The organism is Stenotrophomonas nitritireducens, assembly GCF_050984405.1.
GTDB lineage: Bacteria > Pseudomonadota > Gammaproteobacteria > Xanthomonadales > Xanthomonadaceae > Stenotrophomonas > Stenotrophomonas nitritireducens_B.
In genome coordinates this window covers 1,220,001-1,276,868 of sequence record NZ_CP158790.1, presented here as the reverse complement: position 1 = coordinate 1,276,868, position 56,868 = coordinate 1,220,001, and the positions used below count along the sequence as shown (strand labels likewise).

The following is a 56,868-nucleotide window of genomic DNA, read 5'->3' as shown; positions in this document are numbered from 1 at the left end:
AGCGCGCGTACTGGCCGACCCCCTGCAGCTGCAAGGCCCGCAGATCGCGCGCGACGGGACCGACGAGCACGGCCACGCGCGTTTCCTGGTTGCCGAAGGCGCCAACGACCCCCAGCTGCCGGTCGCGCTGGAAATTCCCCTGCCGAGCAATACCGGCATCGCGCCGGCCGCATGGACGGCCCTGTGGTGGGGTTTTTGGCTCTGCCTGCTGGGCGTGGCCGGCCTGCGGTTCCTCCGCCTGTCCAGGCCGACCTTGGCCTTGGCGCTGGTCGCGCTCGGTCTGTGTTCGGCCATGGCGATGTTCTCGCCGACCAATGGCCGCTCCCTGCATCCGGATGAACGCCTGCATGAGGCCGATGCCCGCTACTTCCAGCGGCACTGGGCCCCGCCGAGGATGGATGCCCCCGACCTGGTCCCCAGCTTCACCACCAGCCCCTACGGCGTGACCTACCTGTCCGAGTGGAACGTGGTGTACCTGTTCGCCGGCAAGGCATCGCGCCTGTTCCGCGAGCTGGGCATGAACGAGATACTCTCCTTCCGCGCCTTCAACCTGGCGATGTTCGCGCTCATGCTCGTGGGCCTGGTGGCGGTCGGGGCGCCACGGGGGAGCTATATCCCGCTGCTGGTGACGCCACAGCTCTGGTACGTGTTTTCCTACTTCAACGGCGATGCCCTGCCCTTCGCGCTGGGCATGCTGGCCTGCGTGGTCGCGCTGATGCCGGATGGCCCGCTGCAGCGCTTCCTGCAGCGGCGGGGGCCGTTCGACACGGCGACACTGGGGCACATGCTGCTGTTCTGCACCTGCTTCGGTCTGCTGTTGTTGTCCAAGAAGAACTACTGGCCGGTTGCCGCCTTCATCGCACTGTCCATGTCGGTGGTGGCGCTGCGCCTGCGCGCCGGCCTCGTGCTGGCGCTGGTCACGCTCCTGTTGCTGGGAGTCGCGGCCAACGGCGCCGGCGCCGCGCTCGCGGCGGCCGTGGGCCAGGGCATGCTTGGCCTGGCGGGCGTGCTGGCCGTAGTCGCGCTGGGCTATTGCCTGTATTCGGCCTGGACGCTGCTGCGCGAACCGGACAGCCGGCGCGGCGTCGGCCGGATCGCCATCGTGCTCGCGCTGGCGGCAGCCGTGGCGCTGCCCTGGATCGGCGCGGACGCCTACAAGCACCGTGGCGAACCGGGCAAATCGGCGCTGATCGAGCAACAGCGCGAACGCTACGCGGCCCCTGCCTTCAAGCCGTCGGTGGCCGACAGCCTGGTCGAGCAGTATCCGGGACTGCGCCTGCAGGAAAAGGGCATCCCCCTTGGGGGCCTGTTGGACGCGCCGAGGACGTGGCATACGACGACCTTCCGCAGCTTCTTCGGCGTCTACGGGTACATGGAGTACTACGATGCCGGCATCGTTTACCGGGCCATGGGCTGGGGCGTGTCCGCACTCCTGCTGCTGGCGTTGGGCTGGGGCCTGGCGACGCGCACGCTGACCGTCGCCGAGGTAATCGCCAGCGCCGGCTGCGCCGCCGCCCTGGTGCTCGCCTCGTTCCTGCACAGCTGGGTGTACGACTTCCAGCCGCAGGGGCGCTACGTCCTGGGCATCCTGGTGATGATGATGCCCTTCTTCATTCGGACCGGGGAATCGCCGCGCGCCAGGCAGCTGTTCACCGCCGCGGCGCTGTTCCTTTTCCTCCTCTCGGCCGCCTCGTTCACCCGCATCGCATTGCCGCACCTGACCTGACGCAGGGTTGCAGCACGCAGCGCTACGCGCATGCGTCGTACCGGGATGCAAGAGACACGCGCCGCGTTCCAAGCGGAACGCCGCAGCAACGACAGGAGGGGCGGCGCAACGCCGCCCCTCCTTCCGGCATCAGGACTCCAGCACGAATGGCTGGGTCAAGGAGAGGTTGGGGTTGTAGGCTGGGTCACGCTGCAGCGCCTCGCCCCAGCGTTCCTGCATGAACGCCACCTCGGACATGAACCTGGCCTGCTTCACCGGATTGTCTTCAAGGCCACGCGACGCCGATTCGTGGTGGTACAGCTCGGCGAACGGCGTCCACAGGTTGCGGTATCCCTTCTCGCGGATGCGCAGGCACAGATCGACATCGTTGAAGGCCACCCGCAGGCGCTCGTCCAGTCCACCGACCTCTTCGTAGACCGAGCGCCGCACCAGCAGGCAGGCGGCCGTCACCGCCGACAATTCCTGTGCAAGCAGCATGCGCCCGAAGTACCCCTGGCTGCCGCGCGGATGGCGGCTGCCGACATGGCCCGCCACCCCGCACAGGCCGACCAGCACGCCGGCATGCTGGATGGTGTCGTCCGGGTAGTAGAGCATCGCGCCCACCGCGCCCACGTCCGGGCGCATCGCATGGGCGACCATCTCCTCCATCCAGTCGGCGGAGATCACCTCGATGTCGTTGTTGACCAGGCCGATGACCTCGCCGCGCGCCTGGGCCACGGCGAAATTGTTGATCGCCGAATAATTGAACTCGCCTGGATAGGACAGGACCCGCACGTTCGCGAGCCCGGAGATCCGGGCGAAGTATTCCAGCGTCTCGGGCTCGACCGAACCGTTGTCCACCACCAGGATCTCGTAGTCCGGATAGGTGCTGCGCTCGAGGATGCTGTCCACGCACATGCGCAGCAGGTCCACGCGGTCGCGGGTGGGAATGACCAGGCTCACCTTCGGCGCAGGCACCGGCACCGGCCGCTTCACCCGCATCATGCTGGCCGGGAGAATGCTCACCTCTCCCGCCTGCCCGGTGCGTTGCAGGTGCTCCTCGACCGCGCGGCGGCCGGCGACCACCGCGTAGTTCTTCTCGCCGGCGGCCAGTGCGGTCGAGCCCTGGATCGCGCGCCAGTGGTACAGGACACGCGGGATGTGCACGATCTGCCCGGGCGCGATGCGCTCGACGCAGCGCAGCGCCAGGTCCCAGTCCTGCGAGCCTTCCAGCCCCTTGCGGAAGCCGCCGAGCTCGCGCACCAGCGGCAGCGAATACACGCCAAGATGCGAAATGCAGTTCTGGCCCAGGAACAGGTCGTAGTTCCAGTCCGCCTTGAAGTAGGGATCGAAGCGCCGGCCGTCCTCGTCGATCTTGTCCTCGTCGCTGTAGATCAGCTTGGCATCCGGCGCGCTGCAGGCCGCCTCGGCGACCAGCAGCAACGCTTCGGCGTGCAGCTCGTCGTCGTGGTCGAGCAGCACCATGTACTCGCCCGTGGCCACCTCCAGCGCCGAGTTGGACGACTCGGAGATATGCCCGTTCTTCTGCCGGTAGACGACCTTGATCCGTCGGTCGCGCCGCTGGTATTCCTCCAGCACCCTGCGCACGTGCGGCGACGGCGAGGCGTCGTCGGAGACGCACAATTCCCAATCCGGATAGTGCTGCTCGATCACGCTGTCCAGCGCGCGCCGCAGCCAGCGTTCCGGCGCCTCGTAGACCGGCATGACCACCGACAGCAACGGCCGGCGCGGCAACGCGGCAAGGCGCGCGGCGACATCGGCCGGGCTCGACACCGGTTCATTCCGGCCGATCCACCGGGCGTAATCGCTGGATAGCCGGGATTGCAGCGCCCGATAGTCAATCAGGCATTGTTGGCGCACGGCACCCAAACCAGCGGTGATTCCGGTCACCAGCATCGACCAAGACAACCTGGTTCCATTGGCCAAGCCACCACCGCGCGCGTGGTGCACACCTCGCATCATGTGCATCCACGCAGCCGGACGTGTGACAGGCCGCAGGCGGACGTCCATATCGAAACAGGCATCCTCATCGCTGGGGTCAAGCCGCAGAGAACGCAGGCCAGCCGCCAGATACACAACAGTTTCACTGCGGCCTGCAGCATCGTAGGGAAGCAGCCCGATACGCTCGGAATCTTGAGTGCCGCAGCCATGGCAGGGGTACAGGCAAGGATTCGCCAACCGCCCCTCATACACTCGGCCATCGATCGTCAACACATACCAGCCCGGCGGAACAAAAGCTTCCGACATCTGCGGACCGGCCATCCGTAGATTGAACTGCGGATCGCGTTGACTGCTCCGCCACCGTCCGTTCGAGGATAACGCCACGTTGGCTGTGGGCTCGACCAGCACTTTCCAGCCCGCAGCGCGCTGTGCGCTGCGGAGCTTTCTCGCACGCCACTGTCGGCCCAGGCGATAAAGCACCGGCCGGTCGGAACGCTGCTTGAGCTCCATCAACACGCCCGACAACACACCAAGTTGGGAAGCAAGGGCGTCATGGCGGGCCATATGCGACGCCATTGTCTGCCGCAAGAGCTCGACCTGTGCGGCGTGCGCCTGCTGCATAAAATCGAATTGCCTAGCATGCGCCTGCTGCGCATAGTCGGCAAGAGATGCCTGCCCCTGCATGAAACCTGCTGCTCGGTCCTCGACGGTCTTCTGCAGGACTTCCATACGCTCCAGCTGCCGGGAATGCCGCATGGCGGCAGCTTCGTCGGCGACGGCGAAAGCGGTCAGCCGCCGGAACCGCAACTCCACTTCGACCGGATGTCCCGTGGTCCGCAGATGCTCCAATCCGGCCAGGTCAAGCTCCATCCACGGATCATCGTCATCGCTGGCCCAGGCAACCTGGTCGCCGACAGACGGAGCGAGACGATGCTCGTGCATCACTTTCACGCGCGCCGGCAGATCGGTTACCGTCTGCCCACCAATGCGCAGCTCGACGACGGCATAGGCGCCCGCCTGGCTTTCCGGATCGAAACGCAGCCGGTCCATCGGCAGCGCCGGTTCGACCACGAACGCGGCATGTGCGATACCGTCGGCGGCCATCGTGGCATGCGCGGCCAGCATCCCGTCTTCGCTGTAGCTCCCGTCGTTGCTGCGCAGGTACAAGCGAGACGCGGACGCGGGGAGTGCAGCCATCGGAGGCGCGTTCCACGCATTGGCCAGCCCCAGCCCTTCACTCCATGCAGGGACATGACGCTGCCGATCCAGATCGATCGCCGACAGCGCGGTATCCAATGCCGCTTCGTAACCGCGCCGGGAAGCCTCGAAGCGCGGCCTGATCTCGTCGAACACCGCCGGCAGTTCGTCGGCTTCGCCATGCGCAGCGGACTGGATGCAGCGATAGACAGCGACCGCATCCGGATCGAGCGCGAACTCTTCCGTGGCTCGGTGATTGCGTAGTTGGGCGTCCAGGAACCCATCCACCGCTGCAGTGGAAACGGGATCCGCGGGCACGGGTCCCATTCCAAAGGCGGCATGGCAGCGTGCGATCTGGGTACGCCAATCGTCAATGAGGTCCTCATAGGTCAGGAACACGCGGCTGGCGTCGCGCGTGGCCTGTTCGGCCTCCATCTGGTAGGCCATCGACAACAGGCCGGCCCGATAGTCGGACATACTTCCCCTGCGCCGCAGCGAGGCGGCCACCTCCACCGGATGCCGTGCGATGAAAGCGAAATGCGCGTTCACTCCCATTTCCGCGAACAGCTCGCGCCACAGTGGCACAAACCGGCACAGGCGCGGATCCTTGATCACGGCCGTTTCGCCATCGGCCATCAACGCCATCAATATCTCCCGCAACTCCGAGCGCGCCTGGCGTGTGGCGGGCCGCTGCAGCCAGCCTTGGGGCAGCGCGCGCAGATCCTGCCAATCCATGCCGAAGCTGGCGAACAGGCGATCGTGCACCGCGACCACCTGGTTGTGCTCGAAGTAGCCCTTGGGATTGTCGTCAACCACCGCGGGCAGCAGATCGTCTCCCAGGCTGAAGCCGAGCATGCTGAAGGTTCCGGCCAAGGCCGACGTACCGCTGCGATGCATGCCGAGCACGATCAGCGCACCCGGTTCTGCAGTTCCTGTTTTCATGAAAAAACCTTCCGTATCTGGACTGCGGCGCGCGATGGCCGGCTTACCGTCCGGGTCATTCTACCGGGGCACATGCCGACGGCATGCGACCGCCACGCCCTACCAGCGGATACCGTGGCCTTCCGCCTGGTCGCGCAGCTCGCGCCTGAACAAGCGGCTGTAGAAGCGCCAGCGGAATCCTCCGCGGCGCAAGCGCCGGTAATCGCCCTCGAACACCCGCGGATAGTCCACCTGCGCCGGCGCCTGCAGCCCCAGGAAATCCCACACCTGGCGCATGGTCGCGTCCGGCAGGTCGGCCAGTCGCTCGTTGCGCAGCACCAGCACCTGCTCGCGAGGAAAATGCCGGTAAAGCACGTCCAGCTGGCGCGCATAATCGCCGCGCAGCCGATAGCTGTGGTGGCGCAAGGGCGATTGCCATGCGAAGTCATCCATGTGTCCGCGCAGGCGCAATCGCTCCAGCAGCATCGACAACCAGAATGGCCAGGTTTCATCGCCACGGCCCGACTCCATGCTGTGCTGCGAAAGCGCGCGTTCCAGTGGATGTCGCAGGATGACCACCCACTTCATCGCAGGGTTGTAGCGGGCGATGCGGCCGACCAGGACGGGATGGAGGATATAGATCGGCGTCGCGTCGCCCGCCAGCACTTCTGCTCCATCCGTGTCGAAATGCCCGGCGTACACATGATCGACATTTTCCTGTGTCCAGGCTTCGTCGAAACCAGGATCGTCGAAAACATGTGCTTCCTTGTTGCGTGGCAGCGCCACCTGCGGATGCGCGCCGACATAGCGCGCCAGCGCCGTGGTGCCTCCCTTCTGCACACCACCGATCACGAAGCTGACACGGGGGCCGCTCACGTCTCCCCCTGCAGCACATCCAGCGCGCTTGCCACGTCGTCGCTTCCATAGAAGCGCCGCCACGGGCCTTCGTGCCGGTGCAGTCGCTCGGCGTAACGACGACACGCGTCAGCGTCGTACAGCCTGCTCGCATTGCGGCTGTGCAGGGCCAGCAGAGGTACGCCCACTCCCGTCGCGGAGGCGAGGGCCTGGCCGGCGGTGGCGACCACCTGCTCGTAGCGCACGATGCGCTCAGCGGACAGATGACGGTAAAAGCGCGAGAACAGCCAGTCCAGAAGGTGCAGCTGGCGTTCCAGCACGTCCGGCTCGGCGTCCAGCCGGGTCGCCAGCTCCGGGTCCAGCCGCTCCCCGGCAGGCAACCTGCCACCGGTCACCGGAAGATCCACCGAGTTCCAGGAGGCAAGCACGGCCAAGGGGTTGCGCACTACGGCGTAGCACTCGAACTCCCGCACCAGTGCCGGGAGCAGGGCAGTGAACGCGGCGTTGTGCTTGATGACCAGGCTGAACTCGCCGGACAGGGCCTTTTCGACCCGGATGTCCCCAAGTTGCGCCGTTCTTATGCGCAGCCCGTCGGTGCCGACGTCGCTCCCGAACGGGTTGTCCGGAACCCGGCCATCGACCTGCTGGCTGGTTGCGGTTCCAGATTCGAGCAGGCTGGCGCGCGACGCGGCGAAGAAATCCCGGATCGCGGAAACCGCTGCTGCGTGCTGCACGGGCAACTCGTGCACCGGCATCGGTTCGAACAGGGCCACCGTATCCGGCGCCTGCCCCAGCAGACTGCAACACAGGGTGGTCCCGGAGCGGGGCACGCCCGTCAGGATGATGTTCCGAGGCTTCAAGGCTCGTTATTCTCCATGTTCTTCATGACCTGCGCGAAGCGTTCGCGCTCGTTGGCCTGGCCGTATGCGCCCGCCGTTTCCCTTCCTCCCCGCCGCAGGTGCGCCGCGATCCCGGGCAGCACGGCGTGCTCGACGGCATGCGCAAGCGCCTGCGGCTCGGCAACCGACAGGATGCAGTTGCCGCCATCTCGTGCGTATTCGCGTGACCCGATGCAGTCCGTCATCACGACCGGTACGCCAAGCGCCATCGCTTCCAATGCCGGCAGGTAGAAGCCCTCTGCTGCATGCGGCAAGGTCACCACCACCGCAGCGGCGGCCACCTTTTCCAGGTACTCCAGGCGGGGTATCCATTCGTCGCACACATCCACCCGCATTCCACGGAGATGCAACTCCTCCGCAAGCGCCCGGGCGAGCCCTGGGGCCTTCAATCCCGCGATCAGCACGCGCCCGACCTCTTCCCGGGAAGATCGCGCCACCAGGTTTTCCGGCAGATCCAGTGCCGCGGGTATGACGGTGACGGGGCCGTTGACCTCATCGGTCGCCAGGATGGACTCTGCCACCGGGTGGCTCACGCAGATGCGATGCGCGGGAGCTCCGAGGAATGCACGCAATGGGTGGCCCGCCCAGCCGTGGCGCACGTGCTGGATCAGATTGATGACCGGACGTGGAGGATTTCGGCGACCGGACAGTGCCATCCAGTCCATGCCTGCAAGGAACAGCAGGTCGAACGCATCCGGATTCCATTCCCGTTCGATCCGCTCGGGCAGACTCATCCATGGATTGGATCCGTCGCGAAGCGACGCCGGTGTCAGATGGACGCGCGCATCCCACCCCAATGCCAGCGCATGCCGGAAGTAGTCCCAGACCTTGCCATGCCCCCCCGTGTAGCCGAGGAAGTCACGGTGGAACAGCATCCGCCCGCCTCTCATGGCTTGATTCCGATCTCCATGGGAACAGGAAAGAGCCCCGTGAAAAGCTCCCGGCTGTCGTCCACGACCTCGAACGACAGCCAGCCTTCCTGCCTCGACAGCACCACGGTCTGTTCGATGGAGAGGGAATCCACAACGCGCATGCGCAGCCGATAGATGCCCTGCTGGAACAACGCATTGAAACCAACGTCGACCGTGACGTCCTCCGCACCAACCGGCAACGGCACCCGCCGTCCGGTCAGTTGGAGGCCACGGCCATCCAGCACATCGAAGATCAGACCCGGATGGGCGATATCCGCCCGCCGCCGTACGACGAAGCGCAGCCGCAGGCGTTCACCATGCCGCACCGAGACATGCCGGACTTCATTGATGCTGGCCTCCAGAACGCGCGCATCGTCCAGTCCATAGCCACCGTCGATCCGTATCAGCTCGTCGGACCCGCGATCCTGCTGCGAGGCCAGTACCCGCTTGTGGGTGCGGTGAAGATACTCGGTGATCACCTCGTCCGGCAGCCCCTCCAGCACGATGTTCCCCTTCTCCAGCAGCATCGCACGATGGCAGAAGGCCTTGACCGCGTTGAGGTCATGGCCGACGAAAAGCAAGGTGGTGCCGCGCGAAAGTATCTGATCGATCCGTGCCATGGCCTTGGCCTGGAAGGCGGCGTCGCCAACGGCCAGGGCCTCGTCGACGATCAGGATGTCGGGGTCGGTATGGACCTGGACGGCGAAGGCCAGCCTCAGTGCCATGCCCGAGCTGTAGGTCTTCACGGGTTCGTCGATGTAATCGCCGATGTCCGCGAAAGCAATGATGTCGTCCATCCGTTCGCGCACCTGGGCGGACGTCAGGCCCAGGATGGCGGCATTCACCCGCACGTTCTCGCGCCCGGTCAACTCCGGGTTGAATCCCGACCCCAGCTCCAACAGCGCCGCCACTCGGCCATTGACCTGCACAGTACCCGCGCTGGGTTCAAGCACACCGGCCACGATCTGCAGCAGCGTGCTCTTGCCGCTGCCGTTGTGCCCGACGATGCCCAGCGCTTCACCCCGCTGCAGACTGAAGCTGACTCCGTTCAGCGCCTGGTGATAATGGAGATGGAGATCCGCCCGCTTCCGGAGCCAGCGCGCCAGCCACGGCATTGCCCGCTCCACGATGCCGGAGAAGCGATAGAACAAGGGCACCCAGAGCCGGCTCGCAGGCGTTGCCCACAGGCGGTACTTCTTTTCGATGCCACTCAGCGTCAGCGCGGGAGGGGGGGGAGTCATTCAATGGTGCCACAGCAGGTAGCGGGACAGGATAACGCCCTCGGCTCCAGCCCGCATCCGGACCAGGCAACGTGCGGATATCATTCAACATCCATCCATCAATGACCGCAGGAGTACCCCTGATGCCCTTCTTTTCCACGGGCCTGATCGGCCTGATCGCAAGTACCGCCGGTGCAGCGGTTCCGGCCACCAGTCCGGTACAACAAGCCCAGCTTCAGCATCTGGAGCTGGCCCGGATGCAACTCATTGATGATCGATGCCACTGGCTGGATCCCACCAGCCGTGCCGCGCTGGACGCTACCGAAGCCGAACGCCGTGCCTGGCTCCGCGAAGCGGCACCCGGGCAAAGTGCCTCAGCCGCCGACATCGCCGCCAATGCGGATCGGGCCAAGGCAGTGAACTGCACGAGCAGCGGCGACGCGGTTGCAGTCCGCTATGGCGCCTGGCAGATGCGGGTCACCTGGACGCTGAGGGCATACGCCCTGCTCGACGGCAAGGATCGGCCTGCCTGGTTTGTGCAGCAAAGCCCCGTGCGCCTACACCGGGGAGCGCTTGAAGAAACGCTTGCTGCGCTGAATGGAAAATACGGCGCAGCCATTGCCAACAGCCTCCCGGGCATCGAGAGCGAAGCCAGGCAGATGCTGGCGGCGTACTGCCCGAACAAGCCGCAGCGTTGCGAGAGCTCTGCCCCGACGCATGGCAAGGACTATGCGGGGGTGTGGGTCCAGCAATCGGCCAGATTCGCGGCCGCGCTGGCTGCCGATCCGGTCAAGCTCCCACCGCTCCCGCAATAACAATCCCGACCCGCGTTTCCAGTCGGTTAAGGGACGTCAACCGGCAACGGGCTGCCTTCAGTCCGTTGCACCAAGGCCACGCGGATCGAAACCTCTTGGCACGCAGTGGGTGGCAGGACTGGACAGGCAGTACTACTGACAACCGCCGGCAGCACTGAGCCCCCCCCCCACGCTACGAGGCGACGCGGGATGGGGGATCGCTCCTCTACATCTCCGACAGGTTGAGCGCCTCGCGGCTGAACGGGCGATCTACAACCGCTCGGACTTCGAATTCGAAGACGGTTCCGCGTCACTGCCCGGCATGACCGGAAGCGCTGCGACTGCTCTCCCGATCACGATCCACCACCACTCATGACTGCATCTGCGCGAGGCATCTCGTAGACAAGTCATTGGTCTGCGGGATCGCCGCGATCCATGAGTGCATCCCGGCATCAGGGAATCCTGGTCTTACTGCCGCCCGCTACGGAAACACGGCCAAACAAAAAGGCGGATGGCATTGCTGCCATCCGCCTCAGTACCACCTCGATATCTGAGCGGCTGCATGCAGCCGCTCAGAACATCATTACAGCTTGGTGGTCGGGGTCAGCCAGGTGTCGTTACCCTTTTCCGGGGTCAGGTCGGTGACCACGCCGTCCTGGTGACGGTTCAGAGCCGAAGCCTGCAGGTCAGCGCACTCAGCGGTGACACGGACGTACCACTTGCCGGTGCCGTCGCCGAAGCCGCCGGTCACGCCAGCAGCGGTGGCAGCGCCTTCCAGCACTTCCGAGTTGACCTGCTTCGAGCCATGCGGAGCCAGGGTCAGCTTGACTTCGCCGCTGTGCTTGCCGGCGTCGTCCTTGGCGTCGATGGTGATGGGGCAGATCTGCGCGGTGTTGTTGGTCAGACGCAGGAACGACTGAGCAGTCGGGTTGCCGGCCGGGTTGACGTTCTGGAAGATGATCGTCGTGCCGTTCAGGCGCAGCGGCAGCAGGTCGAAGTTGTACACCGGCGGATCAACACGCTGCTGTTCCAGGTTGTACTTGACTTCCAGCGAGCCGGCCAGGTTCTGGGCCTGCATCTCGGCAGCGTGGTTGGCGCCGAAGCACACGAACACGGTCGACGGCGACGGCGGAGCGTTGGTGACGTTCTGCCACAGAGCGCTGTTGGCCGGGCTGGTGAAGGTGGCAACGCCAGCGGCGACAACGCCGTTGGTGAAGGCACCGGCAGCCTTGGTGCAGCCAGCGTTCTGGTCCAGCCACACGCGGTTGCCGCCGAACGCGGTCAGGTCGCTGCCGGTCACCTTGACGACGATGTCCGCGGTGGACACGACGTTGTAGTTCGGCAGGGCAGCCGTGGCGCTGAAGTTGTTGACGTAGGAACCCGGGGCGGCGCCAGCGGTTTCAATCGCCTTGGCCACGTCCAGGGTCACGCTACCAGCGTTGAAGGTCGCCTGATCGTCCGCACCCACGATGCCGACGCTGGAGAAGAACGTCTTGCGCGGATCGGCGCCGACGTCGATGGTGGTGGCGACGTTACCCTGGGTCGGATCGGCTTCGACCACCAGGCCCCACTTGGACTTGGCGTAGTCGACCTTGCCGGCCAGGATCTGGATGCCGTTGGCGTCCTGCACGGTGATCTGCGAGGTGATGTTGCTGTTGGTGAACAGGCCGTTGACCAGGTTCTTGATCTTGGCGCTGTTCAGCTGCAGGAAGTAGTCACCCGCCGCACCGATGGTGCCGGCGCCGGTGGCGGTGTACTGGAAGTTCAGCTCGTTGCCGTTGTAGTTGGCAGTGCCCGGCACGTAGGCGATGGCAGCGCCGGCGCCGCCGGTCTGCGCACCTTCCAGGAACAGCTGCACCAGGGTATCAGCCGGGTAGGTGCTGTCGAAGGTGGCGCCCTGGCCCAGGGTGACCTTCACGGTCAGCACGTCGCCAGCGGCGATGTTGCTGATGCGGTTGGTGGTGTTGTCGCTGGTCTCGGCGATCAGCTGCAGGCCATTCGGGCTGTCGATGGACTTGGTGTCGTCGACGAACAGATCCTTGGCGTAGGTGATCTGCTGGCCAGCGATGTACTGGTACTTCGCGGCCGAGGCAATGCTCGGGATTGCCAGCGCGCCCACCACAGCGGCGGTCAGCAGGCTCTTGTTGAACTTCGTCATGTGAATCAACTCCGTTGAGTTTTTTTAGTTAACTAAAAAAGAAACTTCCTGATACAGCAGTAGCCGTTACCGGTCACCTGACCTACCCCGGTACCGTCGGGCCAGCCCGTTGGCAAACCGGTCGCTTTAGGCGAGCGTGGAAAAGAATTCTTCCCCATGATCCCCGTAGAGCAAGCTACCGGGCGAACGTTAACCAAGCCTTACTTGGCCGTCAAGCCCGAACAAGGCTTTTTGCCAATGGCTCCGCCGTTCACCACCACCATTCGTGGGATGACACGCCGGTTCAGGCGAGTTGCGAAACCTGACATCCGCCCAGCCGAGGGGATGAGCGAAGCAGTCAGGATTCACTTGAATGAATAGCCTTGTCAAGCCGCCGCGTCAGAGGCATGCGGCAGACGCGGCCTGCCGGAGGTGACTGGAAGAACATGGCGCCCTCCCCCGGCAGGGGGAGGCGAAGTCAGACCGCGATATCGTTGGCGCTGGTGATCGCCAGGATGATGCCGATCATGATCACGCCGATGGCCCCGCCGATCAGCAGGATGGCCACGGGCTCGAGCAGGGCAAGGAACTGCTTCATGCGCGTACGTCCCGAGTCCTCGCACAACCTTGCCAGGGATTGCAGCATGGTCGGCAACTCCCCCGAACGCTCCCCCACGCGGACCAGGTTGTAGCCGGTCGCCGTCAGGGTCTGCTGCTCCTCCAGGGCATCAGCCAGAGGTACGCCGTTCCGCACGTTGCGCGAGACCTCGTCCAGACGGGCCCTGCGCCCCGGGGCAATGACGCTCGCCTGGGCGAGCCCCAGCGCGTCCATCAGGGGAACACGATTGGAAAGCAAGGTCGCCAGCACCCTGGCCCAGGTAGCCGTTTCGGACTCCACACGCCATGCCCCCAGCACGGGCAGCCGCTCCAGTCCCTCAAGCCAGCGCGCCCGGGTCTCCGGATTGCGCAATACCACCATCAGCCAGGCAATCAGGGCGACCACAAGCAGCAGCACGCCGACGTACCACTGGCGCAGGAACATTCCCGTATTCAGCACGGCGGAAGCCAGCCAAGGCAGGTCATCGGCGCGCTTGAGCAACGCGGCGAACTTGGGCACGACGAAGGTGAACATCATCACCACCGCCCCCAAGCCGGCACAGATCAGCACTGCCGGATATGTAAGGGCTTGGCGGATCTCGGAACGTACGGTCTGGTCATACTCCATCTGCTCCACCACATCATGGAGCGCACGGCCCAGAAGGCCTGATTTTTCACCACTGCGTACGACCGTGGCGACATAGCGGGGCAGAGGCAGACCGGTGGCCTCGAGAGCAGCGGAGAACGCCTGTCCTTGCCGCAAGCCTGCGGCAATGCCCTCGAAAGCGGCCACCAGCTGCGGATGATGAACCGAGCGCACCTGCGCGGCGACGGCCTCGGCCAGCCCGACACCCGCCCCAAGGAGCGTGGACAGCTCATGGAAGGCGAGGATCAGATCCCGCTGGCGCAGCCGTGACGCCCGTACGCCGGGCCGGCGTCGCACGACCTCGGCAGGCAGCACGGCCACCACGGACAACCCGCGCCGCTCCAGTTGGCGGGCGGCCTCGCGCTCGGTCTGGGCGGCGACCACCCCCTCCAGCGCAGCCCCTTCGGCATTGAACGCCTTATAGCGGTATTGAGGCATGGTTCAGACCGCCGTCACGCGAAGCACTTCTTCCACCGAGGTCACGCCCTGCCAGGCCTTGAGCAGGCCATCCTCGCGCAGGAAGCGGCAGCCACGACCGCGAGCCATGGCCTTGAGCTCGGCATGGCTGGCGCCGGCCACCACCGCCTGCTGCATTTCCTCGTCCACCGGGATCAACTCATAGATGCCGACACGGCCACGGTAACCCGAGTGCTGGCAGCGCTCGCAGCCCACCGCCTCCCGCCACTGCGCCGGGGCATCCCCGAGCACCTTGCCGGCCCACTGCGCGGCCTCCGCGGCAATGGCCGGCAGTACGTGGGCGGCAGGCCTCGCGCAATGCGGGCACAGGCGCCGCACCAGTCGCTGCGCCTGCAGGCCCTTGACCGGGGTGGCGACAAGGAACGGCTCGACCCCCATGTCGATCAGGCGGGTGAAGGCGCCGATGGCATCGTTGGTGTGCACCGTGGACAGCACCAGATGGCCGGTGAGGGCCGATTGGATGGCGATTTCGGCGGTTTCACGGTCGCGGATCTCGCCGACCATGATCACGTCAGGATCCTGGCGCAGGATGGAGCGCAGGGCGCTGGCGAAGGTCAGCCCGATGTCGGCATGGGTCTGGATCTGGGTGATGCGCGGCAGCTGGAACTCCACCGGGTCCTCGACGGTGATGATCTTCTTCATGCCGTCGTCGGCAGCAGACAGGGTCGCGTACAGGGTCGTGGACTTGCCCGAGCCTGTCGGCCCGGTCACCAGCAGGATGCCGTGCGCCTCGCGGCTCCAGGCCCCCAGCAGGGCCAGGTGATCCGGAGCCATGCCCAGCCGCTCCAGCCCCAGGTCCTTGCGCTCCTTGGGCAACAGGCGCAGCACGATGGACTCGCCATGGACACCCGGCAAGGCGGAAGCACGGATATCCATGGCCTGGCCGCTGGCGCGCACGCTCATGCGACCATCCTGCGGCAGACGGCGCTCGGCGATATCCATACCCGAGATCAACTTCAACCGCGAGGCCACCGCGTTGAAGCGCTCACGTGGCAACTGCAGGCGGGCATAGAGCACACCGTCGATGCGAAAGCGCACGACGAACTGATGCTCGTCCGGTTCCAGATGGATATCCGAGGCCCGCTGCTCCACCGCCTGCGCCAGCAGGCTGTTGACCAGCTCCACCACGGGCGCCTCTTCGGCCAGTTCGCGCAGGTGGCGGACGTCGTCGCCGCCATAACCCGACGCCACCAGTCCATGGGCCAGTTTGTCCAGCGTGCTTTCCATCAACTGAGCGGCTGCCAGCACGCTCCGCACGGACTGGCCGGGATAAAGATAGGCCAAGGTTTCCTGCAACGCCGGCTCAAGCGGATCGCGGCTGGCACACCAGATCAGACCCTCTGGATCCTGCCAGAGCAGCACTTCCTGGTCCTGCATCCAGTCCACCGATACCGGCTCCTCGCCGGGGACTACCCAGGACTCGACCTCGGGCAGGATCACCTCGCGCCCTGCCAAGGGGATGCCAAGCTGCTCCGACAGGACCGCCAGCAACTGCTCTTCGGACAGGGCACCAATACGCATCAGCAGGCTGCCCAACCGCCCGCCCACGTTGCCCTGCAGCTCCAGCGCACGCTCCAGATCGGCCGGCCCGATGGCGCCACGGGCGATCAACATCTGGCCCAGGAGATCGGGAGCGGAAGTATCCGCCAGCGACGGGACGGGGAAATCAGCGGCGGTGTTCATGAAAGCCTGCGGTGCATTCGAAAGTTTGGAAAGGTATCAGAGCACATCGGCAAAGCCCGGGCGCAGCGCCCGGAATACACCAAGCCCCAGCGCCAACACGATCACGGCGGCGACCGAATACCCCGTCATCGACACGGGATCCGGCCACCGCCCATGGAATACCGCTTGGCGCATTGCCTCGACAGGCCAACTGATGGGATTGGCCGCCACCGCGCCCGCGAGCAGGGGCGGAACCATCGATCGGGGATAGAGCACCGCACCCGTGAACAGCGCGACAGTCACCAGTACCGACACGACCTGCGCCAGATCTCGCAGATAGACCCCCAGAGCGGCGAAGGCCATGGCGATGCCGTACAGCATCGCCAAGTACGGCACGAGGATCGCCGGCACCACGACCAGTTGCCAGTGCAGGCCCGTCCCCCATACCGCATTGACACCGCAAACCAGGAGCAACCCGAGCAGCATGTGCACCAAAGCGGCCCCCAGCGGCACGGCGACCAGCACCGGCAACGGAAACACGATCTTGCGGACGAAATTGCTGTTGCGCTGCAGGAGAGAAGGCGCCTGGCCAACGGTTTCGGCAAGCAGGCCATGCACCAGCAATCCAAGGAACAGGTTGAGGGCGAACCCCAGGTGATCGTTCTCGGCCAGGCCCGGCCAGCGCGCGCGGAACACGGCTCCGAACACGAACCCGTAGACCGCCAACATGGTCAATGGCAACAGGAAGGGCCAGGCCCTTCCAAGCAGCGTGCCACGATAGCGTACCGCCAGGTCCTGCGACACCAGGGTCCGCCACAATGCGAGATACCCGGCGCCGCGGGAAAGGGACTTGGAAACCATGAACGACCACACGATGCCTGCTGTCAGTTGAATAGGTTAGCAGCCGGGCCCCTGCCCTGATGCGCCCTTTGGCAAAGCTGCTAGACTGCGATCCGTTTTTCCATACATTGTGTACTGCCTCAGATGAACATCGCACGCCCCCGCTCCGGCACCGTCCCGCGCGCGCGCCGCGCCATCCAAGGCTTCACCCTGCTGGAAATGATCGTGGTGCTGGTCATCATCGGCCTGATCATGGGCCTGGTAGGCCCCCGGCTTTTCAGCCAGGCAGACAAGGCCAAGGTTCAGACGGCCGAAACACAGGTGAAGATGCTCAAAGGCACCCTTGAAACCATGCGTCTGGACATCGGCCGGTATCCGACGCAGGAAGAAGGACTGAAGCTGCTGGTACAGCAGCCCACCGACAGCAAGCTCGCGCAGCGCTGGAAGGGCCCCTATCTGGAAGACGGCCTGCCGGACGATCCATGGGGCAACGCTTACCAGTATTCGCCGCAACCTACCGGCACGCATTCTTTCGTTCTTTATTCCTACGGCGCGGACGGCAAGGACGGCGGCACGGGATACGACGCCGACCTGGGCCAGCTCCCCAAACAATGACCCCCCGCCCGCAGGGCTACACCCTGCTGGAGATGGTCGTGGTAATGGCCATCATCGCCATCGCCACGGCCATCGCCGCCCCGCCCAGCTACAGAATGGTCCGCTCCTGGCAGGAAGCCACGCAGGTAGAGGATGTCATACAGCAACTGGAACGCCTGCCCAGTACGGTACGCGCCAGCGGCAACCCGCTGTCTGCAGACGCCGGCGGCGGCATCGACCTTGTCAACCTGCCACAGGACTGGGCGTTGCGCATGGAGACGCCGTTGCGAGTGCAGGCCAACGGCGCTTGCTCTCAGGCACAGGGCACACTGGTGACCTCCTACCAGACCGTCGAGTTCCGGGTACTGGCGCCGTTCTGCCGCATCGAACGGATTACCCCATGACACCCCGGTTTGCTCCGCGCAACGGCCAGCAGGGCTTCTCCCTGCTGGAGGCGATCGTCGCCCTGACCATCATGGCGACATGCCTGCTCGCACTGTATGCATGGCTGTCCACCAGCACGTTCGCACTGGGACGCGCGCGCGCCAGCGCACTTTCCCTCCAGGATGCCCGGGCAGCAAGGGCCGTCATCGAAACCATCAATCCAATGGCCGAACCGGGAGGCACCCGCGAACTCCCCCCGCTGGAAATCCGCTGGACGACCCGCCCCCTCACGGAGCGACGCACCGGCATGAGCCGCGCAGGCACCGCAACCCAGTTCGACTTCCGCCTTTATGAGGTCGATGTCGAGGTGAGGCGGGAAGGTACCGTCGTGCGCGATTTCACCCTGCGCAAGGCCGGCTGGGAAGCCGCACGTCCGCTCCTGCCGGCGGAGGACTGAGCATGCGCCGACAGGACGGCCTGACGCTGCTGGAGATGCTGGTCGTGCTGCTGATCGCCAGCATGGCGATCTCCCTGGGCTACCAGTCCCTGGGACAATGGCAGCGGGCGAATGCCGCGATCTCCAGCATAAGCGGCGCCACCCAGCAGGCGACCCTTACCGAGTATTGGTTCGAGAGCTCGCTGCGGAGCCTGATCCCCTTGCAGGAGGTGGAATTCCAGGGCGCCCGCGACCGGCTTTCAGGTATCGCGACCCAGCCAACCCAATCACACCAAGGTGGCGCCACCGGGACCGAATGGTCCACGCGCCACGAAGGTGCGAACCAATTTCTGACCTTGGTGGAAGACGGCAAGCAACTCGACCTTCCCTTGCCCGGCGTTGTCAGCGCCACCTTCGGCTACCTGGACAAGGAGGGCCGGACACATGATCAATGGCCGCCCAAACTGGGGCTGCACGACCACCTGCCCGCCGTCATCCTGTTGAGGCAAGAGATGGACGACGGTACCCAGAGAATATGGGCAGCGAATATTGCCGGGGCGCACAACCCACGCTTCAACCCGTTCGAGGCCGACCTTGACTGACCGCACCCCACGCGCCGATCAAGGGTTCGTACTCGTCATCGTGCTCGCGATCCTGGTCGTACTGGCCCTGTTGGCCGCGGCAACCGCGACATCCGCCGAACGGGCGATCCACGCAGCCCAGGCCGATGCCGACCGCTTCCAGAGCGAACTGGCCATGGCAGGCACCCGGGAAACCCTTCTGTTCATGCTGGCGACACAGCGGCAGACCATCGCAGGACTGACCGTCAACGAGTCCGACGCCAAGGCCAGCACGGCGATGAGCCTCGACGACCCGGACGGTTTCACCGCCCTGCCAGTGGGCAACGAGATCCGTCTGGACAGCACGCCCTATCAGGGCCTGGAGAACACGCGGTTTTCCCTCCAGGATGACCGTGGCCTGCTGAGCGTGAACTGGGCCGCCCCCATCCTTCGCCAGTCCTTCTACAGGTCGCTCGGAATTGCCAGCGACCAATGGAGCGGCCTTGAAGCCAAGCTGCTGGATTACCAGGATGCAGATGACCTGCACCGGCTAGATGGCGCCGAGAAGAGTCATTACGCCTCGGCTGGACTCCCGCCCCCAACCAACCGCACCCTTGCCACGCCACTGGAACTTCGGCGGGTACTGGGCTGGAACGAGGCCCTGGCCGGCATGGACGACAGCACCCTGCTGTCCATGTTCACCATGACCCGCGGCTCGGACCTGAACATCAATACCGCCCCCCCGCAGGTACTGGGGCTGCTGCCGGGATTGACCCCAGAAAACACCGCCCGGATAGTGGAACTGCGCCGCTCCACCCCCTTCCTGTCCACGGCCCAGGCACAACAGAACTTCGGCATCGGCGCGGTATTCGACGAGGGCCTGGCCCTCTTTGCAAAACCCTCCGGCAACCTTATCCTATGGGATCATCATTCCGGTGCACGTCACCTCCTGCATTGGACACTAACGCCTTTCGAGGTCAATGGCCTTCCGTGGCGTATTGATTACGAGGTCATCCTCCCACGTGGCAACGAATCCGATCAGGCCGTGGTTGGCTCGCCTTCGACACCGCTTTTCCCCGCGCAGGGTGCGCCTGGGGAGCAACAGTAACCTGTCCCTGGAAGGTGGCGGAAGCGACACCTTGGTCTGCCTGGTCGGCCGAGAGCTGTGTCTTTTCACCACGGTCGATGCCAGCAAGGCTCCCACCAAGCAGCGCAAGGAGTTCGCGGCAATGGCGGTGCGCCGGCTCGCGCCATTCGCCGATGCCGACTTCGACGCCGCGTGGTCTGCCGATGGGACCGTGGCCATCTGGTACTGGTCCCGTTCCCGGATCGCCGCGCTCGCCTCCTCAGAACAGGGCCGGCGCAAACGTTTCGTAGCCGAAGCCCCGCACGTAGGCTCGCCCCGCACGGAAGGCGTCGAATTGTTGCAGCTTGTCGAGGGCTTCGAAGCAAGGGCGTGGAAGGCAGGGCACCTGCAGGCAAGCCGCTGGTGGCCGGAATTGCCTGCCGCCGATCAATGGCGGGATTTTCTGCGGGGCACCGGGCAGATCGCCCTGGCCCAACCGGGAATCCCTGAGTCCGTGACCGCTCCGATTGCGGCAAGCCCCTGGAATCGTGCGCCATCCAGTACTGAAAAATTGCAGCTCTCCGGCCTGGATCAATACCTCCCTCGGGTAGCGCTGGCTCTGGCAATGCTGTTCCTGGTGTTGGCCGGCGGTCAGATCGGCAGCATCGCACGCGCACAGCTGGACATCTGGCGTGCACAATCTGCCGCCAACGACCTCGACGCTCCGCTCAAGCGCATCCTCGACGCCCGCGAGGCCACCGACAAGGCCAGCGCCGAAGTGAGCCAGCTGCTGGCGCTGCAGGCGCTCCGGCCGACCATTTCGCTGATGGCGGAGTTCACCCGGCTGATGGCAGGCAAGGATTGGCAGGTCACCAAGTGGAACCAGCCCACCCCGGACACTCTGGAGGTAAACCTGCTGGCCCCGGGCAGCAATCCCGAGGAACTCGTTTCGAGCTGGGAGGCCTCCCCGATGTTCAAGGGAGTCACCACGGAACTGGGGCGTGACAACGAGTTGACGATCAAGGCTACGGTGACACCTCCGCCCGGCCGTGCTGGGACCGAGGCGCCATGAAGGCTTTCGAAGCACAGATCCGCGAGCTGAAACGACAGCTTGAGGCAAGCCCTTGGCTCAAGTGGGCCGGACTGGCGATCGCGTTGTTGCTGGCAGCCTTCGTTCTGCAGAGCATGGACGGCGTGCGTACCGAACGGCAGAAGGCCGCCATAGAAGCCGAGCAGAATCTCAGACGCATCCTTTCCCTGAAAGGACAGGATGCCTGGCTGGAGCGGGAGAAGAATGCGCAACAACTGCGCGATGCGCTGACTGCGCAACTGCCCGGGGTGGCCACGCCGGGCATGGCGCAAGCCGCATTGCAAAGCTGGCTGCGGGGTGTTACGGCCAGCTTTGATTCAAAACAGAATGTGACGATCCGCGTGAATCGATCAGGCCCCGTTGACGGGATGCCCGACGTAATACGGGTCAACGCCGCCTTGAATGGCGCCCTTTCCCCCCGGCAATCGCTGGGCCTGCTGCGCCAGATCGAGAACTCCCCAAACCTGATCGCCGTGGAAACGCTTACCGTGCTCAGCGATGACAGCAATACCCTGCATCTCACGGTGAACGCTTACTACAGGGTCACGGGAGCCGCGACGCCATGATGGCCCGTCGTCGCCACCTCCTGCTGGGCGCCGCCCTCCTCGTTGGCCTGGGCGCTGGAGCAGCCTGGCCACCACCACCGCTTCCCAAGCTTGCCGCGAACGGTGATGAGTGGAGCCTGCCGAGTGCCGCCGATGCCGCGCGCCACTCCCCCCAGGACATGGCTGCGGTCACCAGCGGCCTGCGCTGGAGGGGAGACGCCAGCGGAGCGGCCAGCAGCTCTTGGCGTCTGGCGGGCATCGTCAACGATGGAGGCCCGGCAATCCTGGTAATGACCCCCGATGCGCCGGGCAAGGCACAGCGCTTCGCGGTGGGCGCAACATTGCCCGACGGCAGCGTTCTGGAATCCGCCCGGGGCGACCGCGCTACAACCAGGCGTGATGCATGCAATACCACTTATCAGCTGTTCCAAGCCCAAGCCGTGGACAGATCCGGCGAATGTGAGGAAGCGGAAGTACCCGACCAAGGAACAAACGAATGACGCATCACCGCCGCCCCATGATTGGCCTCGCCGCATTCGGTGCAGCGCTGCTGGCCGGCTGCAGCACTACGCCGGTGTTGACCATCCCTGCTTCGTTGCCGTTGCCACCGAAATCCGAATCGGCACAGCCCGGCGAGATCCAGATCGGCGATCCGGACACTCGTCCGCAGAGCCTGGTGGTGACCGATACGCCACGCGTCGGGCAGTCGGGAGCTTCCAGCGCCGGCCTCAATGTTCGGGACGACCTCCCGCCGATGTACAGCGGGCCGGTCAACGTCAATGTACAGAACGTCCCCGTACCGGTATTCGCGAACGAAGTCTTCGGCAACCTGCTGGATCTGAACGTCAGCATGGCGCCCGACGTGGCTTCCCTGCAGGAACTCGTCACCCTTCGTTCCGAAGCCAAGCAGAAGCCGCAGGACCTGTTCGTACTGGCGCGCCAGGTGCTCGCCGAATACGGCGTCCTGGTCAGCGTCGAGGGCAAGCTGGTGCGGTTGACCAAGGGAACGGCCGGCAGCTCGACCAATCCACCGTTGATCATCAGCGGCCGTGCTTCGCCCACCGTTCCAATGACCCACCGACCCGTTTTCCAGCTGGTGGAACTGGAGGTCATCCGCAGCGGCGACGCGCTTCGTTGGCTGAACACCTTGTTCGGACAGGACGTCAAGGTGCTTGATGAGTCCGGCCGCAATTCGATCATCATCAGCGGCAAACCATCGCAGGTGCAGCAGGCCATCGAGGCGCTGCGCGTTTTTGATCGCCCCCTGATGCGCGGTCGCATCAGTGCCCGGCTGGAACCGGCATTCATGAATGCCGAGCAGCTCGCGGTGCAGCTGATGGAAGTACTGAATACCCAAGGCTATGGCACCGCCCGTTCGGCAGGTTCGCCTTCAAGCGTGATCGTGCTGCCGATTCCGGCGGTCAACTCTGTGCTGATTTTCACCAGCAGCCAAGAGACGCTGGACTATGCGGTTTCGTGGGCCAAGGAACTGGACCGCCCCAGCCAGCAGGCAGGCACCCAGTCTCTGTTCTATTACCAGGTGAAGAACACCAAGGCTGCAGACCTGGCCAGCGTGCTTGGTGGCACGGCTACGCCTTCTCCGAGCGCGGCCGCTACGCCGCCGCCGACATCCAGCACCGCGCCGACACCCGTTGCCGCACAACAGCCTGCCGGCCGCAACGCTCCTCCGGTCCCCGGTGTGCTGCAGGTTGACGAGCCGCGCAATGCGCTGATCTACCAAGGCGACCCGGCGCAGTGGGAACGCATGCTGACCCTGATCAGGCAGATGGATCGCGCTCCACGCCAGGTGATGATCGAGGTCACCATCGCCGAGATCACCTTGAACAATACCACCGAGGTCGGCCTGAACTGGTTCGCCAAGCAAGGCTTCGGCCGCTTCAACGGCAATGTATGGTCGGGAGCGAAGTCCGGCGGCACTGCTGGCGAGGGCGGCCCTGGCAGCGGACTGACCTGGCTCCTCGATGTGGCCGGCCAGAATCGCGTCATGCTGTCGGCAATGGCGCAGGACAACCGCGTCAACATCCTTTCGACCCCGCGCCTTCTGGTCAAGAGCGGTAGCGAAGCGTCGATGGACGTGGGCGACGAGATCCCCACCGTCACCATGACCACGACCTCCAATCAGCAGACGGGCGGCAACACCAACCTGCTGCAGTCGATCCAGTACCGCAAGACCGGCGTACTGCTGAAGATCAAGCCCACCATCTATTCCGACGATCGCGTGGACATCGACCTGACCCAGGAGGTCAGCAAGGCCAGCGACGAGGCACCGGCCGTGTCCAATGCGGCCTCGACCGCCTCGCCCACGATCCGCAACCGTGCCCTGACCACCTCCCTGACCTTGAAGGATGGCCAGACGATCGTCATGGGAGGCCTCATCAGCAACGACGATACCCGCGGCAACACCGGCATTCCGCTGGTGAAGGACATTCCGCTGCTCGGCAACCTGTTCAAGAGCACCAAGAAGGTAACCGAGAAGAAGGAGCTGGTCCTCATCATCGTTCCCTACATCGTCGAGAACGACGATCAGGCCAATGCCGTCAGCCAGGCCGTCATTGACCGTCTCGAGTACCTGGATCTGACGCCCGCCACTCCGATCCAGCCCGTTTCGCCCGCGCAACCGTCCCCCCTTCCGCCCACCCACTGATCACCGGCCACCATGCCATGAACAAGAACCTCCTCATCACCAGTTTCCTCACCGTTTTGGCCGTCAGCGGCTGCGCTCGCCGCGAGGAAACGGAGCCCGCTGCAGGCACCGAGACTCCCCAGGCCGCCAGCGCGAACACCCGCGAAGAAATAGAGAAGCAGGCGCCAGCCGCCACCATCGCGCCGGTGAACGTGCAGGTCACGCTGACGCCGGCCGCCGAAGCCGCCCTCAAGTCCAAATCCGAGAAAGTGATGGTCGTGGCAGCCTATTCCGGCGATCCCCGCGCCTCCGAACAGGCGCAGAAGCTTGCCGATACCTCCGGTACGATCAAGCTGGGCGAGAACAAGCAGCTCATCGACGGTGCCGGATCGCTTACGTTCCAGGACGACGTCATCGATAAATCGCGCCTCGGTTTTACCTTTGGTGAAGTACAGGTGACCATCAACGTCACCTCGTCGAAGAGTTCGACTCCCGAGAATCTGCTGGCTTGCCCGTTCTATTGGGAAACCCTGGCCGAGGCCAGCAAGCAGACCGTGAAGATCGACTGCAAGGCGATGTCGGAAGTCCAGCACTGAGGCCTACAGCCTGCATGTGTCGGACCCCATGAAGAAAGGGCCGCAAGGCCCTTTCTTTTATCTGATCAAGCCGGTCGACCGGTTAGGGCGCCAAAGCCATTTCCAGATCCCGGCGCAGATCCCCGACATCCTCCACCCCCACGCTCAACCGCACCAGCGCATCGCTGATGCCCAGTTGTTCGCGGCGGACCGGAGGAATCGAGGCGTGGGTCATCACCGCCGGGTGGTTGACCAGGCTTTCCACGCCGCCCAGTGACTCGGCCAGGGTGAACAGTTCGGTGCGTTCGCAGAAGCGCCTGGCGGCTTCGAACCCGCCCTTGAGCACGATGGAGACGATGCCGCCGTAGCCGCTCATCTGCCGGGATGCCAGCGCATGCTGCGGGTGCGAGGCCAGCCCCGGGTAGATCACCTTCTCGACGGCGGGATGGGCTTCCAACCAATGGGCCAGCTCCAGCGCGTTGGCGCAGTGGGCCTTCATGCGCAGCGGCAGCGTCTTCAGCCCGCGCAGGGCCAGGAAGCTGTCGAACGGCCCCTGCACGCCGCCCACCGAGTTCTGCAGGAAGGCCATCTGTTCGGCCAGTTCGGCGTTGTCGCCGACGACGACCATGCCGCCGACCATGTCCGAGTGGCCATTGAGGTACTTGGTGGCCGAGTGCACGACGATGTCCGCGCCCAGCTGCAGCGGACGCTGCAGCATCGGCGAGGCGAAGGTGTTGTCCACCACCACGATCAGGCCATGGCGCCGGGCGATGGCCGCGACCGCGGCAATATCCACGATCTTCAGCATCGGGTTGGTGGGCGTTTCGATCCACACCATCTTCGTCTTCGGTGTGATCGCCGCCTCAAACGCGGCCGGATCGGTCAGGTCGACGAAGCTGAAATCCAGCCCGGCGGTGCGGCGGCGCACGCGCTCGAACAGGCGGAAGCTGCCACCGTAGATGTCGTCCATAGCCACCACGTGGCTGCCGGCATCGAGCAGCTCGATCACCGTAGAGGTCGCGGCCATGCCCGAGGCAAACGCATAAGCGCGGCTGCCGTCTTCCAGCGCGGCCACGCAGCGCTCGTACGCGAAACGGGTCGGATTATGGGTCCGCGAATACTCGAAGCCTTGGTGCACGCCCGGGCTGGACTGCGCATAGGTCGAGGTCGCGTAGATCGGCGGCATGACCGCGCCGGTGCTGGGGTCCGGCGACTGGCCGCCGTGGATGGCCAAGGTGGCAAGCGACAGGCTGCGCTCGCCTTCCTGGCTGCGTGAATGCGGGTCCGTCATGGTGCTTTCCGGCTCAAAGAGGTGGAATTCTACCGGGACGACCTGAACCGGCCGTTCCGGTGGCAGCGCTCACTGCACCCGCCGCCGCAGGTAGTTCAGCAGATCGATGCGGGTGATCAGGCCGAGGAAATCGGCGCCGTCCATGATGATGGCGACCTGGCCGCGGTCGAACACCGGCAGCAGCGCCTCGATCGGCGACTTGACGTCCAGCCGGTCGAGCTTGCTGACCATGGCGATGGCCACCGGGTCGCGGAAGCGCGCCTCGTCGCCGTAGACGTGCAGCAGCACGTCGCTCTCGTCGATGATGCCCACCAGGCGGTTGCCGTCCATCACCGGCAGCTGCGACACGTCGTACAGCTTCATTCGCTGGTAGGCGGTGGTCAGCAGGTCGTTCGGGCCGACCACCACGGTGTCGCGCTGGCTGTACGGGCGCAGGATCAGGTCGCGCAGGTCGCCGTACTGCGGGCGTTCGAGGAAGCCGTTGTCCAGCATCCAGTAGTCGTTGTACATCTTCGACAGGTACTTGTTGCCGGTGTCCGGCACCAGCACCAGCACCTTTTTCGGTTCGGTCTGCTCGCGGCAGTACTTCAGCGCCGCGGCCAGCAGCGTGCCGGTGGAGGAACCGCCGAGGATGCCCTCCTTGCCCAGCAGTTCGCGCGCGGTGTGGAAGCTCTCCGCGTCGGTGATGGCGTAGGCCTTCTTCACCCGGCTGAAATCGGAGATGGACGGCAGGAAATCCTCGCCGATGCCTTCCACCAGCCACGAGCCCGACTTCTCGTTGAGCGTGCCGTCGTTGATGTATTCGGCCAGGATCGACCCGACCGGGTCGGCCAGCACCAGTTCGGTCCCGGGCGACAGCCGGGCGAAGGCGCGCGACAGGCCGGTCATGGTGCCGGAGCTGCCGCAGCCGAACACGATGGCGTCCAGTTCGCCCCCCATCTGTTCGATGATCTCCGGGCCGGTGCCGAACTCGTGCGCGGCCGGGTTGTCCGGGTTGCCGAACTGGTTGATGAAATAGGTGCCCGGCGTGCGCTCGGCGATGGTCCTGGCCAGGTCCTGATAGTACTCGGGGTGGCCCTTGGCCACGTCCGAACGGGTCAGCACCACCTCGGCGCCCATCGCCTTGAGGTTGAAGATCTTCTCCCGGCTCATCTTGTCCGGGACCACCAGGATCAGCTTGTAGCCCTTCTGCTGGGCGACCAGCGCAAGGCCCAGGCCGGTATTGCCGGCGGTGCCTTCCACCAGCGTCGCGCCGGGCTTGAGGTCGCCGCGCTTCTCCGCCGCCTCGATCATCGACAGGCCGATGCGGTCCTTGATGGACCCGCCCGGGTTGGCGCTTTCGAGCTTGAGGTACAGCTCGCAGACACCGGCATCCAGGCGCTGGGCCTTGACGATCGGCGTGCGCCCGATGAGTTCGAGTACGGAGGAATGGATTGCCATCGATATGCTTGGGATCGCGCCGCGTGGCGGCCGGAGCCCGATTATCCGATGGATATGCCCGAAAGTCAGGCGACGATTGGTTGGTGCGTCATTGCCAGCCCGCCTTACCGAAGTGACGCGGGCAATGGCGGCCGACGAGGAGGCCACCATTGCCCGCGACCGAAAGACTCAGCGTGGGGAAGGTTCAGTTGAGCCGGTCTTCATAGATCCGCAGAAGCTTCTGCTTGGCCAGCAGCTTTTCGCGTTTCATCTGCCCCAGGGTCAGATCGTCGATGGGGAGTACGCCCAGTTCGGCATCCATGCACTTCTTGTTCAGCTTCTGGTGCTGCTGATAAAGCTGCTTGAACTCCGGGTTGGCCTTGATCAACGCGTCGATCTCGTTCTGCGGCTGCCCTTCGAACATGACTACCTCCTTCGTGCGGAAACACGAACGCCCCGGCCTTGCGGCACGGGGCGTTCCGGGATGGAGATCCGGACGGGGCACGGCCGAACCCCGGCCGTCTTCCGGTCCATTCCCCGGAAGCTGTCTGGTACTGGTTCGCGCCACGGTTGCACTGGCCCGGTCCTCCGCTGTCCGGACGACGAAAATGTCGCCCGGACGATTGACCCTACGCCTGAAAAAAGGTTCCGGCAAGAGGATCGGAGGAGCCTGAAAAGGTTCAGGAACCACCGCACGTTCAGCCTTCACGGCAGTTGTGCGCGGCATCCCAAAGCACCTGCAAAGCAACCACAACCCGTAGTGCTGGAGTGGGTCAATGACCCGCTCCATAGGTGCCAGTGGAAGCGGCCGGGATCAGGGTACGACGATCACCTCGGCCGAACGGGCGCGCGTGGCGGCGGCTTTCTTGCCGTTGGCCTGGATCCGGTTGGCAGCGACACCACCGGCCACCAGCGCGTCCTTCAGCGCCTGTGCGCGGCGCTGGCCGACGCCGCTGGCGCTGTCGTAGCCCTCGACGATCACCCGGCCCTTCCTGCCGATGTTCAGGTATTCGGACAGGGCCTTGAGCTGGTCGCGCGCCGCGCTGGACGGCGTTGCCTGACCCGCGGCGAAGGCGTCGCCGGCAAGGGTGAAGATCTCGCCGCGCGCCTCGAACTTCGACGCCGGCAGTTTCTGGCCCGACACCAGCTCGGCTTCCTCGCGCGCCAGCCTGGCCGCGTTCTGCTGGGCGGTGCTTACCCGGGCGGCCTGCTTGCCGGCCACGCTGGTCAGCGCGGCCTCGGCATCCTGCCGGGCCAGGATCTCGGCCTCGGCGGCCTGGCGCAGGCGTTCGGCCTCCTCGGCCTGGATCTGCGCCTGCACGCGCAGGCGCTCGGCCTCCTGGCGGGCGCGGGCGGCCTCGCGGCGGCTGGCCTCGACCAGCAGTTCGCTGCGGGTGCGTTCCAGCTGGTCGACCTCGCGCCGCGCCGCTTCGGCGCGGGCGCTGGTCTCGGCGATCGTCACCCGGCGCTCGGCGAGGTAGCGCGCCTGGTCAAGCTCCTTGCGCCTGGCCTTGGCCAGCACGGCGATCGCCTGTTGCGCCTGCAGCCGCTCCAGCGCTGCAACGTCGGCGGTGCGCGTGTCGGCCTGCAGTGCGATCAGGCGCTGGTTCAACATCGCCACGGCCGGGTCTTCGGCGGCCGCCGCCAGCATCGGCACGGCCAACAGGCCGGCCACGAGCAGAGTACGGATACCCATCAGCGCGTCTCCCCGGTCGCCAGCTGGCGTTGCAGCCGTTCCACCTCGGCCTTGCGCTGGGCGAGCATGGCCTGCGCCACCGCTTCCTCGCTCTGCGCGCGGGCCAGGTCGGCGTCGACGGCGGCGCGCTGCGCCAGCAGGGGCGCCTGTTTGCGCTCGCGGCGGTCGCCGGCGGCGCGCTGGGCCTGTTCCAGTTGCTGCCGGGCCAGGGCCATGGTGTCCGGCGCGTACTGGTCGGCATCGGCGCGGTCGGCGCGTTCCACCGCCTGTTGCGCGGCGAGCAGGTCGGCCGCGGCCGGATCCTGCGCCATCGCGCTGGCACAGAGCGCAGATGCGCACGCGGTCACATACAGGAGATGTCGCAAGTGTGCGAAGCTAGGTTTCATTGGGGAGCCGTCGCGGAAGGTTGAGCGCGGCCATTGTCGTCAAGGCCGCCGTGTGCTTGCAACGGCGGGCGGCCATTGCCCGGGGAATCGCATCCATGGATATCGGCTATTTCCTGAAGCTGATGACCGAAAAGAACGCTTCGGACATGTTCCTGACCACGGGAGCGCCTGTCCACATCAAGATCGAGGGAAAGCTTTATCCGCTGGGCAATACCGGCCTGCCGCCGGGCATGGTCAAGAAGATCGCCTACTCGCTGATGGACGAGGGCCAGGTACCGCAGTTCGAGCGCGACCTGGAGCTGAACATGGCCATCGCGCTGGCCGACGTGGGCCGCTTCCGCGTGAACGTGTTCAAGCAGCGCGGCGAAGTGGGCATGGTGATCCGCGCGATCAAGAACCGGATTCCCTCGATCGAGGAGCTGAAGCTGCCGGACGTGCTCAAGGACGTGATCATGACCCCGCGCGGGCTGGTGCTGGTGGTCGGCTCCACCGGCTCGGGCAAGTCCACCTCGCTGGCGTCGATGATCGACCACCGCAACGCCACCACCACCGGGCACATCCTCACCATCGAGGATCCGATCGAGTTCCTGCACCGGCACAAGCAGTCCATCGTCAACCAGCGCGAGGTCGGCCTGGACACGCACGCCTTCCACAACGCGCTGAAGAACGCGATGCGCGAGGCGCCGGACGTGATCCTGATCGGCGAGATCCTCGACGCCGAGACGATGGAGGCGGCCATCGCCTTCGCCGAGACCGGCCACCTCTGCCTGGCCACGCTGCACTCCAACAACGCCGACCAGACCATCGAGCGCATCCTCAACTTCTTCCCCGAGAGCGCGCACCGCAACGTGCTGATGAACCTGTCGCTGAACCTGCGCGCGGTGATCAGCCAGCGCCTGGTCAAGGGCACCGACGGCCGCCGCCGGCCCGCCACCGAGGTGCTGATCAACACACCGATGATCCGCGACCTGCTGCGCCGCGGGCAGGTGCACGAGATCAAGCAGGCGATGGAGCAGTCGCTGGAGGAAGGCATGCACAGCTTCGACCAGTGCCTGTTCCGGCTGGCCAAGGACGGGCTGATCGAGCAGGAAGAAGCGCTGCGCGCGGCCGATTCGCGCGACGGGCTGGCGCTCAAGTTCCGCCTGTCCGAAGGCGCCAGCGGCGAGCACGACCCCTATGCGGATTTCTCCGCGCCGGCGGCGCCGGCGGCGATCACGCACGGGTTCTGAAGCCGGGAACGGGGAAGCGGGAAAAGGAATGGAGGTTTGCCGCTGGCTGCTGCCAGCGGCGCCGATTCCCGCCTTGTTGCGCGTCACCCGGAGAATCCATCGCCCCTGGGAAAGTCCACGCACCGATAAAGCGTCACTCCCTTTTCCCGCCTCCCTGCTCCCCGCCCTCAAGCCGCATCCGGCTGGTTTTCCGGCCGCGCGGCGTCGAACGCCGGCAGCGCCAGGCAGGCGGCCTCGATCCGCTGCAGGGTCGGGAAGGCGTCCAGATCCAGGTGGAAGCGGCGCGCGTTGTACAGCTGCGGCACCAGGCAGCAGTCGGCCAGCCCCGGCGCATCGCCATGGCAGAAGCGGCCGGTCTGCGCCGAGCCGGCCAGCGCCGTCTCCATCGCGGCAAAGCCGGTGCGCATCCAGTGCAGGATCCATTCGTCGCGCTCGGCCTGCGGCACGTTCCATTCCTGGTCGAAGAACTGCAGCACGCGCAGGTTGTTGAGCGGGTGGATGTCGCAGGCCACCAGCTGCGCCAGCGCGCGCACCCGCGCCCGTCCGGCGGCGTCGGTCGGCAGCAGGGCCGGCTGCGGGTGGGTGTCTTCCAGATACTCGAGGATCGCCAGCGACTGGGTCAGCACCCGCTCGCCGTCGCGCAGCGTCGGCACCAGTTCCTGCGGGTTGAGCGCGGCATAGGCCGGCGCGTGCTGCTGGCCGCCGTCGCGCACCAGGTGTACCGGCACGATGGCGTAGTCCAGCCCTTTCAGGTTCAGGCCGATGCGTACGCGGTAGGCGGCGCTGGAACGCCAGTAGCTGTAGAGCGTCAATGCCTGTTGCATGTCCGTTTCCTGTTGCCTGCAGGCCACCATACCCGCGGGCGGCAGGGCCGACCGCACCGCCGGTCGGTCCATCGCGCCGCCGGCCGGGAACATCACCGCACCGGTCCGCAGGCACAGGCCCGCGGGACCGATGCGCGCGTCGCGCTCAGGGCCGCGCGGCCTGCTCGATGCGCTGTTCGATGGCGCCGAAGATGCTGTTGCCGGCGCGGTCGAACATCTCGATCCGCACCACGTCGCCGAAGCTCATGAACGGCGTGGACGGCTTGCCGTCGCGCAGCGTTTCCACGGTGCGGCGCTCGGCGAAGCACGACGCGCCCAGCGCGGTGTCCTCGTTGGCGATGGTGCCCGAGCCGACGATGGCACCGGCCGACAACGGGCGGGTCTTGGCCGCGTGCGCCACCAGCTGGCCGAAGTCGAACTGCATGTCCACGCCGGCTTCCGGCGCGCCGAACCACTCGCCGTTGATGTGGGTCACCAGCGGCAGGTGCACCTTGCTGCCCTGCCAGGCCTCGCCCAGTTCGTCCGGGGTGACGAACACCGGGCTCAGCGCCGAGCGCGGCTTGGACTGCAGGAAGCCGAAACCCTTGGCCAGCTCGGCCGGGATCAGGTTGCGCAGGCTGACGTCGTTGACCAGGCCCACCAGCTGGATGTGGCCGGCGGCCTGTTCCGGCGTCACCGCCATCGGCACGTCGTCGGTGATCACCACGATCTCCGCTTCCAGGTCGATGCCGTAATCCTCGCTGACCACCTTGACCGCGTCGCGCGGGCCGTAGAAGCCGGCGCTGGTGGCCTGGTACATCAGCGGGTCGGTGTAGAAGGTTTCCGGCACCTCGGCGCCGCGCGCCTTGCGCACGCGCGCCACGTGCGGCAGGTAGGCGCTGCCGTCGACGAATTCGTAGGCGCGCGGCAGCGGCGCGGCCAGCGCCTGCATGTCCAGGTCGAACACGCCGTCGGCGTCGCCGTGGTTGAGCGACTCGGACAGCGCGTTCAGCCGCGGCGCGACGTTGGACCAGTCCTCCAGCGCCTGCTGCAGGGTGGCGGCGATGCCGGTGGCACGCACGGCGCGGGTCAGGTCGCGCGAGACCACGATCAGGGTGCCGTCGCGGCCACCTTCCTTCAGGGAACCAAGCTTCATCGGAGCGTCCAGTTCAGGGTCGGTAAACAAGTTTCGATTGTAACGAATAGTCCCGCCGCGACCAGCGCCGCGGAAGGAACGCCGGGCCGGCAGGCATGCACGCAATGGCGGCAGGCGCCGGCCCCGCCCCGCGCGTCGCAAACGGCGGCCGGGTCACGGCCCCCTCCCCAAGGGCGGGAGCCCGAGCGCCCCGACCATACCTGAACAGGGATTTTTGTACCGTTCCCGAACATCCCTTAGACTAGCGCGGTCTGCCAGCGGCCGTCCGTTTCCCTTCCGGGACCGCCGGCGGCGCAGGATCGCCGGCCTCGTGGCCCGTTCCGCCCGCCCGCACCCATTCCGACGCCTTTCGTCACGCATTCCGGCCAGCGCGCCTTGCGCTGGTCGCACCCACGATCTCGCAGCGCGGTTTTACGGGAACGCTCCGAGCCGACCGGTCGCCACGACCGGCAGCGCAGGCCCATCCGGGCCGGCGCGTCCCCATCCTGGAGTTTCCATGTCGTTCGAAGATCTGGGCCTTGCGCCCTTCCTGCTGCGCGCGCTCGCCGAGCAGGGCTACGAAAACCCCACCCCGATCCAGCAGCAGGCCATCCCGCTGGTGCTGCAGGGCCACGACCTGCTGGCCGGCGCGCAGACCGGTACCGGCAAGACCGCCGCGTTCGGCCTGCCGCTGCTGCAGCACCTGGCCACCTCGGCGCAGGAAGTGCGCAGCGGCCCGCGCCGGCCGCGCGCGCTGATCCTCACTCCCACCCGCGAGCTGGCTACCCAGGTGCATGACAGCCTGCGCGGCTACAGCAAGTACCTGCGCATCCCGAGCACCTGCATCTACGGCGGCGTCGGCATGGGCAACCAGCTGGACATCCTGCGCCGCGGCGTGGACCTGCTGGTGGCCTGCCCGGGCCGCCTGATCGACCACCTGGAGCGCCGCAGCGTCGACCTGTCCGGCATCGAGGTGCTGATCCTGGACGAGGCCGACCGCATGCTCGACATGGGCTTCCTGCCCTCGATCAAGCGCATCCTGGCCAAGCTGCCGAAGCAGAACCGCCAGACCCTGCTGTTCTCGGCCACCTTCGCCGACCCCATCAAGCAGCTGGCGCTGGAGTTCATGCGCAACCCGCGCGAGGTGATGGTGACCCCGCGCAACACCGTGGCCGAGACCATCGCCCACCGCGTGCACCCGGTCGATGCCGGGCGCAAGCGCGAACTGCTGCTGCACCTGCTGGCACAGGATTCGCGCGAGCAGACCCTGGTGTTCGCCAAGACCAAGCACGGCAGCGACAAGCTGGCCAGCTTCCTGGACAAGTCCGGCATCAAGACCGCGGCGATCCACGGCAACAAGAGCCAGAGCCAGCGCCTGCGCGCGCTGGGCGACTTCAAGGCCGGCCGCGTCACCGTGCTGGTGGCCACCGACATCGCCGCGCGCGGCATCGACATCAACGAGCTGCCCAAGGTCATCAATTACGACCTGCCGATGGTGGCCGAGGACTACGTGCACCGCATCGGCCGCACCGGGCGCAACGGCGCCAGCGGCCAGGCGGTCTCGCTGGTGGCGCAGGAAGACGCCAAGTACCTGCGCCAGATCGTGCGCCTGCTCGATCGCGACATGGACATCCGCGACGTGGCCGGCTTCGAGCCGCAGACGCCGATCCGCTGGGGCAACAGCGCCCCGGGCAAGGCCGAACAGCCGGGCGGCGAGCGCCCGCCACGCCGTGGCAATGGCGGCCGTCCGGGTGGCCACCGCGACAACGCTCCGGGCCAGCGCCGTGGCGGCGCAGGCGCGCCATCCGGTGCGCCCCGCGGCGAAGGCAACGGCCAGCGCCGCGAAGGCCAGCCGGCCGGCGCGGCCCGTCGCCGTCGTGGCGGCCGTGGCCGCGGCAACGCATCGCGGCCGAACAGCGCGGTCTGACCGACGCCTGCAACCGGATAAGGGAAACGGCCGCATTGCGGCCGTTTCCTTTTCCGCGCCAAGGGCAGGCGGCCCTCAGAAGCGGTACTTCGCCCCCAGGCTGATGAAGCGCCCGCGCAGGTTGTACTGGCTGATGTCGAAACCGTAGGCGCCGCCGGCCGGGTCGAACGGCGGGTTGCGGTCGGCCAGGTTCTGCACAGAGAGGGACAGCGTGGTGTTGGCGATGCCCTTGTAGGCCACGTACAGGTCCAGCTGCTGGTACGGCTTGACGCTGCCGCGCAGCCCCGGGTTGCTGGTCGCCGTGGCCACGCGCTGCGCGTAGCCGGCCACGTGCTGCACGCTCAGGGTGCTGTCCCAGTCGCCGGTCGACCAGTTCAGCGAGGTGGTGCCACGCGTACGCGGCAGCGCGCCGAGGCGGTTGTTACCGGCGCCATCATAGGGTTTCTGTCCGGCCACCAGCGGCTGCCTGAATTCCAGCAGATGGCTCCAGCTGCCGGCGACGGTGAAACTGCCAGCACCGTCGGTGCGCAACGTGCGACTGAACTCCAGATCGAGGCCGGACGTGGTCAATTCGCCCTGGTGGGCGTACTGGTTGGTGATGATCTGGATACGCCCCTGCGCGTCGCGCTGCACGCGGCCGGGGAACAGCTGCGGGTTGTCGACGATGAACTGCGCGCTGTCGGGCTGGACCAGGTTGCTCTGCGCGATGCGGTAGTAGTCCAGGCCGATGCTGGTGTCGCGGTCCGGCGACCAGATCACGCCGAAGTTGAGGTTCTTCGAACGCTCCGGGTCCAGGTCCGGGTTGCCGGTGCGCAGGTTGGTGACGCCGCGGCTTCCGCCCGGCGCGATGGGGTCGTACGGATCGGTGACGCTGCCGTAGCTGATGGTCTGGCCCGGCGCGATCTCCGGCAGCGACGGCGCGCGGAAACCACGCGAGAACGAGCCGCGTACCAGCAGCGATGCCAGCGGCTGCCAGCGCAGCGCGGCCTTGGGCGAGAACGCGCTGCCGAAGTCGTCGTAGCGGTCACCGCGGCCGGCGAGTTGCAGTTCCAGCGTACTGTGCAGCGGCACGCTCAGTTCGGCGTAGTCGGCGCCGACCTTGCGCTGCCCATCGACCACGTTGATCGCCGGGCGCAGCTCGGTGCCGGACAGCACCTGCGTGCTGGTGCGCGCATCGAGTTTTTCCCTGCGGAACTCGGCGCCCCAGGCAAAGCCCACCGACCCGGCCGGCAGCTCGCCGAAATGCGTAGACGCCTTGAAGCTGGCCACGTCCAGCCGCGACCAGCCCGGGCGCCTGGTCTTCAAGCGCAGTTCGTCCAGCGCCTGCGGCGTGCGCGCCGGATCGAGGAAGTCGTAGCTGCCGTCGGCGAGGATGCGCTCGAACGCGTAACGGTTGACGAAGTTGTCCACGTATTCGCGCTGCAGGCTCTGCGAGGTGAGCAGCGCCGCCTCCCAGTCCCAGCGTTCGCCCTGCCCACGCACGCCGGCCAGCGCGCGATAGAACACCTGAGTGTTGTCCTTCAGGCGCGGCCCGAGGTCGGCGAAGCTGTATTCGAACGGCAACGGCACGTCGTACGGGTTGTTGGGGTGGCCGACCGGCAGCGCCACCGGGATGGTGACCAGGGTGCCGGTGACCGGGTCGTAGGCGCGCAGGCCCGGGCCCACCACCAGCGGCGCGCTGAAGATCTGGTCGGCCTGGTTGTGGCTGTAGAGCAGGTCGCCGAACAGTTCGGCGCGCCCGCCCAGGCGCAGGGTCGCGTTCAACGACGCCTGGTAGCGTTCGGCGCCCGGCTGCAGCGTCTTGTACGGCTGCGCATTGAACGCGCAGGCCTCGCCCCGCAGGCTGCTGCCGAAATCGCTGTACGGGCGCAGCACGCTGCCCTGCGGGCACGGCGCGAACGGCTGCGGGTTCTTCGGGTCCAGCAGCCAGTTGCCGCCGGCGGTGTTCCAGCCGGCGAGGCGGCCGCCCGCGCGGTCGCGGAAATCGCCGCTGCGGGTGAAGCGGCGCTCGTCGGCATCGAGCCGGCCGCGGCGCAGCACGTCCAGGCCGAACAGCACGTTCCAGCCCTGGCTTTCGAGGTCGCCGAAGCCGGCCAGCAGATGCGCCTTCTTCTCGTCGTAGCCGCCCTGGGTGGGCGCGCCGTAGCCGCCGCCGATCTCCACGCCCTGGAAATCGCGGCGCAGGATGATGTTGACCACGCCGGCGATGGCGTCGGAACCGTAGACAGCCGAGGCGCCGTCCTTGAGCACTTCGATGCGTTCGACCGCGCTGATCGGCAGCGTGTTGAGGTCGACGAAGGTGTCCTGGGTGTTGAGGGCGAAGCCGAAGTTGGCCACGCGGTAGCCATTGACCAGCACCAGCGTGTTCTTCGGGCTCAGCCCGCGCAGGCCGATCGATGCCGAGCCGGCGGCGAAACTGCCGGTGTACTGCTCGTCGAAGCTGTTGCCGGCATTGGCCGACAGCGCGCGCAGCACGTCGGTGACGGTGGATTTGCCGGTCTGTTCGATCTGTTCGCGGCTGACGACCTGCACCGGATTGGCGCCGGCGGTGTCGCTGCGCTTGATGTTGGAGCCGGTGACCTGCACGGCGGAGAGGGTGGGACAAACTTGCCTCAGCCCGAAAAGTCTTATGAATCAACCACTTGGGTGGTGGCGAGGTTCAAAATCTTGCTACCAGTAGTGCTACCAGCGGCGTTCGAAGCCATGTTACACCATGAGCCACGTAGGTAGCGAGGCAAGTGGAGCGCCGTAAGTGGCACTCTGGGCGCTTCTCGGGCCGGCGTCCGACGGCTACGATGGGGCCAGGAGCGGTCGCTCGCTGGCACCCAAAATGCGCGCCTGGGGCGAGCCGTTCAGCCTCGTAATCGCGGCCTGTCCTCCGCCTTAAGACTTGGCACGCGGCTTCATGCGGAAGCTTATACCCATGCGATTGATAGCATTCATGGCTGCAATCGTGAGAGTCAGGTCCACCAGATCCTTCTCCCCGAACACGGCCAATGCGGCCGAATAGGCCTCATCTGAGGCGTGAGTCTCGTTCACCAGCGTTACTTCCTCGCACCACGCCAACGCAGCGCGCTCCTGTTCTGAGAAAAGATATTGGGCCTCGTGCCAGACAGGGATGAGTACCAGCTTTTCAACCGACATGCCTTCAGCAAGTAGGTCACGCGTATGAATGTCGATGCAGTGCGCGCAACCATTGATCTGCGACACACGCAGGAAGACCAGGTGAGTCAGCAAGCTCGGTAGGCCAGTGCTCTTGGTGACGAAGTGGTGCAGCGTTCCAACAGCCTTGGCACCTTCAGGGGAGGCTTGAAACCATACAGCGCGATTCATAGATCAGATTCCTTCAATGTCATTGATGGGTGGAGGCCGACCGCGACCTCCTGCTCACAAGACGTTTGACATGAGGGCTCTGTGACACCCGTGAAGAAAAATGCGGCGAATAACCGCGCTGCGAGCGTTGTTTTGCGCCCCGGACGGGTTAGATCAGTGAGGATTTGTCGCTGTCAGCAAGTCGCTATAGCGTTTGAGGCCGGCCAACTTCTCTGGATTGCGCTGTATCCGCACATGCGCGATGCGACCACCTTCGAACTCAAAGGCCTGGACGGACTCTAGTTCGTCTTGCAGATAGCGCAAGAGGGCCCATTCACCGTTCAAGAAGGCCAGTTCCAGTCGCATGTTTCTGCCATGCCGCAGGTAGTGCGCGTAATACAGTTGGGCAATACGCTGGGCGCCGCTCAAGGGGTGGCGCAAGCTTGGCCCCTTATTGCCAAAGTCGCCTACCAGAGCTGCCTCTTCGGCCAGCAATGCGCGAATCCCGCTGAAATCACCGTCCATGATGGCCTGTATCAGACGATGCAAAAGCGCGTACTGCTCCTTCGGCGGGGTTCGCGACCGCTGTCGCTCTGAGCCGCGCGCTGCCGTCAGCCGTTGCTTTGCACGGTGCACGATTTGACGGGATGCCGCCTCACTCTTGTCTATGGCTGCGGCAATATGCTCGTAGTCGACGTCGAAGACCTCCCGAAGCAAGAATGCCGCGCGTGCCTCTGGCGTCAGGCAATCGAGCAGCACCAGGAAGGCGATGGAAACGTCATCGGCAACTTCGTGGATTTGCTCCGGGGAGGCTGGACCGTCGCTGATCAGTGGCTCGGGAAGCCAGAGGCCAGGATAGGCTTCTCGTCGAAGCTTGGCAGCACGCAAGCGGTCAATTGCCATGCGTGTGGTAACCGTGACAAGCCAAGCCTCTGGAACGAGCACCACTTCACGCTGATTCTCGGCTTCATCATGCCAACGCAGCCATACATCCTGCACCAAGTCTTCAGCCTCTTCGACGGAACCAAGCATTCGATAGCCGAGGGCCATCAGCTTGAGGCGCGAACGCGAAAAGGCTTGTTCAGACGATGGAGACAAGGTCACCTCTAAGATACGAGTCGGCTGTTGCCTGCCTGACGGATTTGAGCAAGAGGAACCTTTCCAGCAGTTCGCCCAATTTCAAGGCCGTGGGATCGTCCGCTGGTGTGGCAGTCGCTGCTACGGGTGCTGCGGCAACCGGAGCGGGCTGGATGGCGTTCAATGCCTTCATGGCCTCCACGGCTTGTATGAGCCGGGCATGGTCCTCAGCGCCATCGGCTTTGAAGATGCCGCGCGAGACGTCAATCTCGTACTTTGGGGGGAGGTCTTTGCGCATCAAGCTATCCATCAGATTTATTGCTCTGATGATAGCCACGCGCTGATAGCTGGTGCGCAGGGAGCGTTTGACCTGCCGGCCTTCGATGCGGGTGTGCAGGTAGTACGTGGAGCCAATGAGATAGATGGGCAAACCGAGCATGTTGCTACCAGTTTTGCTACCACCCTCAAAGCAAGAATCCTTGTCAGTCGTTGACTTACAAGGCTTTTTCCGTTTTGGCGGAGAGGGTGGTACCGACGGGGACGTCGGCGGATTCGGCGGCGAAGGACAAAGGCGCGGCCAGTGCGGTAGCCACGGCCACCACGAGCGGGGAGAACTTGGACATCGGTAGGACGGAAAGCCAGAGGGGGAGGAAACAAACCGCATTCAGCCAGTCCGGCACGACCAGGGCCAATTACATCTCTTCATGCGGATATAACGAAAAACGAATGCAGCATGCCTCCAGGCGGAAGAGCGGCGGCCTTCCCCGCAAGAGGAACACTGGCCCCGCCCGCTACAATCGCGGCATGGACATCTTCAAAGATTTCACCCTCGAGGCCGCCCACCGGCTGCCCAACGTTCCCGCCGGCCACAAGTGCGCGCGCCTGCACGGGCACTCGTTCCGCGTGCGCCTGGAAGTGAGCGGCGAACCCGGCGCCGAGTCCGGCTGGGTCATGGACTTCGGCGACATCAAGGCCGCTTTCCGGCCGCTCTACGAGCAGCTGGACCACCACTACCTCAACGACATTCCCGGCTTGGAAAACCCGACCAGCGAACGCCTGGCGACGTGGATCTGGGACCGGCTCAAGCCGGCGCTGCCGCAGCTGAGCGCGGTGACCGTGCACGAGACCTGTACCTCCGGCTGCCGCTATCGCGGCGACTGACCTGAACGAATCCCGGGCCGCCACCGGCACCGGGCTTCCGCACCACTACACCGGACGTTATGCTGCGTCGCAACAAATGACGGAGCACGGCCATGCCCGCCCGGTTCGACGACGGTTTCAGCGACTACACCCGGCAGTTCGCGGCACTGGCCAATCGCGCCAACCGGCTGGCACTGGAGACGGCTGAAAGCGCGTTCGGCGTGCAGCTGCGCACGTTCGAGCGCAATGCCAACGCCACCGCCGGCTTCCTCGGCGAACTGGCACAGCCAGGCCCGCAGGCCGACCTGCCATCGCTGCTGCCCAAGGGCCTGCAGGTGGCGCAGGAAAACCTGCAGCGGCTGGCCTCGGCCGGGCAGGAAATCGCCGGCCTGGGCCTGAAGACCGGGCAGGCGCTGGCCGAACTGGCACGGCAACCGTTCGACGGCAGCGGCAGGCGTCCACGCGCCAAGGCCAGCTGACCCGACCCTCTCAACAGCGCGCGGATCCCCCTCCCCCGCGCCCTGTCCGGACCCGGCAACGATCTCTCCCGTTGCCGGGTCTTTCTTTTTGTCGTCACCGTCCTTGGCAATGTCGGAAACAGCTCCCGGCGATACCCCTGTCGCTGTCGCCGCCGTCGCTGCCGCGCCTCTTCCGGCCCGCGAAAGGTGAGCGCCAGGCACCGTTCCCGCCGCGGATGCGGGCGCCACGCGGACAACCGCGGGCGGGCAGCGGTTAGACTCTGGGCATGTTCAGTGCCACCACGCTCACCGGCAGCAAGCCGGAACAGTACGCCCAGTTGCTGGCCCAGGCCCGCGCCCTGGTCCATGGCGAAAACGACCGCATCGCCAATGCCGCCAACCTGTCGGCGCTGGTGTATCACGCGCTGCCGCAGCTCAACTGGGTGGGTTTCTATTTCTTCGACGGCACCGAGCTGGTGGTCGGCCCGTTCCAGGGCCTGCCGGCCTGCGTGCGCATCCCGTTGCACAAGGGCGTGTGCGGTGCGGCGGCCAGCACCCGCCAGACCCAGCGCGTGGAGGACGTGGACGCCTTCCCGGGCCACATCGCCTGCGACTCGGCCTCGCGTTCGGAACTGGTGGTGCCGCTGGTCCACGACGGCGCGCTGGTCGGCGTGTTCGACCTGGACAGCCCGGTCACCTCGCGCTTCGACGCCGACGACCAGGCGGGCCTGGAGGCCATCGCCCGGGTGTTCGTCGAGGCACTGGCATGAGCGCGCTGAAGCTGCGCAACATCGGCCCCAAGAGCGCGGCGTGGCTGCGCCAGGTCGGGCTGCGCAGCGCCGAGGACCTGGCCGCGGCCGGTGCGGTCGGCGCCTTCGTCAAGGTACGCCGCGCCGGCTTCAAGCCCAGCCTCAACCTGCTCTATTCGCTGGAAGGCGCGCTGGTCGGCTGCCACTGGCAGGACGTGCCCGAGGCGCGCCGCCAGCAGCTGGTCGCCGAGTACGAAGCCGCCGCCGGTGGGCTGGTCACCACCCGCGCGGGGCAGCAGGCCGGGCCGGTCCTGGAAACCCGCATGCAGCCCGAGGGCGCCGATGACGACGGCGCCGGAGATGTCGCCGAACTCCGCTTCGGCGAGAGTTGAAGCCATCTTCTGCCCGCAGGAGCGCGTTGTAGGAGCGCACTTCAGTGCGCGATGGCGCTCTACCGGGAAAGCCTCATCGCGCACTGAAGTGCGCTCCTACAGTGTGCTCCTACAGATTGCCCAGCAGCACCAGCGACAGCAGCAGCAGGCTTTCGGTGGCTTCGATGCTGGCACCCAGGCAATCGCCGGAGATGCCGCCCAGCTTTTTCCGCCACCAGGCCGCGACCAGCGGCACCAGCAGCAGCGCGAGCAGCAGCGGCCAGGCGACGAAGGCGCTGACCGCCGCCAGCAGCAGCGCCCACAGCCACATCGCACGCGGGCTGAGTTGCCAGGAGAAGCGCTCGGCCATGCCCGCCCCATGCAGCGGCGGCAGCCTCTGGCTCCACCACAGCGTGCCCCAGCGTGCCCAGGCCGGCACCAGCACGATGCCCGACCACAACGGGCTGGCGGCCAGCTCGGTCAACAGCACGAACTTGAGCAGCAGCTGCATCACCAGGGTGACCACGCCGAACACGCCCATGCGCGGGTCCTTGAGCACCTCCAGGAAACGCTGCGGGTCGCGGTGCGCGGCGCCGAAGGCGTCGGCCACGTCGCCCAGCCCGTCCAGGTGCAGCGCGCCGGTCACCCACACCCACAGCAGCAGGGTGAGCACGCCGGCCAGCCACGGCCGGTCGGCGACCAGGAACAGCGGCATGGCCAGCAGCGCGCCGATGATCGCGCCGACCAGCGGGTTGTAGACCGCCGCGCGGCTGAGGTCGTCGTCGCGGAAATCCCTGACCTGCGGCGTCGGCAGCCGGGTCAGGAACTGGATGGCCAGGATCAGCCGGCGCAGGCTCATGGCTGGCACAGCTCCAGCAGCTCGCCCCACGGCTGGCCATCGTCGCCACGCTCCACGCGCAGGCGCACGCGGGTGCCGTAATCGATGCGCATGGCCCACAGCGCGGCCAGCGGCATGCCGCACACGCGTGACACCGCCAGTCGCAACACGCCGGCATGGCTGACCACCAGCACCGGCCCGGCGCCGTCCTCCTCGTCTTCGCTCTCGTCGAGCAGCCGCTGCAGCTGCGCGTCGATGCGCGCCTGGAACTGCTGCCAGCTTTCGCCGTTGGGCGGCACCACCGCGTGCGGCGCGTCGTAGAGCCCGGCCAGCAGCTCGGCGGGAATTTCGTCGTAATGGCGGCCGTCCCAGTCGCCGAAATCCAGTTCGGCCCAGTCCGGGTGGATTTCGCAGAACAGCTCGCGGCCGGCCAGCAGCGCGGTGGCCGTATCCAGCGCGCGGCGCCGCGGCGAGGCGATCACCCGGCTCCACTGGCCGCCGCCATGGCGGCGCAGCAGCGCGTCCGTGGCGCCGTCGAGCAGCGGCGGATCGGTGCGGCCGTCCAGGTGACCCTGGCGGCCGGTGGAGGCATGGCGCATCAGGTCCAGGATCACGGCGCGGCGCTCCGGTCGGCGACGGCGGCTTCGGCGAAGGTCGCCATGCCGTTGTGCAGCGCGCAGGCCAGGCGCAGCAGCGGCAGCGCCAGCGCGGCACCGGAGCCTTCGCCCAGGCGCAGGTCCAACTGCAGCAGCGGTTCGGCCTGCAGGCTGGCGAGCACGAGCGCATGGCCGCGCTCGGCGGAGCGGTGCGAGAACAGCAGCCACGGCCGCAGCGACGGGTTGATGCGCAGCGCGGCCAGCGCCGCGGCCGAGACGATGAAGCCGTCCACCAGCACCGGCACGCCGCGCTGGGCCGCGGCGATCATGCCCGCGGCCAGCGCGGCGATCTCCAGCCCGCCGACGCGGCGCAGGGCCTCGCGGCCGGGATCGGCAGCGGCGGCGATCGCCTCGCCATGCAGGGCAAGCGCGCGCGCCGTCACGACCTGCTTGTGGGCGATGCGCGCCGCATCCAGGCCGGTGCCGGCGCCGACCAGTTCTGCCAGCGGCAATGGGCCGAGTACCGCGGCCAGCGCGCTGGCCGCGGTGGTGTTGCCGATGCCCATTTCGCCGAGCAGCAGCAGGTCGGCGCCTTCGGCGCAGGCGGTGTCCACCGCGCGCCGGCCTGCGCCGAAGGCCGCTTCGAGATCGGCCGCGGTCATTGCCGGACCGGCGCTGAAATCGTCGGTGCCGCGGCGTGGCTTGTCGCAGGTCACGCCGGCAACCGGCGCGTCGGCCAGACTGCCCACGTCCCAGACATGCAGCGGCAACCCCAGTTCGCGCGACAGCACGGCGATGGCGGCGCCGCCGGCGGCGAAATTGCGCAGCATCTGCACCGTCACTTCCGCCGGATAGGCCGATACGCCCTGCGCGGCGATGCCGTGGTCGCCGGCGAACACCAGCACGGGCACCCGCGCGGCCTGCGGCTGCTCGCGCCCCTGCAGCGCGGCCAGCTGGATGGCCAGGGTTTCCAGGCGGCCCAGCGCGCCCTCGGGTTTGGTCAGCTGCCGCTGGCGGGCGATGGCGTGCTGCCGGTGCGCCTGCGAAGGCGCCGGGCAGGGCCGGGTGAACCATGCGTCTGTCACGTGTGTTCCGATACCGCGTTGCAATCGCGCATTGTAGGGCGCGGGCCGCTTCCACGATGTGCCGCGCCGGGCGCCAAGCGGACCCTGCCGGCCCGCCAGCGGGCATGCCGGGCGGCGAAGCGGGCGATGGCATAGAATGCGCGCACTTTCGGGTGACCGGCCGGACTCGCTCCGGCCGGTTGAAACGGGAAGCCGGTGCCGCGCCTGCCAGGGAATGCCCTGCTGGCGCCAGTCCGGCGCTGCCCCCGCAACGGTAAGCAGGACAAGGCCAGGCATACCGCCACTGTGCATCCATCGCACGGGAAGGCGCCTGGACGGAAGCGTCGATGCGCTTCGCCTGCGAGCCCGGAGACCGGCCCGGAAGCCGACTGGTTGCGATGCGGAGGGCATGGCGGCGGCAGTGACGCCGTGCGCGCGCTCCGTCGTATCCCCTTCTCCTGGCAGCCCCCACCGTCCGTCCGCGCGGGAGCGCGCGGATCCAGGAGTTCCCATGAAACTGCCGTACCACACCCTTTCCCTCGCCCTGGCGCTCGCGCTGCCGGGCGTCGCCGCCGCCGAACAGGCACCCACCGAACTCGACGACGTGATCGTCACCGCCACCCGCACGCCGGTTTCCATCGCCGACAGCGTGGTGCCGGTGCAGGTGATCGACCGCGACCAGATCGACCGCAGCCAGGCCGGTTCGCTGCTGGACCTGCTGCGCGGCCGCGCCGGCCTGGATTTCGCCAACCAGGGCGGCCCCGGCAAGATCACCTCGCTGTTCATGCGCGGGACCGCCTCCAACCAGGTGCTGGTGCTGGTCGACGGCGTGCGCATCGGCGCGGCCACCAACGGCATGCCGACGCTGCAGGACCTGCCCATCGACCAGATCGAGCGCGTGGAGATCGTGCGCGGGCCGCGTTCGAGCCTGTACGGCTCCGAGGCGATCGGCGGCGTCATCCAGATCTTCACCCGCAGCGCCGGCAAGGGTCTGCAGCAGAACCTGGCGCTGACCGCCGGCAGCCACAACCTGCGCCAGGCCAGCGCCGGTTTCAGCAACCGCGGCGAGCGCGGCTGGGTATCGGCGCAGGGCGCCTGGCAGAAGACCGACGGCATCAACGCCTGCAACGGCTCGGCCGCGCTGTTCCAAGGCTGCTATGTCGACGAGCCCGACCGCGACGGCTACCGCAACACCTCGCTCAACGTGCGCGGCGGTTATGCGCTGACGCAGACCCTGAGCGTGGAAGGCCACGTGCTCGATGCCGCCAGCCGCAACGAGTACGACGGCAGCATCTACAGCGGCAACGAGGCCGACAACCACCAGCAGGTGTTCGGCGGCAAGCTGCTGTGGACGCCGGGCGACGCCTTCCGCCTGTCCGCCCAGGTCGGCCGCAACAACGATCAGGCCGACAGCTACTACGTCCAGGCCGGCCAGCGCAGCTTCGTTTCCACCTTCGACACGCGCCGCGACACCGCCAGCGTGCAGGGCGATTTCCTGTTCGCCGAGGGCCAGCAGCTGACCGCCGGCGCCGACTGGCAGAAGGACGAGGTCACCAGCACCACCGCCTATGCGATCGACAGCCGCGACAACACCGGCGTGTTCGCCGAGTACCAGGGCCGCTTCGGCGCGCACTCGCTGCAGGCCAGCGTGCGCAACGACGACAACGAACAGTTCGGCAACCACACCACCGGCAGCCTCGGCTACGGCTTCGCCTTCGGCAACGGCCTGCGCCTGACCGCCAGCGCCGGCAGCGGTTTCAAGGCGCCGACCTTCAACGACCTGTATTACCCGTGGTCGAGCAATCCGGCGCTGAAGCCGGAAGAGTCCAAGAGCGTCAACGTCGGCCTCGCGCAGTACGCCGACGGCTGGAACTGGACCTTCAACGCCTACGAGACCCGCGTCGACCAGCTGATCGCGCTGGACAGCACCTACACGCCGTACAACATCGCCAAGGCGCGCATCCGCGGCGCCGAACTGACCGGCTTCGTATCGCTGGCCGGGTTCGACATCAACGCCCAGGCCAGCTTCACCGATCCGCGCGACCACACCAGCGGCGCGACCAGCTACGACAACTGGCTGCCGCGCCGCGCCCGCACCAGCGGCCGCCTCGACGTTGACCGCGGCTTCGGCGCGCTGCGCGTGGGCGTGACCGCCACCGGCACCGGCCACCGCTTCGACAACGCCGCCAACAGCCTGCGCCTGGCCGGCTACGGCACGGTGGACCTGCGCGTGGAGTACGCCATCAACGAGGCATGGAGCCTGCAGGCCAGGGCCGCCAACGTGTTCGACCGCGCGTATGAAACCGTGGCCTGGTACAACCAGCCCGGCCGCGAGTACCAGCTGACGCTGCGCTACCGCTCGCTCTGAAGCAACGGCGGCAGCGGATCCGCCAACGCCCCGGCCGCCATGCCGGGGCGTTGTTGTTTCAGGCGGATACCTGTGTGCGATGGCACGCCATGGGGCGAAGGATCTGCCTGGCTGCAGGCCGGACAAGGGCGGATCGACTCCGACGGGCAGGTGCTTGGATATCCCGGCGCCAGGTCCACCGCAACGACCTGCCCGTAGAAGCAGGGCCTGCCCCGCTTGGCATCACCGGCAAAGCCATCGCCGGGGCATGCACGGTGTTACGGCGAGGCATCAGCCGCCAACGCCTGGAGCGCCGGCGCGATGGCGGCAGCCAATGTCTGCCCATGCTCCAGACCGGGCAGCGGCACGCGACGCACCTCCAGGCCGCGCATGTCGGGCAATGCCGCGTCCAGCCGCCTGCCGGCCTCGGCATTGCCCGCACCGCGCCCGCCTGGGCCCACCTTGCCGCCGCGGCGGGAATCCACCGGCATGCCCTGCATCAACCACAGCCGTGCCGGCATGGCAGGATGCCGCTGCGCGGCGCGCTCCATCTCCCCGACAATGAAGCCCTCGCCCCACCACAGCGACGGATCGACAGCCACGTAATCGGTGAAGGCGTCCGGGCGCGTGGTGATCGCGTGCAGCGCGAACAGGCCGCCATAGGAATGCCCCCACAGCATGCGCCTGCCCTCGTCGATGGCGACGCGTTGCCGCACCGCCGGCAGGATCCGCTCGACGATCAGCGCGAGGAACGCATCGGCGCCACCGCTGCGGCGGCCGTTGCCGCTCGCGTCGAACTCCTCGCCTGCTCCATCGCCACGCCGCGGCGTGTAGTCCAGCGTGCGCGCCGGGCCGTCGATGCGCAGGTCGTTGTCGTGGGCGATGAGGACCAGCACCGGTGGCCGTGCGCTGGCCGCCAGTTGCTCCAGCAGCGGCGCCTCCAGCGCCATCAGCACCGCGTTGCCATCGAGCATGCAGGCCACCGGGAAACCACGCGCTGGCGCTGTGGCTGTCGGCACCGCCAGGTGCACGCGGTAGCGGCGCTGCCCGTCGGCAGAGGCGATGGACAGCCGCTCGAAGCGGTAGCCGTGCAGCCGCGCGTCGGCCACGGTCCGGCCGACGCGCACGCCGGGGTCGGGCTGCGCTCCTGCCGGGGCGGCGGTCGGCAGCATGACGAGAAGCAGCACCGTGCGTGCGATCCAGCCGGCCGCCCGAACCGTCCTACCCATCAGAAGCCGACCGTCAGGTTCACCCAGAAATTGCGCCCGGGTTCGTTGTAGGTCGCCGCGCCTGCGCCGGTGGCGCTGGTACTGGTGGTGCCTTCGCGGAACAGGCGCCTGTCGAACAGATTGGCCACGCCCGCGCCCAGCCGCACGTCGGGGGTGACCCGGTACTGCCCGCTGAGGCTCCACAGATCGTAGGCATCGCGCGTATCCGGCGGCAGCGGCGCACCGGTGGTGCTGGACTGCGTGGCGGCTTCCTGCCTGCCATAGAAGGTACCGGTGAGCAGGAACGACCAGCGCTGGCCCGGCTGCCAGTCCAGGAAGGTGTTGACGGTATAGCGCGGGATGATCGACAGCGGCTGGCCGCTGGCTTTGTCCTCGTTCTCTATCATCCAGGTGACGTTGGTATTCCACGACAGCACGTCGCCGCCGGCCAGCAGCGGCACCTTCAGGTTGCCCTCCATGCCGCGGATGACCGCGCGCGGCGCATTGCTCCACTGGAACACCTGGCCCTTCGTATCGTGGGTCAGGCCGATGCGCTCCTGGCCGGCGACGATCTTGTCCTTGTAGTCGTTGTGGAAATAGGTCAACGACGCATGCCAGCCGCCGTCCGGCGCCCACTCGATGCCGATTTCCTTGTTGACGCTGGTTTCCGGGTCGAGACCGGCGTTGCCCATCACATAGCAGCCCGAGCCCATGTTCGGGCTGAGTACCGGGCAGCCGTTGCCGCGGGTGTAGTACAGGTAGTTCGGGTTGGCCTGATACAGGTTGGGCGCCTTGAACGCACGCGCGATGCCGCCCTTCAGCGCCCAGTCTCCGGCCAGCCTGAACTGCACGTTGAGGCTGGGGCTCCAGTTGTTGCCGAACTGCGAGTGGTGGTCGAAACGTACGCCCGGCGTGACGGTCCAGCGCTCGCCCAGATACAGATTGTCCTCGGCATAGAGCGCGGCGAACTGCTGGTCGCTCCTACCCGGGCGGCCTTCGCCCACGCCGGGGATGCCACCGCCGCTGCCCGCGCTCTGGGTCATCGAGTACGGGTCGTCCAGGCGCATGTCGCGGTATTCGAAACCGAGCGTGGCGACCTGCTCGATGCCGCCCCAGGCCAGCGGCAGGTTGATCTCGCCATCGATGCGGGTGGAGGCCAGTTCCGAGGTGGAGAAGGATGCGCCTGCGTTGATCGAGCCTTCCGGGCCGCCGGCCAGGCCTTCGTCCAGGCGGGTGTTGTCGGTGTGGTCGTAAGCGGCGCTGAGCCGTGATGTGCCCCAGTCGTAGCTGCCGCGGTGGGTCAGCCCGAACGCGCGCCGCAACATGATGTTGGTCTCCGCGCCGTACAGGTCGTTCAGGCGCTGGAAGCCATCGCCGGCGACGCCGCGCTCGCCGGAATAGATGTTGCCCTGGCGGCTGACGCTGGCATCCAGTTCCAGCACGTGCGCCTCGTTGACGTCGTAGCGCAGCAGGCCGCTGATGTCGCGGTTGCGCACGCCCTCGCGCCCCGCCGGCGGGGTCACGCCGGTGGCGAAATCCTGGTTGAGGTACAGCGAATCGGCATCGGTCTTGCCCGCGTTGCCGTACAGCCGGAACGAGAGACGCTCGCCCAGCGGGCCCGACAGCTGGAAGCCGGCGCGCTTGCTGCCGCCTTCGTCGCCGTGTTCGGGCACGCTGCCGTACAGGGTGAGCGAGCCGGCCAGGTCGCCGGTCGGCCGCCTGGTGATGATGTTGACCACGCCGCCGGACGCGCCGGAGCCATAGCGCGCCGCCGCGGGGCCGCGCAGCACCTCGATGCGTTCCACCGCCTCGGCCGGCACCCAGTTGCTGTCGCCGCGGCTGTTGCGCTCTCCGCTGCGGCCCATGCGCACCGAATCGCGTGCGCTGACCGGGCGCCCGTCCACCAGGATCAGCGTGTTCTCCGGGCCCATGCCGCGGATGTCGATCTGGCGGAAGTTGCCGTAGGCGCCGGAAGCGGTGTTGCCGGTGAGGTTGATGCCCGGCATGCGGCGGATGACCTCGGACAGGTCGTTGGCCGGCGGCATGCGCTCCAGATCCACCGTGGTGATCACCGACGTGCCCAGCGCCTGTCGCGCGATCTGCTCGGCGGTGACGTGCACGGTGTCGATGTCGGTGGCGTCCGGCGCTTCGTCGGCCAGGGCCGGGCCTGCGGCCAGCAGGGACAGCAGCAGCGCGGCGGCAAGCGGATGACGGCGGAACGGCTGGGTGCGCAGCACCCGCCGCGATCGGGGATCACGGGACATGCAAAGCCTCTCGACAGGGGATAGACCTCTGGCGACGGCTCGAGGTGCGACGTTTCAGCGATGACGTGGCGTGCGCAACGGCATCGCCACGGATGCCGCGCATTCTACATCAAACGAGAATTACTCTCATCTGATCCAGGGGCTATTACCGCTCAGACGCATGCGACCAGTTGTCGCAGGTCGTCGATCACCGCGACCGCATCGGCCGATTCCAGATCCAGGTCGCGCGGGTAGCCGTAACGCACCAGCACGATCGGCATGCCGGCGGCGTTCGCGGCGCCGAGGTCGGTGGCCGAGTCGCCGACCATCAGGCACTGCGCCGGCGCCTGTCCCAGCAACTGCGCCGCATGCAGCAGCGGCTCGGCGTCGGGCTTGCGCTGCGGCAGCGTGTCGCCGCCGACGATGTGCGCGAAGTACCCGGCGATGCCCAAGTGGTCGAGCAGCGGCGGGACCAGCGCCGACGGCTTGTTGGTGCAGATCGCCATCGGCAGGCCATGCGCCTGCAGCTGCTGCAGCGCTTCGGTCACGCCGTCGTACAGGCGTGGGCTGCGCAGCAGGCAGTCGCGGTAGTGGCGCATGAAGGTGGGCATCACCTCGTCCAGCGAGCGTTCGCTGCCGGCATGCGCCAGCGCGGTGCTCACCAGCCGGCGCACGCCTTCACCGATCCAGCTGCGGACCGTCGCCTCGGATACGCGCGGCAGCGACAGCTCGTCCAGCGTGCGGTTGACCGCCTCGGCGATGTCCTCGGCGCTGTCCACCAGCGTGCCGTCCAGGTCGAATACCAGCGCTGCGATGCCCACACTTCCACTCCACGACAGGAAGCCGCCGATTGTAACGGGGCGTGGACGCGCGTCAGTCGACGGTTACATCGCGGAACAGATCGCCCTGTATCACCGAATCCTCGCGGTCGCGGAAGCCGGACAGGCCCACGCCCACCAGCCGGTAGCGCGTTTCCGGCGGCAGCTGTACGCGCTGGCACAGGGCCAACGCGATGTCGCGCAGTTCCTCCTCCGAGGCCGGCGGCGCATCGGGTGTGAAGCTGCGGGTGAGGATGCGGAACTGCGCGGTTTTCAGCTTGAGCACCACGGTATGGCCGACGCGTTCGGTGCGCCCGGTCGCGCGCCAGGTCCGCGCCGCCAGCTGCGCGATCATTTCGTCGAACTCGCCCAACGGCAGATCCTCGCTGAAGGTGTCCTCCGAGGAGATCGACTGCACCGGCTGGTCCGGCTCCACCGGCCGCTCGTCGATGCCGCGCGCGCGCCGGTACAGGCGCTGCCCGAACGTACCGAACAGCGCCTCCAGTTGCTCCAGCGGCAGGCCGCGCAGGTCGCCGACGGTGGCGATGCCCAGCGCCGCCAGGCGGCCTTCCATCACCTTGCCCACACCGGGCACCCGGCTCACCGGCAGCGGCGTCAGGAACTGCTCCACGCGTGCGGGCGTCACCACGAACTGGCCATCGGGCTTGCGCCAGTCCGAGGCGATCTTGGCCAGGAACTTGTTCGGCGCGATCCCGGCCGAGGCGGTGAGCGAGGTCGTCTCGCGGATCTGCGCGCGGATGGTGCGCGCGATTTCGGTGGCGATGCCATCGCAGGTCGGCGAATCGGTCACGTCCAGATAGGCCTCGTCCAGCGACAGCGGCTCGACCAGCGGGGTGTGCTGCAGGAAGATCTCGCGGATCTGCCGCGACACGGCCTTGTAGCGGGCGAAGTCCGGCGGCACGAACACCGCGTCCGGACACAGCCGCTCGGCGCGCACCGCCGGCATCGCCGAGCGCACGCCGAACTTCCGCGCCTCATAGGACGCCGCGCACACCACCGAGCGGTTCCCGCGCCATGCCACCACCACCGGCCTGCCCCGCAACGCCGGATCGTCCCGCTGCTCGACCGACGCGTAGAACGCGTCCATGTCGATGTGGATGATCTTGCGCATGCGAAGGGGCGGGACCACAGTACGGAAGGAAGCCATGATAGCCCGGCCTTCCATACGCACCGGTACGATCTACCGTGAACATGTCGGCTTTTTACGACAACACTACGGATGCGTACGGTTAAAACTGTTGATTGAACGCCCGCGCATCATGCATGCTCGGTCGTTAACCCACGTTTTCGTGCTCCGGATTACCGCTTCGATGAACCGTCTCAATGCGTTCTCGCGCGAACAACTGCTGGCCAGTGCGCGCGGCGAGCTGTTCGGGCCCAACAAGGGCCGCCTCCCCAACGACCCGATGCTGATGTTCGATCGCATCACCGACATCCGCGACGAGGGTGGTCCGCATGGCAAGGGCCTGGTACGGGCAGAGCTGGATATCCGCCCGGACCTGTGGTTCTTTGGCTGCCACTTCATCGGCGACCCGGTGATGCCCGGCTGCTTGGGCCTGGACGCGATGTGGCAGCTCACCGGCTTCTTCCTGACCTGGCTGGGAGCCGAAGGCCGCGGCCGCGCGCTGGGTTGCGGCGAGGTCAAGTTCACCGGCCAGGTCCTGCCGGATGCCAAGCTGGTCCAGTACGAAATCGACATCTCCCGCGTGATCAACCGCAAGCTGGTGATGGCCCAGGCCGACGCCCGCATGCTGGTCGACGGCCGCGAGATCTACACCGCCAAGGACCTGCGCGTGGGCCTGTTCACCTCCACCGAGAGCTTCTGATGCGTCGCGTCGTCATTACCGGCATGGGGATCAACTCCTGCCTCGGCAACGATCTGGACACCGTTTCCAGCGCCCTGCGCGAAGGCCGTTCCGGCATCGTCGCCCTGCCCGACCACGCCGAAGCCGGCCTGCGCAGCCAGGTAGGCGGCCGCGTCGACATCGACCTGGACGCGCAGATCGACCGCAAGCTCAAGCGCTTCATGAGCGACGCGGCGGCCTACAGCTACATCGCCCTGCGCGACGCCATCGCCGACGCCGGCCTGGACGAGGCGCAGGTCAGCAACGTGCGCACCGGCCTGATCGCCGGTTCCGGCGGTGGCTCCAGCCAGTGGCAGGTGGAGGCCGCCGACCTGCTGCGCAACCGTGGCGTGCGCAAGGTCGGCCCGTACATGGTGCCGCGCACGATGTGCTCGACGGTGTCGGCCAACCTGGCCACCGCCTTCAGCATCAAGGGTCTGAGCTACTCGCTGTCCGCTGCCTGCGCCACCTCGGCGCACTGCATCGGCGCCGCGGCCGACCTGATCCGCCACGGCGCGCAGGATGTCGTATTCGCCGGCGGCGGCGAGGATCTGCACTGGTCGATGAGCGTGATGTTCGACGCCATGGGTGCGCTGTCCACCGGCTTCAACGAAACCCCGGCTTCCGCGTCGCGTCCCTATGACGCCAACCGCGACGGCTTCGTCATCGCCGGCGGCGCCGGCATGCTGGTGCTGGAAGACTACGACCATGCTATCGCGCGCGGCGCGCGCATCCACGCCGAGCTGATCGGTTACGGCGTGACCTCCGACGGCGCGGACATGGTTGCCCCTTCGGGCGAAGGCGCGGTGCGCTGCATGAACATGGCGCTGGCCGGCATCGACCGCCCCATCGACTACCTCAATACCCACGGCACCTCGACGCCGCTGGGCGACATCACCGAACTGGGCGCGGTGCGCGAGGTCTTTGGCGACAAGGTGCCGCCGCTCTCCTCGACCAAGGCGCTGTCGGGCCACTCGCTGGGCGCCGCCAGCGTGCACGAGGCGATCTTCTGCCTGTTGATGTTGCGCGATGGCTTCATGGCGGGCTCTGCCAACATCGAGACGCTGGACGCGCGGGCCGAGGACTTCCCGATCCTGCGTCAGACGCGGGAGGCGGCGCTGGAGACGGTGATGTCCAACAGCTTCGGCTTCGGCGGCACGAACGCAACGCTGGTATTCGGCCGGGTGTGATCTTCGCGTTCCAGCGACAGCGATTGAAGCAACGGCGCCTATGGGCGCCGTTGTCGTATGCGCGGCTGGCGTTGATCTAACCCAAGAGGCCCTTCGCTCACTAGGATCCCGTTCAGCAGCCCGGCCTGCAGGTGATGGCTGAGAAGCACTTCAAGAAACACCGCCAGCGTGCGATTTTCTTCGAGGACCCGCACGTGGCGCGTCAGCACGAGGCGGACATCCAGTTGCTGGAGCGGGCGGTGACCACGGTGACGGACAAGGCGGTGTGTATAACTGCGCCCAATCTGGCCGCCCGCTGGGCCATTGCGGCGCGTCAGCGCTCGCAGCAGCGCTGATCTTCAGGGCGCCGCAGGCAGCAACGGCACCGTGAGGTGCCGTTGCTGTTTGAGCTTCTGGTCGACGTCTGGCCAATCGCGCGTCTGGCCGCGCCTGAGGGTTATTCCCGCTTCCAGACACCCGGCCATCCTGTCACGCGATGTCCCGATGTTTTTCCCGCACGCAAAAGCAAACCCCCGCTGCGTATGCAGCGGGGGTTTGGGGGTAAAAACCCTGGCGATGACCTACTCTCGCATGGCTTGAGCCACACTACCATCGGCGCAGCTGCGTTTCACTTCCGAGTTCGGGATGGGATCGGGTGGTTCCACAGCGCTAATTTCACCAGGGAGAGGGTTGGAGGGTCGCTATCGCTTCTCTTGAAGAGTCCGCACATGGATGTGCGGGCTCTTGCGCAGGGAAGCGCATACAAGCGCCAGCCTCTCGTAGGTTCTTGTGACGTAGCGTGCACTTGGGTCCATCGACATGTCATGTCGGCCAAGGCAACTTGAGGTTATATGGTCAAGCCACACGGATCATTAGTATCAGTTAGCTCAACGCGTTGCCGCGCTTACACACCTGACCTATCAACCACGTAGTCTACATGGTTCCTTCAGGGGGCTTGTGCCCCGGGAAGTCTCATCTTGAGGCGCGCTTCCCGCTTAGATGCTTTCAGCGGTTATCGCTTCCGAACATAGCTACCCGGCAATGCCACTGGCGTGACAACCGGAACACCAGAGGTTCGTCCACTCCGGTCCTCTCGTACTAGGAGCAGCCCCTCTCAAACTTCCAACGCCCATGGCAGATAGGGACCGAACTGTCTCACGACGTTCTGAACCCAGCTCGCGTACCACTTTAAATGGCGAACAGCCATACCCTTGGGACCGACTACAGCCCCAGGATGTGATGAGCCGACATCGAGGTGCCAAACACCGCCGTCGATATGAACTCTTGGGCGGTATCAGCCTGTTATCCCCGGAGTACCTTTTATCCGTTGAGCGATGGCCCTTCCATACAGAACCACCGGATCACTAAGTCCTACTTTCGTACCTGCTTGATCCGTCGATCTTGCAGTCAAGCACGCTTATGCCTTTGCACACAGTGCGCGATGTCCGACCGCGCTGAGCGTACCTTCGAGCTCCTCCGTTACTCTTTAGGAGGAGACCGCCCCAGTCAAACTACCCACCATACACGGTCCCCGACCCGGATAACGGGCCTAGGTTAGAACGTCAAGCACGACAGGGTGGTATTTCAAGGATGGCTCCACTGCAGCTGGCGCCACAGTTTCATAGCCTCCCACCTATCCTACACAGACGAACTCAACGTTCAGTGTAAAGCTATAGTAAAGGTTCACGGGGTCTTTCCGTCTTGCCACGGGAACGCTGCATCTTCACAGCGATTTCAATTTCACTGAGTCTCGGGTGGAGACAGCGCCGCTGTCGTTACGCCATTCGTGCAGGTCGGAACTTACCCGACAAGGAATTTCGCTACCTTAGGACCGTTATAGTTACGGCCGCCGTTTACTGGGGCTTCGATCAAGAGCTTCGCCTTGCGGCTGACCCCATCAATTAACCTTCCAGCACCGGGCAGGCGTCACACCCTATACGTCCACTTTCGTGTTTGCAGAGTGCTGTGTTTTTGATAAACAGTCGCAGCGGCCTGGTCACTTCGACCATCGCCAGCTATAGCCCGCATGGGCCACCGGCAATGGTGCACCTTCTCCCGAAGTTACGGTGCCATGTTGCCTAGTTCCTTCACCCGAGTTCTCTCAAGCGCCTGAGAATTCTCATCCTACCCACCTGTGTCGGTTTACGGTACGGTCTGCGTAAGCTGAAGCTTAGGAGCTTTTCCTGGAAGCGTGGTATCAGTGACTTCGTCTTAAAGACTCGTCTCGGTGCTCGGTCTTGAAGGATCCCGGATTTGCCAAAGATCCAAACCTACCGCCTTTCCCCAGGACAACCAACGCCTGGTACACCTAACCTTCTCCGTCCCTCCATCGCACTTACGCGAGGTGCAGGAATATTAACCTGCTTCCCATCGACTACGCATTTCTGCCTCGCCTTAGGGGCCGACTCACCCTGCGCCGATTAACGTTGCGCAAGGAAACCTTGGGCTTTCGGCGTGCGGGTTTTTCACCCGCATTATCGTTACTCATGTCAGCATTCGCACTTCCGATACCTCCAGCAAGCTTCTCAACTCACCTTCACAGGCTTACGGAACGCTCCTCTACCGCGCATAACAAAGTTATGCACCCCAAGCTTCGGTTCTGTGCTTAGCCCCGTTAAATCTTCCCCGCAGACCGACTCGACCAGTGAGCTATTACGCTTTCTTTAAAGGGTGGCTGCTTCTAAGCCAACCTCCTGGCTGTCTGTGCCTTTCCACATGGTTTTCCACTTAGCACAAAATTTGGGACCTTAGCTGTGGGTCTGGGTTGTTTCCCTTTTCACGACGGACGTTAGCACCCGCCGTGTGTCTCCCATACAGTCCGTCTCGGTATTCGGAGTTTGCAATGGTTTGGTAAGTCGCGATGACCCCCTAGCCATAACAGTGCTCTACCCCCGAGAGGATACATATGAGGCGCTACCTAAATAGCTTTCGAGGAGAACCAGCTATCTCCGGGTTCGATTAGCTTTTCACTCCTAATCACACCTCATCCCCTACCTTTGCAACGGGAGTG

The 56,868-nt window shown here is 66.1% G+C and carries 49 protein-coding genes, 2 rRNA genes, 1 pseudogene and 1 riboswitch (2 of these 53 running past the window's edge); of the genes and pseudogenes, 22 read left to right on the top strand and 30 right to left on the bottom strand.

The features are described 5' to 3' along the window. A protein-coding gene (locus tag ABTV91_RS05355) for a hypothetical protein (protein ID WP_433853572.1) crosses the window boundary here: on the top strand, positions 1-1,726 show its 3' portion. The gene continues 398 nt to the left of window position 1, outside the view; the window shows 1,726 of its 2,124 coding nt (coding positions 399-2,124); its start codon lies beyond the left edge, outside the window; the stop codon is at positions 1,724-1,726. A gap of 129 nt (positions 1,727-1,855) precedes the next feature. On the opposite strand, the gene ABTV91_RS05350 is transcribed toward ABTV91_RS05355, so the two are convergent. From ABTV91_RS05350 to ABTV91_RS05330, 5 genes are all read right to left on the bottom strand, one after another. Continuing rightward, a complete protein-coding gene (locus ABTV91_RS05350) occupies positions 1,856-5,806 on the bottom strand; it encodes a glycosyltransferase (RefSeq protein ID WP_433853571.1) in 3,951 nt (1,316 codons plus the stop codon). 99 nt (positions 5,807-5,905) lie between these two features. Continuing rightward, complete coding sequence (locus tag ABTV91_RS05345; protein ID WP_433853570.1) at positions 5,906-6,661, bottom strand: sulfotransferase family protein; 756 nt, start codon at positions 6,659-6,661, stop codon at positions 5,906-5,908. Continuing rightward, a complete protein-coding gene (locus ABTV91_RS05340) occupies positions 6,658-7,500 on the bottom strand; it encodes a hypothetical protein (RefSeq protein ID WP_433853569.1) in 843 nt (280 codons plus the stop codon). The genes ABTV91_RS05345 and ABTV91_RS05340 overlap by 4 nt, the downstream gene beginning before the upstream one ends. Further along, on the bottom strand, positions 7,497-8,414 hold the full coding sequence (locus ABTV91_RS05335) for a glycosyltransferase (protein ID WP_433853568.1): 918 nt from the start codon (positions 8,412-8,414) through the stop codon (positions 7,497-7,499). The genes ABTV91_RS05340 and ABTV91_RS05335 overlap by 4 nt, the downstream gene beginning before the upstream one ends. Positions 8,415-8,425: 11 nt before the next feature. Then, positions 8,426-9,691, bottom strand: coding sequence for an ABC transporter ATP-binding protein (locus tag ABTV91_RS05330; RefSeq protein WP_433853567.1), 1,266 nt, complete (start codon positions 9,689-9,691; stop codon positions 8,426-8,428). A 122-nt stretch (positions 9,692-9,813) separates the two neighbouring features. On the opposite strand from ABTV91_RS05330, the gene ABTV91_RS05325 reads away from it, so the two are divergent. Next, positions 9,814-10,485 carry a hypothetical protein gene (locus tag ABTV91_RS05325; protein ID WP_433853566.1) on the top strand — a complete coding sequence of 224 codons (672 nt, stop codon included), beginning with the start codon at positions 9,814-9,816 and terminating at the stop codon, positions 10,483-10,485. A gap of 562 nt (positions 10,486-11,047) precedes the next feature. Here the strand turns inward: ABTV91_RS05325 and ABTV91_RS05320 are convergent. The 4 genes from ABTV91_RS05320 to ABTV91_RS05305 all read right to left on the bottom strand — a co-directional run bounded on the left by ABTV91_RS05320 (position 11,048) and on the right by ABTV91_RS05305 (position 16,844). Beyond that, a complete protein-coding gene (locus tag ABTV91_RS05320) occupies positions 11,048-12,622 on the bottom strand; it encodes a hypothetical protein (protein ID WP_433853565.1) in 1,575 nt (524 codons plus the stop codon). A 457-nt stretch (positions 12,623-13,079) separates the two neighbouring features. Then, positions 13,080-14,282, bottom strand: a complete 1,203-nt coding sequence (locus ABTV91_RS05315; protein WP_433853564.1) for a type II secretion system F family protein — start codon at positions 14,280-14,282, stop codon at positions 13,080-13,082. 3 nt (positions 14,283-14,285) lie between these two features. Beyond that, on the bottom strand, positions 14,286-16,004 hold the full coding sequence (locus ABTV91_RS05310; protein WP_433853563.1) for a GspE/PulE family protein: 1,719 nt from the start codon (positions 16,002-16,004) through the stop codon (positions 14,286-14,288). 36 nt (positions 16,005-16,040) lie between these two features. Beyond that, complete coding sequence (locus tag ABTV91_RS05305; protein WP_433853562.1) at positions 16,041-16,844, bottom strand: ABC transporter permease; 804 nt, start codon at positions 16,842-16,844, stop codon at positions 16,041-16,043. A 123-nt stretch (positions 16,845-16,967) separates the two neighbouring features. Here ABTV91_RS05305 and gspG point away from each other — a divergent pair, with 123 nt between their 5' ends. From gspG to ABTV91_RS05255, 10 genes are read left to right on the top strand one after another with little or no spacing between them, the layout of a single operon-like run. Beyond that, on the top strand, positions 16,968-17,438 hold the full coding sequence (gene gspG, locus ABTV91_RS05300; protein ID WP_433853561.1) for a type II secretion system major pseudopilin GspG: 471 nt from the start codon (positions 16,968-16,970) through the stop codon (positions 17,436-17,438). Further along, positions 17,435-17,821: a prepilin-type N-terminal cleavage/methylation domain-containing protein gene (locus tag ABTV91_RS05295; protein ID WP_433853560.1), complete on the top strand. Its 387-nt coding sequence runs from the start codon at positions 17,435-17,437 to the stop codon at positions 17,819-17,821. Before gspG ends, ABTV91_RS05295 begins: the two co-directional genes overlap by 4 nt. Further along, positions 17,818-18,258, top strand: a complete 441-nt coding sequence (locus tag ABTV91_RS05290) for a type IV pilus modification PilV family protein (RefSeq protein WP_433853559.1) — start codon at positions 17,818-17,820, stop codon at positions 18,256-18,258. The genes ABTV91_RS05295 and ABTV91_RS05290 overlap by 4 nt, the downstream gene beginning before the upstream one ends. A gap of 2 nt (positions 18,259-18,260) precedes the next feature. Then, positions 18,261-18,839, top strand: a complete 579-nt coding sequence (locus tag ABTV91_RS05285) for a PulJ/GspJ family protein (RefSeq protein WP_433853558.1) — start codon at positions 18,261-18,263, stop codon at positions 18,837-18,839. Then, positions 18,832-19,905, top strand: coding sequence for a type II secretion system protein GspK (locus ABTV91_RS05280; protein ID WP_433853557.1), 1,074 nt, complete (start codon positions 18,832-18,834; stop codon positions 19,903-19,905). The genes ABTV91_RS05285 and ABTV91_RS05280 overlap by 8 nt, the downstream gene beginning before the upstream one ends. Positions 19,906-19,936: 31 nt before the next feature. Further along, a complete protein-coding gene (locus ABTV91_RS05275; RefSeq protein ID WP_433853556.1) occupies positions 19,937-20,935 on the top strand; it encodes a hypothetical protein in 999 nt (332 codons plus the stop codon). Further along, a complete protein-coding gene (locus ABTV91_RS05270; RefSeq protein ID WP_433853555.1) occupies positions 20,932-21,519 on the top strand; it encodes a hypothetical protein in 588 nt (195 codons plus the stop codon). The genes ABTV91_RS05275 and ABTV91_RS05270 overlap by 4 nt, the downstream gene beginning before the upstream one ends. Next, a complete protein-coding gene (locus ABTV91_RS05265; protein ID WP_433853554.1) occupies positions 21,516-21,998 on the top strand; it encodes a hypothetical protein in 483 nt (160 codons plus the stop codon). The genes ABTV91_RS05270 and ABTV91_RS05265 overlap by 4 nt, the downstream gene beginning before the upstream one ends. After that, a complete protein-coding gene (locus ABTV91_RS05260; RefSeq protein WP_433853553.1) occupies positions 21,995-24,163 on the top strand; it encodes a secretin N-terminal domain-containing protein in 2,169 nt (722 codons plus the stop codon). Before ABTV91_RS05265 ends, ABTV91_RS05260 begins: the two co-directional genes overlap by 4 nt. 17 nt (positions 24,164-24,180) lie before the next feature. Next, positions 24,181-24,738 carry a hypothetical protein gene (locus tag ABTV91_RS05255; RefSeq protein ID WP_433853552.1) on the top strand — a complete coding sequence of 186 codons (558 nt, stop codon included), beginning with the start codon at positions 24,181-24,183 and terminating at the stop codon, positions 24,736-24,738. An 82-nt stretch (positions 24,739-24,820) separates the two neighbouring features. Here the strand turns inward: ABTV91_RS05255 and ABTV91_RS05250 are convergent, their stop codons facing one another. From ABTV91_RS05250 to ABTV91_RS05230, 5 genes are all read right to left on the bottom strand, one after another. Then, a complete protein-coding gene (locus tag ABTV91_RS05250) occupies positions 24,821-26,008 on the bottom strand; it encodes a cystathionine gamma-synthase (protein WP_433853551.1) in 1,188 nt (395 codons plus the stop codon). 69 nt (positions 26,009-26,077) lie between these two features. After that, positions 26,078-27,448: a pyridoxal-phosphate dependent enzyme gene (locus ABTV91_RS05245; protein WP_433853550.1), complete on the bottom strand. Its 1,371-nt coding sequence runs from the start codon at positions 27,446-27,448 to the stop codon at positions 26,078-26,080. 184 nt (positions 27,449-27,632) lie between these two features. Further along, entirely contained in the window at positions 27,633-27,851 is a 219-nt protein-coding gene (locus ABTV91_RS05240) for a YdcH family protein (RefSeq protein ID WP_433853549.1), read from the bottom strand. Between the two features lie 390 nt (positions 27,852-28,241). Then, a complete protein-coding gene (locus tag ABTV91_RS05235; protein ID WP_433853548.1) occupies positions 28,242-29,123 on the bottom strand; it encodes a hypothetical protein in 882 nt (293 codons plus the stop codon). Then, the gene (locus tag ABTV91_RS05230) at positions 29,123-29,509 is read right to left on the bottom strand and encodes a DUF4398 domain-containing protein (protein ID WP_433853547.1); all 387 of its coding nucleotides are present in this window, start codon (positions 29,507-29,509) and stop codon (positions 29,123-29,125) included. The genes ABTV91_RS05235 and ABTV91_RS05230 overlap by 1 nt, the downstream gene beginning before the upstream one ends. Before the next feature lie 95 nt (positions 29,510-29,604). Here ABTV91_RS05230 and ABTV91_RS05225 point away from each other — a divergent pair, with 95 nt between their 5' ends. Further along, the gene (locus ABTV91_RS05225) at positions 29,605-30,738 is read left to right on the top strand and encodes a PilT/PilU family type 4a pilus ATPase (RefSeq protein ID WP_153193368.1); all 1,134 of its coding nucleotides are present in this window, start codon (positions 29,605-29,607) and stop codon (positions 30,736-30,738) included. Between the two features lie 167 nt (positions 30,739-30,905). On the opposite strand, the gene maiA is transcribed toward ABTV91_RS05225, so the two are convergent. Then, complete coding sequence (gene maiA / locus ABTV91_RS05220) at positions 30,906-31,562, bottom strand: maleylacetoacetate isomerase (RefSeq protein ID WP_433853546.1); 657 nt, start codon at positions 31,560-31,562, stop codon at positions 30,906-30,908. Between the two features lie 145 nt (positions 31,563-31,707). After that, positions 31,708-32,697 (bottom strand): fumarylacetoacetate hydrolase family protein, encoded by a 990-nt coding sequence (locus ABTV91_RS05215; RefSeq protein WP_433853545.1) that lies wholly within the window; start codon positions 32,695-32,697, stop codon positions 31,708-31,710. A 496-nt stretch (positions 32,698-33,193) separates the two neighbouring features. Between ABTV91_RS05215 and ABTV91_RS05210 the strand changes: the two genes are divergently transcribed. After that, on the top strand, positions 33,194-34,603 hold the full coding sequence (locus ABTV91_RS05210) for a DEAD/DEAH box helicase (protein ID WP_433853544.1): 1,410 nt from the start codon (positions 33,194-33,196) through the stop codon (positions 34,601-34,603). 75 nt (positions 34,604-34,678) lie between these two features. Here the strand turns inward: ABTV91_RS05210 and ABTV91_RS05205 are convergent, their stop codons facing one another. The 5 genes from ABTV91_RS05205 to ABTV91_RS05185 all read right to left on the bottom strand — a co-directional run bounded on the left by ABTV91_RS05205 (position 34,679) and on the right by ABTV91_RS05185 (position 39,684). Next, on the bottom strand, positions 34,679-37,189 hold the full coding sequence (locus ABTV91_RS05205; protein WP_433853543.1) for a TonB-dependent receptor: 2,511 nt from the start codon (positions 37,187-37,189) through the stop codon (positions 34,679-34,681). Between the two features lie 297 nt (positions 37,190-37,486). Continuing rightward, positions 37,487-37,936 (bottom strand): carboxymuconolactone decarboxylase family protein, encoded by a 450-nt coding sequence (locus ABTV91_RS05200; RefSeq protein ID WP_279820084.1) that lies wholly within the window; start codon positions 37,934-37,936, stop codon positions 37,487-37,489. A gap of 153 nt (positions 37,937-38,089) precedes the next feature. Then, on the bottom strand, positions 38,090-39,019 hold the full coding sequence (locus ABTV91_RS05195) for a sigma-70 family RNA polymerase sigma factor (RefSeq protein ID WP_433853542.1): 930 nt from the start codon (positions 39,017-39,019) through the stop codon (positions 38,090-38,092). Continuing rightward, entirely contained in the window at positions 38,997-39,431 is a 435-nt protein-coding gene (locus ABTV91_RS05190) for a hypothetical protein (RefSeq protein WP_433853541.1), read from the bottom strand. Before ABTV91_RS05190 ends, ABTV91_RS05195 begins: the two co-directional genes overlap by 23 nt. 55 nt (positions 39,432-39,486) lie before the next feature. Further along, positions 39,487-39,684, bottom strand: a complete 198-nt coding sequence (locus tag ABTV91_RS05185; protein WP_433853540.1) for a hypothetical protein — start codon at positions 39,682-39,684, stop codon at positions 39,487-39,489. A gap of 112 nt (positions 39,685-39,796) precedes the next feature. On the opposite strand from ABTV91_RS05185, the gene queD reads away from it, so the two are divergent. The 4 genes from queD (at position 39,797) to ABTV91_RS05165 (ending at position 41,731) form a co-directional block, all read left to right on the top strand. Next, the gene (gene queD / locus ABTV91_RS05180; RefSeq protein ID WP_433853539.1) at positions 39,797-40,153 is read left to right on the top strand and encodes a 6-carboxytetrahydropterin synthase QueD; all 357 of its coding nucleotides are present in this window, start codon (positions 39,797-39,799) and stop codon (positions 40,151-40,153) included. A gap of 92 nt (positions 40,154-40,245) precedes the next feature. Continuing rightward, positions 40,246-40,611, top strand: coding sequence for a phasin family protein (locus ABTV91_RS05175; protein WP_433853538.1), 366 nt, complete (start codon positions 40,246-40,248; stop codon positions 40,609-40,611). 266 nt (positions 40,612-40,877) lie between these two features. Further along, the gene (locus tag ABTV91_RS05170; RefSeq protein ID WP_433853537.1) at positions 40,878-41,360 is read left to right on the top strand and encodes a GAF domain-containing protein; all 483 of its coding nucleotides are present in this window, start codon (positions 40,878-40,880) and stop codon (positions 41,358-41,360) included. Then, entirely contained in the window at positions 41,357-41,731 is a 375-nt protein-coding gene (locus ABTV91_RS05165) for a TfoX/Sxy family protein (RefSeq protein WP_433853536.1), read from the top strand. The genes ABTV91_RS05170 and ABTV91_RS05165 overlap by 4 nt, the downstream gene beginning before the upstream one ends. A 109-nt stretch (positions 41,732-41,840) precedes the next feature. Here the strand turns inward: ABTV91_RS05165 and cobS are convergent, their stop codons facing one another. The 3 genes from cobS to cobT are packed head-to-tail and all read right to left on the bottom strand — an operon-like array spanning position 41,841 to position 44,229. Beyond that, positions 41,841-42,569 (bottom strand): adenosylcobinamide-GDP ribazoletransferase, encoded by a 729-nt coding sequence (cobS, locus tag ABTV91_RS05160; protein ID WP_433853535.1) that lies wholly within the window; start codon positions 42,567-42,569, stop codon positions 41,841-41,843. Then, positions 42,566-43,162 carry a histidine phosphatase family protein gene (locus ABTV91_RS05155; protein WP_433853534.1) on the bottom strand — a complete coding sequence of 199 codons (597 nt, stop codon included), beginning with the start codon at positions 43,160-43,162 and terminating at the stop codon, positions 42,566-42,568. Before ABTV91_RS05155 ends, cobS begins: the two co-directional genes overlap by 4 nt. After that, positions 43,159-44,229, bottom strand: coding sequence for a nicotinate-nucleotide--dimethylbenzimidazole phosphoribosyltransferase (gene cobT, locus ABTV91_RS05150; RefSeq protein WP_433853533.1), 1,071 nt, complete (start codon positions 44,227-44,229; stop codon positions 43,159-43,161). The genes ABTV91_RS05155 and cobT overlap by 4 nt, the downstream gene beginning before the upstream one ends. A 133-nt stretch (positions 44,230-44,362) precedes the next feature. Then, a riboswitch (cobalamin riboswitch) is annotated at positions 44,363-44,604 on the top strand. A gap of 115 nt (positions 44,605-44,719) precedes the next feature. Here cobT and btuB point away from each other — a divergent pair. Beyond that, the gene (btuB, locus tag ABTV91_RS05145) at positions 44,720-46,576 is read left to right on the top strand and encodes a TonB-dependent vitamin B12 receptor (protein ID WP_433853532.1); all 1,857 of its coding nucleotides are present in this window, start codon (positions 44,720-44,722) and stop codon (positions 46,574-46,576) included. A gap of 257 nt (positions 46,577-46,833) precedes the next feature. Here the strand turns inward: btuB and ABTV91_RS05140 are convergent, their stop codons facing one another. The 4 genes from ABTV91_RS05140 to dinB all read right to left on the bottom strand — a co-directional run bounded on the left by ABTV91_RS05140 (position 46,834) and on the right by dinB (position 51,956). Then, positions 46,834-47,742 (bottom strand): alpha/beta hydrolase, encoded by a 909-nt coding sequence (locus ABTV91_RS05140; RefSeq protein ID WP_433853531.1) that lies wholly within the window; start codon positions 47,740-47,742, stop codon positions 46,834-46,836. Between the two features lie 41 nt (positions 47,743-47,783). Beyond that, positions 47,784-50,027, bottom strand: coding sequence for a TonB-dependent siderophore receptor (locus tag ABTV91_RS05135; RefSeq protein WP_433853530.1), 2,244 nt, complete (start codon positions 50,025-50,027; stop codon positions 47,784-47,786). A gap of 152 nt (positions 50,028-50,179) precedes the next feature. Beyond that, positions 50,180-50,827, bottom strand: a complete 648-nt coding sequence (locus ABTV91_RS05130) for a phosphoglycolate phosphatase (protein WP_433853529.1) — start codon at positions 50,825-50,827, stop codon at positions 50,180-50,182. A 52-nt stretch (positions 50,828-50,879) separates the two neighbouring features. Then, a complete protein-coding gene (gene dinB / locus ABTV91_RS05125; protein WP_433853528.1) occupies positions 50,880-51,956 on the bottom strand; it encodes a DNA polymerase IV in 1,077 nt (358 codons plus the stop codon). A gap of 199 nt (positions 51,957-52,155) precedes the next feature. Between dinB and fabA the strand changes: the two genes are divergently transcribed. From fabA to ABTV91_RS05110, 3 genes and pseudogenes are all read left to right on the top strand, one after another. Continuing rightward, a complete protein-coding gene (fabA, locus tag ABTV91_RS05120) occupies positions 52,156-52,671 on the top strand; it encodes a 3-hydroxyacyl-[acyl-carrier-protein] dehydratase FabA (protein WP_433853527.1) in 516 nt (171 codons plus the stop codon). Continuing rightward, positions 52,671-53,879, top strand: coding sequence for a beta-ketoacyl-ACP synthase I (fabB, locus tag ABTV91_RS05115; protein WP_433853526.1), 1,209 nt, complete (start codon positions 52,671-52,673; stop codon positions 53,877-53,879). The genes fabA and fabB overlap by 1 nt, the downstream gene beginning before the upstream one ends. A gap of 161 nt (positions 53,880-54,040) precedes the next feature. Continuing rightward, a pseudogene (locus tag ABTV91_RS05110) lies at positions 54,041-54,214 on the top strand (methylglyoxal synthase); the annotation flags it as partial. 212 nt (positions 54,215-54,426) lie between these two features. Here the strand turns inward: ABTV91_RS05110 and rrf are convergent. Continuing rightward, a 5S ribosomal RNA gene (rrf, locus tag ABTV91_RS05105) occupies positions 54,427-54,541 on the bottom strand. A gap of 168 nt (positions 54,542-54,709) precedes the next feature. After that, positions 54,710-56,868: ribosomal RNA gene (locus tag ABTV91_RS05100) — 23S ribosomal RNA — on the bottom strand; it runs 719 nt beyond the window's last position.

What these genes read in the sequence shown, in the direction of transcription:
- ABTV91_RS05325 (WP_433853566.1), top strand. Translation starts at nt 9,814, where the DNA reads ATGCCCTTCTTTTCCACGGGCCTGATCGGCCTGATCGCAAGTACCGCC.
- ABTV91_RS05270 (WP_433853555.1), top strand. Translation starts at nt 20,932, where the DNA reads ATGAAGGCTTTCGAAGCACAGATCCGCGAGCTGAAACGACAGCTTGAG.
- ABTV91_RS05305 (WP_433853562.1), bottom strand. Translation starts at nt 16,844, where the DNA reads ATGGTTTCCAAGTCCCTTTCCCGCGGCGCCGGGTATCTCGCATTGTGG.
- ABTV91_RS05170 (WP_433853537.1), top strand. Translation starts at nt 40,878, where the DNA reads ATGTTCAGTGCCACCACGCTCACCGGCAGCAAGCCGGAACAGTACGCC.
- maiA (WP_433853546.1), bottom strand. Translation starts at nt 31,562, where the DNA reads ATGCAACAGGCATTGACGCTCTACAGCTACTGGCGTTCCAGCGCCGCC.
- ABTV91_RS05245 (WP_433853550.1), bottom strand. Translation starts at nt 27,448, where the DNA reads ATGGCAATCCATTCCTCCGTACTCGAACTCATCGGGCGCACGCCGATC.
- ABTV91_RS05135 (WP_433853530.1), bottom strand. Translation starts at nt 50,027, where the DNA reads ATGTCCCGTGATCCCCGATCGCGGCGGGTGCTGCGCACCCAGCCGTTC.
- dinB (WP_433853528.1), bottom strand. Translation starts at nt 51,956, where the DNA reads ATGCGCAAGATCATCCACATCGACATGGACGCGTTCTACGCGTCGGTC.
- ABTV91_RS05290 (WP_433853559.1), top strand. Translation starts at nt 17,818, where the DNA reads ATGACACCCCGGTTTGCTCCGCGCAACGGCCAGCAGGGCTTCTCCCTG.
- fabB (WP_433853526.1), top strand. Translation starts at nt 52,671, where the DNA reads ATGCGTCGCGTCGTCATTACCGGCATGGGGATCAACTCCTGCCTCGGC.
- ABTV91_RS05165 (WP_433853536.1), top strand. Translation starts at nt 41,357, where the DNA reads ATGAGCGCGCTGAAGCTGCGCAACATCGGCCCCAAGAGCGCGGCGTGG.
- ABTV91_RS05310 (WP_433853563.1), bottom strand. Translation starts at nt 16,004, where the DNA reads ATGAACACCGCCGCTGATTTCCCCGTCCCGTCGCTGGCGGATACTTCC.
- ABTV91_RS05240 (WP_433853549.1), bottom strand. Translation starts at nt 27,851, where the DNA reads ATGTTCGAAGGGCAGCCGCAGAACGAGATCGACGCGTTGATCAAGGCC.
- cobS (WP_433853535.1), bottom strand. Translation starts at nt 42,569, where the DNA reads ATGAGCCTGCGCCGGCTGATCCTGGCCATCCAGTTCCTGACCCGGCTG.
- ABTV91_RS05200 (WP_279820084.1), bottom strand. Translation starts at nt 37,936, where the DNA reads ATGAATCGCGCTGTATGGTTTCAAGCCTCCCCTGAAGGTGCCAAGGCT.
- ABTV91_RS05265 (WP_433853554.1), top strand. Translation starts at nt 21,516, where the DNA reads ATGATGGCCCGTCGTCGCCACCTCCTGCTGGGCGCCGCCCTCCTCGTT.
- ABTV91_RS05190 (WP_433853541.1), bottom strand. Translation starts at nt 39,431, where the DNA reads ATGCTCGGTTTGCCCATCTATCTCATTGGCTCCACGTACTACCTGCAC.
- ABTV91_RS05255 (WP_433853552.1), top strand. Translation starts at nt 24,181, where the DNA reads ATGAACAAGAACCTCCTCATCACCAGTTTCCTCACCGTTTTGGCCGTC.
- ABTV91_RS05315 (WP_433853564.1), bottom strand. Translation starts at nt 14,282, where the DNA reads ATGCCTCAATACCGCTATAAGGCGTTCAATGCCGAAGGGGCTGCGCTG.
- ABTV91_RS05260 (WP_433853553.1), top strand. Translation starts at nt 21,995, where the DNA reads ATGACGCATCACCGCCGCCCCATGATTGGCCTCGCCGCATTCGGTGCA.
- ABTV91_RS05225 (WP_153193368.1), top strand. Translation starts at nt 29,605, where the DNA reads ATGGATATCGGCTATTTCCTGAAGCTGATGACCGAAAAGAACGCTTCG.
- ABTV91_RS05175 (WP_433853538.1), top strand. Translation starts at nt 40,246, where the DNA reads ATGCCCGCCCGGTTCGACGACGGTTTCAGCGACTACACCCGGCAGTTC.
- ABTV91_RS05350 (WP_433853571.1), bottom strand. Translation starts at nt 5,806, where the DNA reads ATGAAAACAGGAACTGCAGAACCGGGTGCGCTGATCGTGCTCGGCATG.
- queD (WP_433853539.1), top strand. Translation starts at nt 39,797, where the DNA reads ATGGACATCTTCAAAGATTTCACCCTCGAGGCCGCCCACCGGCTGCCC.
- btuB (WP_433853532.1), top strand. Translation starts at nt 44,720, where the DNA reads ATGAAACTGCCGTACCACACCCTTTCCCTCGCCCTGGCGCTCGCGCTG.
- ABTV91_RS05295 (WP_433853560.1), top strand. Translation starts at nt 17,435, where the DNA reads ATGACCCCCCGCCCGCAGGGCTACACCCTGCTGGAGATGGTCGTGGTA.
- ABTV91_RS05250 (WP_433853551.1), bottom strand. Translation starts at nt 26,008, where the DNA reads ATGACGGACCCGCATTCACGCAGCCAGGAAGGCGAGCGCAGCCTGTCG.
- ABTV91_RS05235 (WP_433853548.1), bottom strand. Translation starts at nt 29,123, where the DNA reads ATGGGTATCCGTACTCTGCTCGTGGCCGGCCTGTTGGCCGTGCCGATG.
- gspG (WP_433853561.1), top strand. Translation starts at nt 16,968, where the DNA reads ATGAACATCGCACGCCCCCGCTCCGGCACCGTCCCGCGCGCGCGCCGC.
- ABTV91_RS05330 (WP_433853567.1), bottom strand. Translation starts at nt 9,691, where the DNA reads ATGACTCCCCCCCCTCCCGCGCTGACGCTGAGTGGCATCGAAAAGAAG.
- fabA (WP_433853527.1), top strand. Translation starts at nt 52,156, where the DNA reads ATGAACCGTCTCAATGCGTTCTCGCGCGAACAACTGCTGGCCAGTGCG.
- ABTV91_RS05230 (WP_433853547.1), bottom strand. Translation starts at nt 29,509, where the DNA reads ATGAAACCTAGCTTCGCACACTTGCGACATCTCCTGTATGTGACCGCG.
- ABTV91_RS05320 (WP_433853565.1), bottom strand. Translation starts at nt 12,622, where the DNA reads ATGACGAAGTTCAACAAGAGCCTGCTGACCGCCGCTGTGGTGGGCGCG.
- ABTV91_RS05210 (WP_433853544.1), top strand. Translation starts at nt 33,194, where the DNA reads ATGTCGTTCGAAGATCTGGGCCTTGCGCCCTTCCTGCTGCGCGCGCTC.
- ABTV91_RS05335 (WP_433853568.1), bottom strand. Translation starts at nt 8,414, where the DNA reads ATGCTGTTCCACCGTGACTTCCTCGGCTACACGGGGGGGCATGGCAAG.
- ABTV91_RS05215 (WP_433853545.1), bottom strand. Translation starts at nt 32,697, where the DNA reads ATGAAGCTTGGTTCCCTGAAGGAAGGTGGCCGCGACGGCACCCTGATC.
- ABTV91_RS05285 (WP_433853558.1), top strand. Translation starts at nt 18,261, where the DNA reads ATGCGCCGACAGGACGGCCTGACGCTGCTGGAGATGCTGGTCGTGCTG.